Raw genomic sequence first — 55359 nt, forward strand, 5'->3', positions numbered from 1 at the left:
ACGGGCGGTAGCGCGCCCTGCTGGGGGTCCGGGGGTCGGCCCCCGGGTCAGCATGGTCAGCCGGGCCAGCAGGGCTTGTTCTCGCGGCTGAAGGACGCGTTCGACGGGCGGTAGCCCCGCCCGGCTCTTCCCACGGCCCCGCCGTCCGGTCCGCCCGGGCGGCGGGTTCGTCGTACCGGGCGCGGCACCTCGCCCCCGCCCCCCGGCGCCGTACGCAAGGCCGCACCGGGTGCCGGGGCTGTCGGCCCGGCGTGACACCATGCCTGCATGTCCTCCGCACTGAGCGATCTCTGTCGTCATCCGATCGTGCAGGCCCCCATGGCGGGTGGCGCTTCCGGTCCGCAGCTCGCGGCCGCCGTCTCCGAGGCCGGCGGGCTCGGCTTTCTCGCCGCCGGGTACAAGACCGCCGACGGCATGTACCAGGAGATCAAGCAGGTCCGTGGGCTGACCGGCCGGCCGTTCGGAGTCAACCTCTTCATGCCGCAGGCCGGGCAGGCCGACGCCTCGGCCGTCGACGTCTACCGGCATCAGCTCGCGGGCGAGGCCTCCTGGTACAAGACGCCGCTCGGCGACCCGGACTCCGGCCGTGACGACGGGTACGACGCCAAGCTGGCCATCCTCGTCGAGGACCCCGTCCCCGTCGTCTCGTTCACCTTCGGCTGCCCGACCCGGGAGACCCTCGACGCCCTCGCGCGCGTGGGCACGTACACCGTCGTCACCGTCACCAGCCCCGAGGAGGCCCAGGCGGCCCGCTGGGCCGGAGCGGACGCCGTCTGCGTCCAGGGCGTGGAGGCCGGCGGGCACCAGGGCACCCACCGCGACGACCCCGCCGGCGACCGCGCGGGCGTCGGCCTGCTCTCGCTGGTCACGCAGGTCCGCGAGGCCGTCCCGATGCCGGTCGTCGCGGCCGGCGGGCTCATGCGTGGCGGGCAGATCGCCGGGGTGCTCGCCGCCGGCGCGGACGCCGCCCAGCTCGGTACCGCGTTCCTGGTGTGCCCCGAGTCCGGCGCGCACGCCCTGCACAAGCAGGCCATGACCAATCCGCTGTTCACCCGCACGGAGCTGACCCGCGCGTTCTCCGGGCGCCCGGCGCGCGGCCTGGTCAACCGCTTCATGCGAGAGCACGGCCCGTACGCCCCCGCCGCCTACCCCGAGGTGCACCACCTCACCTCCCCCCTGCGCAAGGCCGCCGCGACCGCGGGCGATCCCCAGGGCATGGCCCTGTGGGCCGGCCAGGGCCACCGGATGGCCCGCGAACTGCCCGCCGCCCAGCTCGTCGACGTCCTGGTGGCCGAACTCGACGCCGCCCGCGCCGCGCTGACCCGGAGGAACGCGTCATGACCGCCCCCGTTTTCGTCGTCGACACCGTCCCCGCGCCGGGGGGCACGTTCCTCCTGGACGGCCCCGAGGGCCGGCACGCCGTCTCCGTGAAGCGCCTGCGCGCGGGCGAGGAGCTCGTCCTGACCGACGGGCGGGGACACTGGGCGCCGTGCGCGGTCCTCTCCGCGGAGGGGAAGGACCGGCTGACCGTGGAGGTCACGGCGGCGTACGAGGACCCGGCGCCCACGCCCCGTATCACCGTCGTCCAGGCCCTGCCCAAGGGCGACCGTGGCGAACTGGCCGTCGAGATCATGACGGAGACCGGCGTCGACGCGATCGTGCCGTGGGCCGCCTCCCGCTGCGTCACGCAGTGGAAGGGCGACCGGGGCGCCAAGTCACTCGCGAAATGGCGGGCCACCGCGCGCGAGGCGGGCAAGCAGTCGCGCCGGACCCGCTTCCCCGAGGTCGCGGACGCGATGACGACCAAGCAGGTCGCCGCGTTCCTCGCCACGGCGGACTTCGCGGCGGTGCTGCACGAGGACCGCAACCACAAGAGCGACGCGCTGGCCACCGCCGAAGTCCCCACCGAGGGCGACATCGTGCTCGTCGTCGGCCCGGAGGGCGGCGTGTCCCCGGAGGAGCTGGCCGCGTTCGCGGAGGCCGGCGCCCAGCCGTACCGCCTGGGCCCCAGCGTCCTGCGCACCTCCACGGCCGGCACGGCGGCGACGGCGCTCCTCCTCGGCCGTACGGGCCGCTGGAGCTGACGACCAACAGGAACGCGGGCCTACGCCCCGAGGAGCGCCCAGCCGTCCGTCTCGGCCACTCCATGGGCCGCGGGCAGCACACCACGGTCCGTCGCCGCGTCCACGAGGCGGCGGACCACGCCCGGTTCGTGCAGGTTCAGCACCTCGCCGGTGGCGTCCCGGATCACGCCACTCGGGCCGGTGCCGTCGGGTACGAGCCGGCCGGCACCGCCCCGGAACACGATCCGCAGCTGGGCGTGGCGCGCGTCCGCCCGGCGCACGGTCAGTACTTCGCGGCAGTCGGGGTAGCGGGGACGCCCCGGTGCGTCGGGGACCGTGTGCATATGGCCGACCGACCACAGCCAGACCGTCTCGCCCACGACCAGCCTGCGCGGTACGCGTTCACGTCTCATCGGCCTCACCCTAGGCGCCTCTTCGCGACCCGGTGACATGATTTCCGGGCGCCATCCATAGGGTGTCCGCATGTCCGACGAGTCCCCCCTGATCCGGAGTCTGCGCGCGGCGGTGGCCGCCGCGCCCGACGACGTACCCCTGCGGCTGCACTTCGCCGAACTCCTGCTCGCCGAGGGCCGGAACGACGAGGCCGTGACCGAGGCGGCCGTCGCGCTCCAGCACGCGCCGGGCGACGAGGCGGCGCGGGCGCTGATGGTACGGGCGATGGGCCTGCCGCAGCCCCCGGCTGCCCCTTCGGCCCCCTCGGCCCCCTCGGCTCCCACGCCCGAGACCCCGGCCCCCACACCCCAGCCCCCCTCCGACGCCCCCGCCACCACGCCCGCCTTCGACTGGGACGCCGCCGAGCATGAGGTCGGTGACGTCGTGGGACCCCGGTTCGTCGAACAGCCGCTGGCCGCCGACGGAAGCGGCGACCCGGGCGACGCGAGCGCCTGGGACGTCGACGCCCCCGGGGCTGTACGCCTCGCCGACGTCGGCGGCATGTACGAGGTCAAGGAGCGCCTGGAGGCGGCCTTCCTCGCGCCCATGCGCAACCCCGAACTGCGCAAGCTGTACGGCAAGTCGCTGCGCGGCGGTCTCCTCCTCTACGGTCCGCCCGGCTGCGGCAAGACCTTCATCGCGCGTGCCGTCGCCGGTGAACTCGGCGCGAACTTCATGTCGATCTCGCTCTCCGACATCCTCGACATGTGGATCGGCAACTCCGAGAGGAACGTCCACGACATCTTCGAGACCGCCCGCCGCCAGGCCCCCTGCGTCGTCTTCCTCGACGAGCTCGACGCCCTCGGCGCCAAGCGCAGCCGCACCCACCACGGCGGTCTGCGCAATGTCGTCAACCAGCTCCTCACCGAGCTCGACGGCATCAACAGCTCCGACAATGAAGGCTTGTTCGTCCTCGCCGCGACCAACGTCCCCTGGGACGTGGACATCGCGCTGCGCCGCCCCGGCCGGCTCGACCGCACCCTGCTCGTGCTGCCCCCGGACGCCGCCGCCCGCGAGGCGATCCTCCGCTACCACCTGCGCGAACGCCCCATCGAAGCCGTCGATCTGGGCAAACTCGTCAAGGCCACCGAGGACTTCTCCGGCGCCGACCTCGCCCACCTCTGCGACAGCGCCGCCGAGTCCGCGCTCCTCGACTCCGCCCGCACCGGCACCGTACGGATGATCGGCATGAAGGACCTGCTCGGCGCGGCCAAGCAGATCCGGCCCTCCACCGAGCCGTGGTTCGCCTCCGCCCGCAACGTCGCCATGTTCGCCAACGAAGGCGGCATGTACGACGACCTCCTCGCCTACCTGAAGAAGAAGCGCAAACTGTGAGCAGCACCGCATCGCCGCTGACCGAACAGGCCCGCCTGCTCTACCACGCGAACCGCTACGAGCAGGCGATGGAACTGCTCGCCCGGCAGGTCGCGAGCGCCCCCGACGACGCCGAGGCCCTGCTGCTGCTCGCCCGCTGCCAGCAGTTCAGCAAGCGGCACCAGGAGGCCCTGCGCACTGCCGAGGCGGTCATCAGCCTGACCCCCGAACGGTCCGACGCGCACTACGTACGGGCCTGCGCGCTGCGCAGCTCCGGGGACCTGGCCGCCGCGGAGGCGGGGATGCGCGACGCCCTGCGGGTCAACCCCGACCACTGGCCGGCCCACGCCGACCGCGGCGAGATGCTCATCAATCTCGGTCGGGTGGAAGAAGCCCTCCAGGAAGGCCTGGAGGCCGTACGGATCGCGCCCGACGAGACCAAGGCCTGGCACGCGCTGTGGAAGACCGCCGCCTTCAACAGGCGCCAGGACCTGTGCGACGAGGCGCGCCGCCAGATGCTCCGCATCGACCCGGCGGACGGGTTCGGCGTCCTCCTCACCGCGGAGAAGACGGCCGCCGCGCCCGGCACCAGCGCCGCGCAGGCCGCCACGACCTACGCCGACGCGCTGTCCGTCGTGCCCGACCAGCCCGGCCTGCGCTCGCACCTCGACGGGGCCGTCTACCGGATGCTGCGCGGCACGCGCTGGCTGGCCCTGCTCTGCCTCCTCATGGCCGCCGTCACCGCCGACGTCTTCCCGACCGGCGGCGAGGCGAAGGAGCTCCCCGTGCCATGGGGGACCCGGCTGTGGGCGCTGTGCCTGATGGCCGCCGTCTGGGGCTTCGGGGCCTGGCGCCGCTACCGGAAGATGCGTACCGGCGCCCGGCTGACCGTACGCTCCCTGGTGCGGCGGGAGTTCTGGGCGCGGGTCGTCCTCGGCCAGGCGGCCTGGGCCACCCTCTGCGCGCTGCTGATCGTCGTCGTGCCGTGGACCGAACGCGGCGTGCCCCAGTGGCTCTTCTGGCTGGGACTCGTACCAAACCTGCTCAGCATCACCCACGACCGGAACAAGGTGCTGTGAGCGCGGCCCTGGAACGGGCCGACGTGCTCTACGACGTCGGCCGCCACGACCAGGCCGCCGCGCTGCTCGCCGACCATCTGGCCACCGAACCCGACGACGCGGCCGCGCTGGTCCTCCTCGCCCGCTGCCGCCTCCGGCTGAAGGACGCGCCCGGCGCGCTGACCACCGTCGACCAGGCCCTGCACGCCGACCCCGAGCGGGTCTCGGCCTGGCTGGTCCGTACGGACGTCCTGCTCGCCCTGCGCGCTTACGGGCAGGCCGAGCAGGCCGCGTACCGCGCCGTCCAGCTCGCCCCGCACCACTGGGGCGGCCACCTCGCGCTCGGCACCGCCATCGACCGCGGCGGGGTACGGGCGCGGCGCCCGCAGGCGTACGAGGCGGCCCGGACGGCGGTCACCCTGGCGCCGGAGGAGGACGCGGCGCACTTCCTCGTCGGGATCACCGCCCAGCGGATGGGCGACCTCAAGACCGCGCAGCGGGCCTACGAGACCGCGCTGCGGCTCAACCCGGACAGCAGCGAGGCCCACAACAACCTCTCCCTGATCCACATGCGGCGCCGCTGGCGGCCCGGGTCGTGGACCCGGGCCGCCGAGGGGTTCGTCGAGTCCGCGGCGCTCGACCTGGAGGACCGGGAGGCCCGCTACAACCTGGAGACCATGGCCTGGGGGACGGCGGCGGGCGCCCGCTGGGTGGCCCTGGCCGGCGTCGTCGCGGCCACGGCGGGCTCGGCCCAGCTGCGGAGGGGCGCCGACGGATCGTCGGTGCTGATGGCCGAGGCGGTGGGCGCGCTGGTGCTGGCCGGCCTGTGGGCGGCGTGGGCGCTGTGGATGCTGCGCCGGGTGCCGCCCAGGCTGCGCCGCCCGATGCTGCTGGTGGCGCGCCGTTGCCGCCCGGCCATCGCCATGGCCGTGGCGGTCGCCCTGCTGGGCCTGCACTCGCTCCTGGTCGTCGCGCTGCCGACGCTGAGCGCGAGCGTTGTCGGCCCCGTGGGCGCGCTGCTGTTCTGGACGGTCGTGATCACGTACTGGGCCAGCCGCGCGGCCCTGAACCGCCGGGCCCCCAAGGGCTGAGGCCCCCGCGCCTCTCGGTGACGTCCGGGCCCGCCCATGGGGCCTGCCGCGGCCGCGCCTCCCGGGGAGTCCGGCCTCGCCTGTCCGCCCGTGCCCGCGGTGAGTCCCGCCCGTGCCCGCGGTGACGTCCGCGGGCGCCGGTACGCCCCTGCCGCCCCGCGCCCCGCGGTGAGTCCGACCCCGCCCGTCCGCCCCGCGCCCCGTCGCCACCCCGTCCCGCGCCGCGACCTCCGCGCCCGCCGCCACCCCGGCCCACACCCGTCGCCACCGCCCCGGGCGGCTAGCATGCACCCCGTAACTGACTGATCGTCGACAGACGAGGAGAGCCAGGCCATGGCCGGAGAGCCGCAGGCTGACTGCCTGTTCTGCAAGATCGTGGCGGGGGACGTGCCCGCGACCGTCGTCCGGGAGACGCCGACCACCGTCGCCTTCCGCGACATCAACCCGCAGGCGCCCAGCCACGTCCTCGTCATCCCCCGGGTCCACTACCCCGACGCGACCTCGCTCGCCACCGCCGAGCCGCAGATCGCCGCGGACATACTGCGGGAGGCCGGGGAGGTCGCCGCGCAGGAGAAGACCGAGGGCACCGGCTACCGCGTGGTCTTCAACACCGGCACCGGCGCCGGGCAGACCGTCTTCCACGCGCACGCCCACGTCCTCGGCGGCCGTGGCCTCAACTGGCCGCCCGGATAATGTCCGTACGCGAACTCGTCGTCCTCGGCACCGCAAGCCAGGTCCCCACCCGCCACCGCAACCACAACGGCTATCTGCTGCGCTGGGACGGCCAGGGCATCCTCTTCGACCCCGGCGAGGGCACGCAGCGGCAGATGCTGCGTGCCGGGGTCGCCGCCCACGACATCGACCGGATCTGCGTCACGCACTTCCACGGCGACCACTCCCTCGGCCTCGCCGGGGTCGTCCAGCGCATCAACCTCGACCAGGTCCCGCACCCCGTCACCGCCCACTACCCGGCCAGCGGGCAGCGGTTCTTCGAGCGGCTGCGGTACGCCACCGCCTACCGCGAGACCGTCGACCTGATCCAGGCCCCGGTCGCCGCCGACGGCCCCCTCGCGGTCACCGAGGCGTACACCCTCGACGCCCACAAGCTGTCGCACCCCGTCGAGTCGTACGGCTACCGGCTCACCGAGCCCGACCGGCTCCGGATGCTGCCCGAGAAGCTCGCCGAACACGGCATCACCGGCCCGGACGTCGGCCGGATCCAGCGCGAGGGCGCGCTCGACGGCGTCGGCCTCGACCAGGTCAGCGAGGTCCGCCGCGGACAGCGCTTCGCGTTCGTCATGGACACCCGGCTCTGCGACGGCGTGCACACCCTCGCCGACGGCGCCGACATGCTGGTCATCGAGTCGACCTTCCTCGACGAGGACGTCCGGCTCGCCACCGACCACGGCCATCTGACCGCCGGCCAGGCCGCGGCCGTCGCCAGGGACGCGGGGGTACGCCACCTCGTGCTGACCCACTTCTCGCAGCGCTACAGCGACCCCGACCTGTTCGAGCGGCAGGCCCGCGACGCCGGGTTCGACGGCGAACTCACCATCGCCCAGGACCTGATCAGAGTCCCTCTCCCCAAGCGGTAGACCCCCGAGCGCGAGAAAGTCACCATGCCCCTGCCCAAGGCCGAACTGCACGTCCACATCGAAGGCACCCTCGAACCGGAGCTCGCCTTCGCTCTCGCCTCCCGCAACGGCGTCCGCCTGCCGTACGCCGGCACCGAGGAGCTGCGCCGGGCGTACGACTTCAGCGATCTGCAGTCCTTCCTGGACCTGTACTACGGGCTGACGAACGCCCTGCACACGGTCGACGACTTCGCCGAGCTCGCCGAGGCCTATCTGGCCCGCGCCGCCGAACAGGGCGTGCGCCACGCCGAGATCTTCTTCGACCCGCAGGCGCACACCGCCCGCGGTGTCTCCCTCGGCACGGTCGTCGAGGGCCTGGCCCGCGCGCTGGACCACAGCGAGGAGCGGCACGGCATCTCGACCCGCCTCATCATGTGCTTCCTGCGCGATCTGCCCGCCGCCTCCGCGCTCGCCACCCTGGAGGACGCGAAGCCGTACCTGCACCGGATCTCCGCCGTCGGCCTCGACTCGGCCGAGGCCGGGCACCCGCCGTCGGACTTCCGTGAGGTGTACGCGGCGGCCGAGGCGCTCGGGCTGCGCAAGGTCGCCCACGCGGGGGAGGAGGGCCCGCCGGCCTACATCCGCGAGGCCCTCGACGTCCTCGGGGTCGAGCGGATCGACCACGGCCTGCGGGCGATGGAGGACCCGGAGCTGGTGGCGCGGCTGGTACGGGACCGGGTGCCGCTGACGGTGTGCCCGCTGTCGAACGTACGGCTGCGGGCCGTGGACACCCTGGCGGACCACCCCCTGCCGGCGATGATGGAGGCCGGCCTGCTGGTCACCGTCAACTCCGACGACCCTGCCTACTTCGGCGGCTACGTCGGGGACACCTTCGACGCCGTACGGGACACGCTGGGCCTCGGCCCGGAGCGGCTGCGGGAGCTCGCCCGCAACTCCTTCGAGGCGTCCTTCCTCGACGACGACGAGGAGCGCAGGGCGCGCTACCTCGCCGAGGTGGAGGCGTACGCCTTCGACTGACGGGCGCCCGTACGGCGCGCCCCCGACGACAGACGGAAGGCGCGCCGGGCCGGGACCGGTACGTCGATCTCGGCGACCTCCTGCTCGGGGGCGCCCATCTGCGGCAGCAGTCCGCCCGCCGCGGCCGCCGTGCCGGCCGTCCCGGCCAGCACCGCCGCCGGGGCGCCGCCGCGGCGGCGGACCGAGCCGGGCACCAGCGGGCGGCCCGAGGTGTGCAGGGCGACCGCCGTCATCGGGACCGCGACGAGCAGCAGAGCCGCGGCCAGGACCGTACCCATGCCGGGGTAGCCGGCCGCCTCCGACAGGACACTGCCGGTGACCGGCCCGCAGGCCACCCCCAGCGAGGACGCCGAGCCCACCCAGACCGCCCAGCGGCCGCGCGGGTCCAGGGAGGCCGCGAGGCCGATCAGGTACGACAGGACCACCGGGTAGAAGGTGTTCCAGAGGATCTCGCCGGTGGCGAAGGCGGCCAGGTTCCCGGCCCGGGAACTCAACGCCACACAGGCGGCGATGAGGACCGTGCCCGCGCCGATCGGCACCGCCCGGCCGAGGCGGGCGCCCAGCGCCCCGGCCGCCGTCACCCCGGCAAGACCGGCGCCCAGCGCCACCGCGAAGACCGCGCCGACCGTGACCTCCGACAGACCGGCCTGGGTCAGCCCGATCCGGCCGCTGACGCCCCACAGGGCGTTCTGCGCCAGGGCCCACAGCAGGATCGCGGCGGCGAGGACGGTGCCGGACCGCAGATGCGGCACGCGGCCCGTGGGGGCCGTCGCGGCCACGGCCCGGGACGGGCCGGGCAGCCGGCCGGTCACCGTCCACACCGCCGCCGCGACCAGTGCGATCGAGGCGAACGGCAGCGCGTGGCCGCCGCCGAGGCGCGGGATGGTCAGGTAGAGCGCGCCGGCCGTCGCCGACACCGACAGCAGCCCGAGCGCCGAGGCCCGGTGCGGATCGCGCTGGGCGGCGATCCCGGCCGCGGCGACCGCCGTCGCCGTACCGGAGCCGAAGCCGCCCACGGTCGCGCCCGCGACGACGAGGGGTACGTACGAGACCAGCGCGGCGCAGCCGTAGCCGGCGACGGCCAGGCCGAGACCGATCCGGGCCAGCCGGCGCGGCCCGTACCGCTCCACGCGCGCGGCGAGCGTGAAACCGGCGGCGGCCGAGGCGAGCAGCAGGGTCGAGCCCACCAGACCGGCCTGCGCGGGCGCGAGACCGAGCCCGGCGGAGAGCCGGCCGACGACGGTCGGCAGGAGATACGCGGCGAGATAGCCGGCGGTGAAAAGGGCGACGAGGGGCCACGGGGCGCGACGGCGCGACGGCATGGGCGTTCCAGTGCGGAAGAAGCTGAAATGGGGAGTGCCGTCACGCCCTTGGGGCGGAACGGAAAGGGAGAAGCGCCCGGTGTCGCACGGGATCGCGGCCAATTTGTATCAAGTGTCCGAGGCGCCGGAGAAGGCAGTTCAATGTGATCTGGGTCACAATCGGTTTTGTCGCCTGTGCTGCCGGGTAGGCGCTGCAATTTGTCGCGTGGCGATACCCCGTTGACCCCGGCTCCCATCGGGCACACTGGCAAGATCCGACCCACGACCGGGGAGCCTGCCGTGACCACAGTCAGAGGAGAGAAACCACAACGCACCACCGGAGTCGACCCGTTGCGCGCGTTGCGCGCCCCGGCCGACCCCGCCTGCGACGTCTTCCTCACCGGCACGGTCTTCCTCGACATCATCTTCACCGGCCTCGACAGCGCGCCCGTACGCGGCACCGAGTCCTGGGCCCGCGGCATGGGATCCAGCCCCGGCGGTGTCGCCAACATGGCCACCGCGCTCGCCCGCATGGGGCTGCGCACCTCCCTCGCCGCCGCCTTCGGCGACGACCACTACGGCGAGTACTGCTGGGACGCCCTGGAACAGGGCGAGGGCATCGACCTGTCCCTGTCGCGCACCGTGCCCGGCTGGCACTCCCCGGTCACCGTCTCCATGGCGTACGAGGGCGAACGCACGATGGTCTCCCACGGCCACGACGCCCCACCGCTGGACGCCCCGCCCCTGGACGGCGCCCTGCCCGAATACCCGCCACGCGCGCGTGCCGCCGTCGCCTCGCTCGTGCCCGGCCGCAGCGAGGAGTGGGTCGCCGAGGCCGCCGGCGGCGGGGCCCGCATCTTCGCGGACGTCGGCTGGGACGAGAGCGGCCGCTGGGACCTGAGGGGCCTGGCCGACCTGGAGCACTGCGAGGCGTTCCTGCCCAACGCCCAGGAGGCGATGCGCTACACCCGCACCGACTGCCCCAGGGCCGCCGCCCGGGCCCTGGCCGACAAGGTGCGCTACGCCGTCGTCACCCTCGGCGCCGAAGGCGCCTACGCCGTCGACGGCGCCACCGGCGAGACCGCCGAGGTCCCCGCCATCGAGGTGGCCGCGCTCGACCCGACCGGCGCGGGCGACGTCTTCGTCGCCGGATTCGTCACCGGCACCCTCGCCCAGTGGCCGCTCGCCGACCGGCTCGCCTTCGGCGGGCTGATCGCGGCCCTGTCCGTCCAGGAGTTCGGCGGGTCACTCTCCGCGCCCGGCTGGAACGAGGTCGCCGCCTGGTGGCAGCAGGTCCGCAACCATCCCCGCCAGGACGCCGCCGCCTTGAGCCGCTACGCCTTCCTGGAGGGCCTGGTGCCGCCCCTGGCCGGGCCCGTACCGCTGCGCAGGGCCGTACCGACCATCGGCTTCCGCCGCTCGGCCTGACTGGGCCCCCCGCCTCGGCCCGGCCCGGGGCCGCGTATCCCGTCCCGGAAAAGCCCTCGGCCTTGTCAGTGGCACGTCGTACGCTGGTACTCCAGAGGTTGTCGAGCGGCGAGAACCCTGCAACAGGAGGTATGCGCAGGCCACAGTGCCGGCCCATGACTCAGACACCCACAGCCCAGACCCCGGCGCCGGGAGAGGCGCGAGCCCACTTCACCGTCCCCGCCAAGCACCCCATGGTGACGGTCCTCGGCTCCGGCGACGCCCTGTTGCGCGTGATCGAGAAGGCGTTCCCGGGCGCCGACATCCACGTCCGCGGCAATCAGGTCAGCGCGGTCGGCGACCCGGGTGAAGTCGCGCTCATCCAACGCCTGTTCGACGAGATGATGCTGGTGCTCCGCACCGGACAGCCGATGACGGAGGACGCAGTGGAACGCTCGATCGCCATGCTCAGGGCGAGCGAGACCGGAATCGGGGACGGCCCGGAGACCCCGGCCGAGGTGCTCACGCAGAACATCCTCTCCAGCCGTGGCCGCACGATCCGCCCCAAGACCCTCAACCAGAAGCGGTACGTCGACGCGATCGACAAGCACACGATCGTCTTCGGCATCGGCCCCGCCGGCACGGGCAAGACCTACCTCGCCATGGCCAAGGCGGTCCAGGCCCTGCAGTCCAAGCAGGTCACCCGGATCATCCTGACCCGGCCCGCCGTCGAGGCGGGCGAGCGGCTCGGCTTCCTGCCCGGCACGCTCTACGAGAAGATCGACCCCTACCTGCGGCCGCTGTACGACGCGCTGCACGACATGCTCGACCCCGACTCCATCCCCAAGCTGATGGCGAGCGGGACGATCGAGGTCGCGCCCCTGGCGTACATGAGGGGCCGCAGTCAGCCAGTCTTTACGAACGTTTTGACGCCGGACGGCTGGCGCCCCATCGGCGACCTCCAGGTCGGTGACCTGGTCATCGGTTCCAACGGAGAGCCCACACCGGTCCTCGGTGTCTATCCGCAGGGCGAGAGGGACATCTACCGGGTCTCCGCCCAGGACGGCTCCTGGACCCTGTGCTGCGGCGAGCACCTGTGGACGGTCAGGACGCGTGATGACGCGCGTCGTAACAAGCCGTGGCGGGTCCTGGAGACGCAGGAGATGATCGGCAACCTCCGCGCGGCCCACGCCCGCCGGTACGAGCTGCCGCTGCTCACCGCGCCGGTCAGCCTCCCGGAGCGGGAGGTCCCCATGGACCCCTACGCGCTCGGACTGCTGCTGGGAGACGGTTGCCTGACAGGCTCCACCACCCCGGCGTTCTCGACCGAGGATCCCGAGCTGGCGGAGGCGCTGGAGGCGGCTCTGCCCGGAGTCGTCGCGCGAGCCAAGGGCGGACCCGACTACGTCCTGAACCGCATCACGGAGGCGGGCGACGTGATCACGCTGGCGAATCCCGTCACTGCGATGCTGCGGCAGCTTGACCTGGTCGGCACCCGGTCGCACTCCAAGTTCGTCCCGGACGACTACCTGAACAACTCCGCCGACGTCCGTCTCGCGGTGCTCCAGGGCCTGCTGGACTCCGACGGCGGCCCGGTCACGCAGACCGACCGCACCTGCCGGATCCAGTACACGACCACTTCCATCGTCCTTCGCGACGACGTGATCGCCCTCGTCCGGTCCCTGGGCGGTGTCGCGTACACCCGTCGCAGGACGGCGGAGGGGCGGACGCCCGGGCGGGCGGGTGGGCGCCCGGTCAATCACCGCTACGACGCCCACACGGTCGACATCCGCCTTCCGGAAGGTGTCGAGCCCTTCCGTCTCGCCCGCAAACGCGACGTGTACAGAGCGTCGGGGGGCGGCGGGCGTCCGATGCGGTTCATCGACTCCATCGAACCCGCGGGCCGGGAGGAAACCGTCTGTATCCAGGTCGCGGCCGAGGACTCGCTGTACGTCACGCAGGACTACCTGCTGACGCACAACACGCTCAACGACGCGTTCATCATCCTCGACGAGGCGCAGAACACGAACCCCGAGCAGATGAAGATGTTCCTCACCCGCCTCGGCTTCGACTCGAAGATCGTCATCACCGGTGACGTCACCCAGGTCGACCTCCCCGGCGGCACGAAGAGCGGTCTGCGCCAGGTCCGGGACATCCTCGACGGGGTACCCGACGTCCACTTCTCGCTGCTCACATCGCAGGATGTCGTCCGGCACAAGCTCGTCGGCCGTATCGTCGACGCGTACGAGCAGTACGACAGCCGCAACGGCTCCAACGGGAAGTAGTCCAAGAGCACCATGTCGATCGACGTCAACAACGAGTCCGGAACCGAGGTCGACGAGCAGGCGATCCTCGACATCGCCCGCTACGCGCTCACCCGGATGCGCATCCACCCGCTCTCCGAGCTCTCGGTGATCGTCGTGGACGCCGGCGCCATGGAGCAGCTGCACATCCAGTGGATGGACCTGCCGGGCCCCACCGACGTCATGTCCTTCCCCATGGATGAGCTGCGCCCGCCGTCCAAGGACGACGAGGAGCCCCCGCAGGGCCTCCTCGGCGACATCGTGCTCTGCCCCGAGGTCGCCAAGAAGCAGGGCGAGGACGCAGCCACGCAGCACTCCATGGACGAGGAGCTCCAGCTCCTCACCGTCCATGGAGTGCTGCACCTGCTCGGCTACGACCACGAGGAGCCCGACGAGAAGGTCGAGATGTTCGGCCTCCAGGCGGCCATCGTGGACGGCTGGCGTGCGGAGAAGGGCCTCACCGGCCCCTCCCCGGCGCCGACCGTCTCCTGAGCCCGGCATGAGCGTCCAGCTGATCGCCGGAGCCGTCGCCCTCGTCGTCGTGGCCTGGCTTGCCGCCTGCGCCGAGGCGGGCGTCGCCCGTATCTCCAGCTTCCGCGCCGCCGAGGCCGTACGGTCCGGGCGGCGCGGCGCCGACAAGCTCGCCCAGATCGCCGCCGACCCCACCCGCTACCTCAACGTCGCCCTGCTCGTGCGGGTCGCCTGCGAGATGGCCGCCGGGGTCCTCGTCACCTACGCCTGCCTCCAGGAGTTCTCCCGCACCTGGCAGGCGCTGACCGTCGCCATCGCCGTGATGGTCCTCGTCAGCTATGTCGCCGTCGGCGTCTCACCGCGCACCATCGGCCGCCAGCACCCGCTGAACACCGCCACCGCCGCCGCGTACGTCCTGCTGCCGCTCGACCGCGTCATGGGCCCCGTCCCGCAGCTGCTGATCCTCATCGGCAACGCCCTCACCCCCGGCAAGGGCTTCCGCAAGGGCCCCTTCGCCTCCGAGGCCGAGCTGCGCGCCATGGTCGACCTGGCCGAGCAGGAATCGCTGATCGAGGACGACGAGCGGCGCATGGTCCACTCCGTCTTCGAGCTCGGCGACACCCTCGTCCGCGAGGTGATGGTCCCGCGCACGGACCTCGTCTGCATCGAGCGGTACAAGACCATCCGCCAGGCCCTCACCCTCGCCCTGCGCTCCGGCTTCTCCCGGATCCCCGTGACCGGCGAGAACGAGGACGACATCGTCGGCGTCGTCTACCTCAAGGACCTGGCCCGCAGGACCCACATCAACCGCGAGGCCGAGTCCGACCTGGTCTCCACGGCGATGCGCCCGGCCGCGTTCGTCCCCGACACCAAGAACGCCGGTGACCTGCTGCGAGAGATGCAGCAGCAGCGCAATCACGTGGCCGTGGTCATCGACGAATACGGCGGCACCGCCGGCATCGTCACCATCGAGGACATCCTGGAGGAGATCGTCGGCGAGATCACCGACGAGTACGACCGGGAGATCCCGCCGGTCCAGGAGCTCGGCGACGACCGCTTCCGGGTCACCGCCCGCCTCGACATCGGCGACCTCGGCGAGCTCTTCGGCTTCGACGAGTACGACGACGAGGACGTGGAGACGGTCGGCGGCCTCCTCGCCAAGGCGCTGGGCCGCGTCCCCATCGCGGGCGCCACCGCCCGCGTCGAACTGCCCGACGGGCGCCGGCTGCGGCTGACCGCCGAGTCCCCCGCCGGCCGCCGCAACAAGATCGTCACCGTGCTCGTGGAACCGGAGATCGTCGAACCGGAGGGTGAACCGTCATGAAGGCGCAGCAGCTGCGGGCGTTCTGCCTGGACTTCAACGGCGCGACCGAGGAGTTTCCGTTCGGCCCCGAGACCTCCGTCTTCAAGGTCGCCGGAAAGATGTTCGCCCTCGCCGCCCTGGACGCCCGCCCGCTGACCGCCAACCTGAAGTGCGAGCCGGAGAACGCCGTACGGCTGCGCGAGGAGTACCCCGCGATCACCCCCGGCTACCACATGAACAAGCGCCACTGGAACACCGTGGTCGTGGGGGAGCTCCCGGACCGGATGGTCCGGGAGCTCGTCGAGGACTCGTACGACCTGGTCGTCGCGGGCCTCCCCAAGGCGGAGCGGCTCCGCCTCGACCGGCCCTGACGGCATCATCCCCGCGCCCGCCGCAGCCCCACCGCGACCAGCAGCGCCGCACCCAGCACGATCGCCGTGTCCAGGACCAACACCGTCCGCACGCCGGTGAACAGATCGCCCTGGGTCGTGGCGAGGACACCCAGCAGGGGAATGCCGACCGTGAGGCCGACCTGCTGGGTCGTGGTCACCAGACCCGTCGCGAGTCCCTGCTCCTCGTCCGGGACGCCCGAGGTCACCGTCAGGCCGTAGCTGATGATCGCGCCCAGGTGGCACATGCTCGCCAGGGAGACGGCCACGGTCGCCAGCACCACGTCGGCCCCGCTGCCGAGACCCAGCAGCGCACCCGTGAGCACGCCCTGCCCCAGCAGCGATCCGACCAGCGTCTTCCGCGCGCCGAACCGGCCGATCACCCTCGGCGCGAACATGCCCGCCACCACTGACATCACGCCCTGGATCCCGAAGATCAGGCCCGTGCCGAAGGGGGAAAGACCCAGCGTCTCCTGGAGGTGGAGCGTCAGCACGAAGACGACCGTGGACATCATCGAGAAGGTGACGAGGCCGCCCAGGTTGCCGAAGGCCACCGTGCCCCGCCGCAGCATCGGCAGCTTGACCAGCGGCGCCGCGTGCCGGGACTCGACGACCACGAACCCGACCAGCAGCACAAGCCCCACGGCCAGCGTCACCAGCACGTCCGTACGGCCGAAGCCGCGCTCGGCCGCCGTGGACAGGGCGTAGATCACCGCGAGCAGACCACCGGTGACGGTCACCGCCCCGGGTACGTCCAGGCGCGGCCGCTCCGGCGTACGGGACTCGGGCAGCAGCCCCGGCGCCAGCGGCAGCACGACCAGCGTGAACAGCGCGAGCAGCCCCATCGTGGAGCGCCAGCCGAGGGTGTCGGTCATGACCCCGCCCAGCAGCATGCCGACGGTGAAACCGAGCGAGAGCAGCGTGCCGGAGATACCGAGCGCCCGGTCCCGCAGCGGCCCCTCGGGGAACGTGGTGGTCAGCAGGGACATCCCGGTCGGCACGATCGCCGCCGCGCCGACGCCCTGCAGCGCCCGCCCGGTCAGGAACGACGCCGGATCCCAGGCGAACGTGGCCAGCAGCGACGCCGCCCCGAAGACCGCGAGCCCGCCGAGGAACAGCTTCTTACGCCCGAACAGGTCGCCGATCCGGCCGAACAGCAGCAGGAAACCGCCGGACGGCAGCGCGAACGCGGTCACCGCCCACTGCAACGCGGAGTGGCTGAGCCCCAGGTCGGCGCCGAGGACAGGCAGCGCCACGTTCAGTACGGAGAAGTCCAGCGAGACCATGAACTGCGCCGCGCACAGCACGAAGAGGATGAGCCGGGCGCGGCCGGTGATCTTGTCCGGCTCGGGCAGGCCCGTGCCGGAGACCGCGGCGGCCGTACCCGCGGGCGTGGGGGTGGTGGAGGTGTCAAGTGCCATGCCCTCACCCTCCGGTGGCGGGAACAACCGTGGGGAGCGGGAACTTATCCTGTTGGTCGCACCACCAGGCAGCCGACAGGGGGAGGAACACGTGGTCGCAGTCGTGGAGAGCGCATCCGCGAAGGCCCACCGACTGGCCGAGCTCCGCGAGTTCCTGATGAGCCGTCGGGCCAGGGTCACCCCGGCCGAGGCCGGACTCCCGGACGGCGGCGCCCGGCGCCGTACGCCCGGACTGCGCCGCGAGGAGGTCGCCGTGCTGGCCGGCGTCGGCGTCTCCTGGTACCAGTGGCTGGAGCAGGGCCGCGACATCACCGTCTCCCCGCAGGTCCTCGACGCGGTGGCACGGGTGCTGCGGCTGAGCGCCGTCGAGCGCCGCCACCTCTACGTCCTGGCCGGGCTCAACCCGCCCGCGCCGGAGGTCGATCCGGCCGCCCAGGACATGTGCCAGGGGCTGCGCCGGCTGATCGACACCTGGATGCCGTTCCCGGCGCACATCCTGGACGCCTACTGGAACACGGTCATGTACAACGACTCCGCGTCGATCGTGCTCGGCATGCGGCCGGAGATCTCCCAGAACTGCCTGATCGCCTTCTTCACCGACCCCCTCTACCGCGCCCGGACCAGGAGCTGGGAACGGCTCGCGCCGCACGTCGTCGCGCAGTTCCGGGCCGCCTGCTCGGAGTGCCCGGACGACGAGGGGTTCCGCGCGGTGGTCGAGGAGGCCAAGGAGGCCAGCGAGGAGTTCGCCGCCCTGTGGGAGCGCCGGGACATCGCGCCCGGCGGCCAGCTCCGCAAGGAGATGGAACACCCGCTGGTCGGCACGCTGGTGGTGGAGGCGACCCAGCTGCGGGTCCCGGCCCGGCCCGATCTGACCATCGTGATGCACACCCCGCTGCCGGAGGCCGACACGGCGGCGAAGCTGGAGTGGCTGGTCTCCCCGCAGGGGCGGCGCGGGGCGATGTATCCCGTCGCCGGCTGACCGTCGCCGGCCGACCATCCCCTCGGCCGTGCGGCCCCGGGCACCGTCCTATGCTCGGTCCATGACACAGAGCAGCGACCTCGGTGCCGAGGACCTCAAGATCATCACCCTGGCGCGCAGCGCCCGCGCCCGTAACGGCGTGCCCGAGGGCGCGGCGGTCCGTGACGAGACCGGCCGTACGTACGTGGCGGGCACCGTGGCCCTGGAGTCGCTGAAGCTGAGCGCGCTCCAGACCGCCGTCGCCATGGCCGTGGCCAGCGGCGCCCAGTCGCTGGAGGCCGCGGCCGTCGTCTCCGACGCCGAGAGCGCCTCCGACGCCGACCGCGCGGCCGTACGGGACCTGGGCGGCCCGCAGACCCCGGTCCTCCTCGCGGGCCCCGACGGCACCCTGCGCGCCGCGGTGACCGCAGGCTGACTTCCGCAGGCCCGGCCGGGCTTCCGCCGGAGAATCAACCGGCCGCGCCCGGAGAATCAGCCGGACTTTCTCTTGCGACCTCTGGCTCTTTGCGCGTCAATGCGGTGAACGCACCCTTCACGCAGCCCCCGCACCCCTTGTAGCGCCGTGTGTACGAGTGCGCTTTTCCACCCGACACGGGAGAAGGGGAAACACCACATGAGAGCCAGCAGGAACAGCAGCTTAGGTATCGGCGCGGTGCTCGCGGGGGCGCTCGCCGCCGCCGGTCTGGTCTTCGCGCCGAGCGCCGCCGCCGTCACTCCGGGCACGGCCACCGCGTCGTACGACTGCGGTACGTGGGGCGGCGGCGGGGCCACGCTCACCGCCACCCAGAGCGGCACGGCCGCCACGATCACCCTGACCTCGGCGGTGAAGACACCGGTCGCCGTGGGCAAGGACCAGATCAGTGCCAAGCTCACGCTCGCCAAGGCGGGCGGCGGCACCCGGGTCTTCAGCGGCAAGAAGAACCCGGCGCTGGCGGCCAACACGGCGGTGACCATGGGCCCGCTCAGCGGGACCGTCGCCGCCGGGGACAGTCTCAACTCGTACTTCGCCGGCACCGCGCTGACCATGACGATCTTCGGTGTGACGGTGAACTGCGACGCCGTGACGTCACAGTCGCCCGGCCCGTTCGTCTTCAGCTGACCGCGTTCCAGGGGCCGGTGCCGCTCGCGGGCGGCACCGGCCGTCGGCGCGCCGTCTGACCTGCGCAAACGCGGATCTTGACAGTATCTGATGGGTCATCAGTCGGTGGATTTCGATTCCATTGACTTCTCTTCCCCCGCGGCCGTCAATGGCGCCCTCTCATCTCTCAGGAGGGGCACTCATGGCATCCCCGCTCACCCCCACATCCGCGCGGAGCCGCGGCCGAAGACGCCGGTGGACCGCCGTCCTCGGCGCGACCGTTCTCGTCGCCGGTGCGGCCGGCGCACTCGCCGCCCCCGCCGGGGCACTGACCGCCGCGTCCACACCGGTCGACTTCCTCACCCGCTGCGTACCACCACCCATCGCCGGCATCCCGCCGATCGAGGGCACCACCACCGCCGAGATCACCGTCGACAAAGCGACACCGAAGGTCGGCGACACGGTCACCGTCACCTACACGGTCACCAAACCCGCCGCCAGCAACCCCGTCGACATCTCCCTGCCGGCCGACATCATGACCCCCACCGGAAAGGTCGCCCTCGGCGGCGCCCAGTCCGGCGAGATCACCGTCACCGGCCCCAAGAAGAACCCGCCCGTCCCCGGCAAGGGCGCCTTCCCGCCGTTCTCCATGACCGGTACGTTCACGGTCACCGCACCCGGCTCGATCACCCTCTCCCCGGGCGACTACAACATCCACACCAGCTACATCATGGAGCTGGACACCCCCTGCACGGTCAAGAACCCGCCCGCCCCCGTCTCCGAGACGGTCGTCGCCGCCGACCAGCCGGGAGCCAACGAGAGGGCCCTCCAGCTCGCCACCGCATCCGGCGCACCCGGCGCCCGGGTCACCGTCACGGGCAGCAAGTTCACCCCGCTCGCCGAGGTGACCGTCGCCGGCCGCGCCGGGGCCGCCCAGACCGCCGACACCATGACCGTCACCACCGACGACACCGGCGGCTTCACCGCCCGCCTCAAGGTCAGTGACAAGGCGACCACCGGCGTCGTGGCCTACGAAGGCGCCTCCTGGAACCCCGACAAGGGCGCCGGACCGGCCGCGTACACCGTCGTCGACGACACTCCGCAGCCGCCGGACAGCCAGAAACTCACCGCCTCCGTCACCGCCGGCGAACTCTCCATGTCCCAGGCCGGCGACACCGTCCAGATGACGGCCGTCGACTTCGGCCAGGGCGGCGCCTCCACCGGCGACCTGCGGACCGTCACCGTCAAGGACTTCCGCGGCGGCCCCGCCGGCTGGTCCCTCACCGGAAAGGTCACCGACTTCACCGGCACCGCCGGCTCCCTCGGCGCCGACAAGCTCAGCTGGACACCCGCCTGCACCACCAAGCAGGGCAGCCCCAGCGTCTGCGCCCCCGGCTCCGCCGGGACCGTCGGCAGCGGCGGAGCGACCCTCGCCTCCACCCCCAACGCCACCCTCACCGGCGGCGAGTTCACCATCGACGCCAAGGTCTCCCTGGACGTCCCGGCGTTCACCGCGCCCGGTACGTACGCCGGAGTCCTGACCCTCACCCTCACCTGACCCACGGCACACCCCAGCACGGCGGGCCGGGCGCGCACCCGGTCGGCCCGCCCCGACCCCCGGGGGTCCCGCATGGTGCGCAAGCTGTCCGTACTCCTCACCGGGCTTCTTCTGCTGCTGTCCGGCGTCCCCGCCACCGCCGCCGAGAACGGCGAATGGGCCGTCTACCCCGCCGCCTCCCAGCTCGGCTCGCGCCCGTACTTCTACCTCGCCGCCGACCCCGGCGACACCCTCACCGACACCGTCACCCTCAGCAACAAGACCGCCGCCCCGCTCACCTTCCGGCTGTACGGCGCCGACGCCTACAACACCGCACGCGACGGCGGCTTCGCCGTCCGCACCGAGAAGGAACCCCAGCGCTCCATCGGCGCCTGGCTGAGACCGGACCGCCCCCGGATCACCGTCCCCGCCAGGGGCAAGGCCAGCGTCCTGATCACCCTCACCGTCCCGCCCGGCGCCGAACCCGGCGACCACGTCGGCGCCGTCGTCGCCCTCGACGAGCGGATCGACCGCGCACGCGGCGGCCCCGTCACCGTCGGCGTCCAGCGCGCCGTCGGCGCCCGCGTCTACCTCCGCGTCGGCGGCCCCACCGTCCCCGCCCTCGCCGTCGAGGACGTCACCCTCGACCAGGACCGCCCGCTGGTCCCCGGCACCCGCGAGAGCAGCGCCCTCGTCTCGTACACGCTGCACAACCGGGGCAACGTCACCCTGAACCCCCGGGTCGCCCTGCGGGCCGAAGGGCTCTTCGGCCGTACGCTCCTCGACCGCGACCTGGCCGGCGTGCCCTCCGAGCTGCTGCCCCGGCAGCGGATCCGGCTCACCGCGCGATGGACGGGATCACCGCAGCTCGACCGGGGCGAGGTGACCCTCATGGCCACCGCGAAGGACGTCCGCGAGTCCGGCACCGTCTCCTTCCTCGCGCTGCCCTGGCTCGCCGGCGGCATCCTGATCGCCGGGGTCGCGGCCGCCTCGATGGCGCTGTGGGCGCGGCGGCGCGGGGCACCGAGTACGTGAGGGGGTCCCGCATCGGGGACAATGGCCCCCATGAGCGCTCGTACTGATGACAACAACGCCCCGCACCGGGCCGGCTTCGCCTGCTTCGTCGGCCGCCCCAACGCGGGCAAGTCGACCCTGACGAACGCTCTGGTCGGCCAGAAGGTGGCCATCACCTCCAACCGCCCCCAGACCACCCGGCACACCGTCCGCGGCATCGTGCACCGCCCCGACGCCCAGCTGATCCTGGTGGACACCCCCGGCCTCCACAAGCCGCGCACCCTCCTCGGCGAGCGCCTCAACGACGTCGTCCGCACCACCTGGGCCGAGGTCGACGTCATCGGCTTCTGCCTGCCCGCCGACCAGAAGCTCGGCCCCGGCGACCGCTACATCGCCAAGGAGCTCGCCGGGATCAAGAAGACGCCCAAGGTCGCCATCGTCACCAAGACCGACCTGGTCGACTCCAAGACCCTCGCCGAGCAGCTCGTCGCCATCGACCAGCTCGGCAAGGAGCTCGGCATCGAGTGGGCGCAGATCGTGCCCGTCTCCGCCGTCGGCAACAAGCAGGTCCAGCTCGTCGCCGACCTGCTGATCCCGATGCTCCCCGAGTCCCCGCCGCTCTACCCCGAGGGCGACCTCACCGACGAGCCCGAGCAGGTCATGGTCGCCGAGCTGATCCGCGAGGCGGCGCTGGAGGGCGTACGGGACGAGCTGCCGCACTCCATCGCGGTCGTCGTCGAGGAGATGCTGCCCCGCGAGGACCGCCCCGCGGACAAGCCGCTCCTGGACATCCACGCCAACGTCTACATCGAGCGCCCCAGCCAGAAGGGCATCATCATCGGCCCCAAGGGCAAGCGCCTGAAGGAGGTCGGCACCAAGTCCCGCAAGCACATCGAGGCACTGCTCGGGACCCCGGTCTTCCTCGACCTCCACGTCAAGGTCGCCAAGGACTGGCAGCGGGACCCCAAGCAGCTGCGCCGCCTCGGCTTCTAGCCGCTGATCGGCCTCCAGGCCCCCGGCGGCCCCCGGCCTCACGCGCCCTCCTTCAGCACCCAGGACACCAGCTCACGCTGCTCCTCGGTCAGCCGCGGATCGACGCAGAACACCGTCCGCCCGTCGACCGTGATCTCATAGCAGAAGCCGTCCGGCACCCCGGCCGGCGGCGCGCCGTGGCCCGCCGCCAGGGCCGCCGCGGCCAGCGCATGCCACCGCGCGGCATCGAGCCGCCCGGTGGTGTCCACCACGGCCGACCGCTCGATGCCCGCGAAACCGCCCGTGCGCCGGACCTGGATACGCATCGGCTACTTCGTCCCCACTCCCACCTGCGACCATGCCTTCACCACGGCCTCCAGTTCATCACCCGCACCGAAGAGCGCCTGCGCCTGCGCCAGCGTCACCTTGGCGAAGTCGGTGAACTGCGCGTCCGGGGCGAGCTCACCACTGGTCAGCGTGGCGTACCAGATCTTGCCCGCCCGCTCCCAGGCGTGGCCGCCCAGCGCCGTCGCCAGCAGGTAGAAGGCGTGGTTGGGGATGCCGGAGTTGATGTGCACCCCGCCGTTGTCCCGGCCGGTGCGGACGTAGTCCTCCATCTTCGCCGGCTGCGGGTCCTTGCCGAGGACGTCGTCGTCGTACGCCGTGCCCGGCGCCTTCATCGAGCGCAGCGCGACGCCCTGCACGTTCGGGTGCAGCAGGCCCTCGCCGATGAGCCAGTCCGCCTGGTCGGCGGTGTGCCCCAGCACGTACTGCTTGATCAGCGAGCCGAAGACGTCCGACACGGACTCGTTGAGCGCCCCGGACTGGCCGAAGTACTCCAGGTTCGCCGTGTACTGCGTGACACCGTGCGTCAGCTCGTGACCGATCACATCCACCGGCAGCGTGAAGTCGAGGAAGATGTCGTTGTCACCGTCCCCGAACACCATCTGACGGCCGTCCCAGAAGGCGTTGCCGTAGTTCTCGCCGTAGTGGACGGTCGCGTCCAGCGCCAGGCCCGCGTCGTCGATGGAGTGGCGGCCGAACTCCTTCAGGAACAGGTCGAACGTCGCGCCGAGACCCGCGTGAGCGCGGTTGACGGTCGCGTCCTGGGACGGCTCGTCCCCCTCCGCGTGGACCTTCTTTCCCGGCAGGACCTCCTTGCGCTCGGCGTCGTAGATGGTCCGGTTCGGCTTCTCCGACGGCTCCCCGGCAGGGGCGGCCAGCGCCCGCACGGTCGTGATCCGGCGCCGGGTGCGCTGCAGGGCGTCGTGCTCGAGGGTGCGGGCCGCCGCCTCGGCGCGGGCGGGGTCCTCGCCCCGGGCGATCCGGTCGAGGACATGCGGAGGGACGATCGTGCAGAAGACCGGGGCGACCCGGCGGGCGTAGGCATCCATGACCGGACTGTGGCACCGGGTCACAGCGATGTCACTAGGTGCGACCATGATTGCCGAAATGGAGTGATAGGTCACTCTTTCTTCTTGACGTCACAGCCGTCCCGCATACTGATACGGGCACGGCGCTCTCCGCGCGGCTCGGCTAGGCTGCGGCACATCATGCGTTTCGGGCTGCTTCTCCTTAGCTGCCGCGGCGAGGGCCTGTAGTCGTAGGCCGACCCCCTCCCCGCGGGATCTTGGCGTTGCGTTCGACAGTCGGCCGTCCCACCGCAGGACCCCGAGGAGCCCTACGCCATGACTCAGTCGCAGTGGATCGGACGTCCCACCCCGATCACCAACGCCACGCACACCCAGCAGCCCTCCGGCATGCCGATCCACAAGTACGGCGTGTACGAGCAGGTGGACATCCCGGACCGCACCTGGCCCGACCGCCGGATCACCAAGGCCCCCCGCTGGCTCTCCACCGACCTGCGTGACGGCAACCAGGCCCTGATCGACCCGATGAGCCCCGCCCGCAAGCGCGAGATGTTCGACCTGCTGGTACGCATGGGCTACAAGGAGATCGAGGTCGGCTTCCCGTCCTCCGGCGACACCGACTTCAACTTCGTCCGCTCCATCATCGAAGAGGGCGCGATCCCGGACGACGTCACCATCTCCGTCCTGACCCAGGCCCGCGAAGACCTGATCGAGCGGACCGTGGAGTCCCTGCGCGGCGCCAAGCGCGCCACCGTCCACCTGTACAACGCCACCGCGCCGACCTTCCGCCGGGTCGTCTTCCGCGGCTCCAAGGACGACATCAAGCAGATCGCCGTCGACGGCACCCGCCTGGTCATGGAGTACGCCGAGAAGATCCTGGGCGACGAGACCGTCTTCGGCTACCAGTACAGCCCCGAGATCTTCACCGACACCGAGCTGGACTTCGCCCTGGAGGTCTGCGAGGCCGTCTGCGACGTCTGGCAGCCCGAGGCCGGCCGCGAGATCATCCTCAACCTGCCCGCCACCGTGGAGCGTTCCACGCCCTCCACCCACGCGGACCGCTTCGAGTGGATGTCCCGCAACCTGACCCGCCGCGAGCACATCTGCCTGTCCGTGCACCCGCACAACGACCGCGGCACCGCCGTCGCCGCCGCCGAACTGGCCATCATGGCCGGTGCCGACCGGATCGAGGGCTGCCTGTTCGGCCAGGGCGAGCGCACCGGCAACGTCGACCTGGTCACCCTGGGCATGAACCTCTTCTCCCAGGGCGTCGACCCGCAGATCGACTTCTCCCAGATCGACGAGATCCGCCGCACCTCCGAGTACTGCAACCAGATGGAGGTCCACCCCCGCCACCCCTACGCGGGCGACCTCGTCTACACCGCCTTCTCCGGCTCCCACCAGGACGCCATCAAGAAGGGCTTCGACGCCATGGAGGCGTCCGCCAAGGAGCAGGGCAAGACCGTCGACGAGATCGAGTGGGCCGTGCCGTACCTGCCCATCGACCCCAAGGACGTCGGCCGGTCCTACGAGGCGGTCATCCGCGTCAACTCCCAGTCCGGCAAGGGCGGTATCGCCTACGTCCTGAAGAACGACCACAAGCTGGACCTGCCGCGCCGGATGCAGATCGAGTTCTCCCGGCTCATCCAGGCCAAGACCGACGCCGAGGGCGGCGAGGTCACCCCGGCCCAGATCTGGTCCGTCTTCCAGGACGAGTACCTGCCCAACCCGGCCAACCCGTGGGGCCGCATCCAGCTGCGTTCCGGCCAGACCACCACCGACAAGGACGGCACCGACACGCTGACCGTCGAAGCCGTCGTCGACGGCGCCGACACCGTCCTGACCGGCTCCGGCAACGGACCCATCTCCGCCTTCTTCGCCGCGCTGGGCGCCATCGGCGTCGACGCCCGACTGCTGGACTACCAGGAGCACACGATGAGCGAGGGCGCATCCGCGCAGGCAGCCTCGTACATCGAATGCGCCATCGACGGAAAGGTCCTGTGGGGCATCGGCATCGACGCCAACACGACCCGCGCGTCCCTGAAGGCGGTCATCTCCGCGGTCAACCGCTCCGCCCGCTAGTCAGCCGTACGGGTCCACGGCCCCGCCGCGCCCGAATAGACCGATTCCCCGGAGCCCGCCCGCCCTCGACGGCAGGCGGGCTTCGGCCATGTGTCGGCGATCTGGCGACGAGGTGCTGACGCGGCATCATCGATGTGGCTAACATCACGCCAACGCGGCGAAGTGGCCGCGGGGGACCTCCCGTGCCGAAAGGCAACGGGGGTGGTGACGGAGGTGCGTCGTGCGGTCAGCCCGGGGATCCAACGGTCGGAAAATGGGTGTCTGCTCCATTCGAACCTCCTGGAACACCATCGGAGACGGCGAGTTCTTCTGCCCCGGCTGCGGAGGCGACCGCAACTACCGCCGCCGCACCGGCCGCCGCCGTTTCGCCGTCCTCGGCGTGCCCGTCCTGCCCCGGGGCTTCGCCGGACCCGTCGTCGAATGCGCCGCCTGCCACACCCACTACGGCACCGACGTCCTCGACCACCCCACCACCAGCCGCTTCTCCGCGATGCTCCGCGACGGCGTGCACACCGTCGCCCTCGCCGTCCTCGCCGCCGGCGGCACCGCCTCCACGACCGCCGTACGGACCGCGGTCGCCGGCGTCCGCGCCGCCGGATTCGAGGAATGCACGGGCGAACAGCTCGTCTCCCTCGTCGAGGCCCTCGCCGCCGACACCGGCCGCTTCATCCCCGACGCCGGCCCGTGCGGCGCCGCCCTCGCCATCGAACTCCACGAAGCCCTCGAACCCCTCGCCCCCCACCTCGCCGCGTCCGGCCGCGAATCGATCCTCGTCCAGGGCGCCCGGATCGCCCTCGCCGACGGCGCGTACACCCCCGCCGAACGCGACGTCCTCACCACGGTCGGCAACGCCCTCCAACTCGGCGCCGACGACACCGCCCGTCTGCTGGCCGCCGCCCGGGCGCCCCTCTTTTAGAGGTCAAGGGGCGATGTTGTGGTTGAGGCGGAAGAGGTTGTCGGGGTCGTAGCGGCGCTTGACCGCGCGCAGGCGGTCGTAGTTCCGGCCGTAGTTCGCCCGGACCCGCTCCTGGTCGTCGCTGTCCATGAAGTTCACGTACCCCGCCTCCTGGGTGTGCGGACGTAGCGCCGCGTCGTACTCCCGAGTCCAGGCCACGTTCCGCTCCGTGTCGGCCGGGTCGGCGTACGTCGCCCCGAGCGCGTGCGAGAACGACGCGTCCCGGTAGGCGAACGCCGTCTCCTCGGGCCCCACCTCGTGGACCGCCCCGTCGATCGGGAAGATCGCCGTGTCGGTCTCCATCGACGGAATCGTCGCCCCGAACGCCATGTGCGCCTCGATCGCGCCGTCGGACAGCCCGCGGCTGAAGTGCCCCTTCCAGTAGTGGTACAGCCCCGCCGGAAGGTCCTCGTCGAACAGGGTGTTGATCACCGGATACGGGATGCGGTCCACGGCCTGACCGATGACCGGCCCCAGACCGCCGAGCCGCGCCCGGACCTTCTCGTCCTCCTCGGGCCGGCCGCTGAAGCAGACCAGGACCGCGCAGACCGGTCGGCCGTGCCAGCGCTCCGGCAGGAACGGCAGCGGCGGTCCCAGCACCAGCAGGAAGATCGCGTTCAGTTCGACCGGCGCGTCGGCGATCATGTCCCGCCAGCGCCGGGCGACCTCCCCGTCCAGCGGGTAGAACACCGGCCCGCCGAGGATGTCGTCGATCGGATGCAGCCGGTACGTGAAGGCCGTCACCACCCCGAAGTTCCCGCCGCCGCCGCGCAGCGCCCAGAACAGGTCCGGATGCCGCTGCGCGTCACAGATAAGCCGGTCCCCGTCGGCGGTCACCACCTCGGCGGCGATCAGGTTGTCGCAGCTCAGGCCGCAGCGGCGGGCCAGATGCCCCATGCCGCCGCCGAGCGTGAGCCCGGCGATCCCGGTCGAGGAGACCGCCCCGCCGGTGCTCGCCAGACCGTGTTCATGGGTCGCCCGGTCGAAGTCGGCCCAGGTGCAGCCGCCCTCGGCCCGGGCCGTCCGGGTCTTGGGGTCCACGTGGACCTTCCGCATCCGGGACAGGTCGACGACGAGCCCGTCGTCGACCGTGCCGTATCCGGCGACGGCATGGGAGCCGCCGCGCACGGCCAGGGGGAGCGCGTGGTCCCGCGCGAAACGTACGGCGGTGCTCACGTCACCGGCGTCCACGGGCCGCACGACGACGGCCGGACGCCGGTCGTGCATCGCGTTGTAGACCCGCCGGGCCTCCTCGTAGGCAGGGTGCCCGGGCTCGATGACGTCACCGCGGATGAGTGTGCTGAGCGTCGTGTTCATGCCTCCGGTCTACGCGCGGCCCGCACCGGCCGGCATCGCCCGAATCACCCAAGTCCCGGCTCGACGGGGCATGGGCGAAACAGCCCATGCCCCGGGGGGCGGGTTTCAGGACGCCAGGCCGTGCGAGTACGCGAACGCCGTCGCCGCCGCCCGCGACGTCACCTCCAGCTTGGCGAAGATGTTGTTCAGATGCCGGGCCACGGTGTGCTCGCTGATCACCAACTGCTGGGCGATCTCCCGGTTCGTACCGCCCGCCGCGACCAGCCGCAGCACCTCCACCTCGCGCTCCGTCAGCCCGCCCGGCACGGCCTTGCGGCCCTCGCCCAGCAGCGCCGCCGCCCGCCGCGCGTCCGGCACCGCCCCCAGCTCCGTGAAGGCCGCCCGGGCCGCCCGCAGCTCCAGCAGCGCCGCCTCGTCGTCCCCGACGGCCCGGTACGCGGCCGCCAACAGCATCCGTACCTGCGCCGCCTCGTACGGGATGCGCAGCTCCAGCCAGGCCGCGAGCGCCCGCCGCAGTGGCACCAGCGCCTCCTCGTGCCGGGCCAGCGCCAGCGCGCCGCGCGCCGTGTCGGCCAGCGCCCCGAGGAGCGGGCCGCCCGGCGCCAGCGCCTCCAGCTCCGCCACCGCCTGAGCCGCTCCGGCCTGGTCCCCGACGGCGAGGTCCACCTCCACCTGCGCCGCCAACAGCCGGGCCCGGCCCAGCCGGTCGTGGTCCGGCTCGCTCTGACAGGCCAGCGCCAGCCGCAGCCCCGCCACTGCCGCGTCCGTTTTCCCCTGTGCCAGCCGCAGCAGCGCGAGACCCGGCTGCGGGATCCGCCCCAGTTCGTGGGCGTGCGCGTAACTGACGGCCGCCGCCTCCAGATGACCGCGCCGCCGCCGGATCTCCCCGGCCACGTAGTGGGCGCCCGCCGCGGTCTCCAGGCAGTCCGGCATCACTTCTTGGCACACCCGCTCCGCCTCCTGGGCGGCGACCGGCCACGCGCCGAGCAGATCGAGCACCTCGACATGGTGGATCCGGCACAGCCCACGGAAGGGGTTGTCCGTCACCACTCCCGGCGGCAGCGACCCGTCCCCGCCGCCCGCACCTCGCGCATGCCACGACCACGGCACCGAACACCACGCCATCGCCGCGTTCGTCCACTCCACCGCCCGCCCGAAGTCCGCCGCGTCCATACACTCCGTCAAGGCCAGGCAGAACAGCATCCCCGTGAACATGCCGCTCAGTTCGCCCGCCGTCACCGCGCACATCGCGTCGTCGAGCAGCGCGAGCCCCTCGGCCGTACGCCCCTCGGCCAGCAGTACGGACGCGTGCGCCGACCGGCTCAGCGCGACGAGGTCCGCGCTGTCGCAGTGCCGGGCGATCAGCTCCATCCGGCGGGCCGCCGCCAGCGCCGCCTCAGGATCGTGGCCGGCCTGCGCCTCCTCCAGGTCCGACCAGGCCAGGAAGCACTGCTCGGGACACTCCGGCACCTGCTCCAGATGGTGCCGGGCCCGGTGCAGCCAGCCCGCCGCGGCCGCCGGCCGGCCAAGGGCGCGGTACTCGAAGGCCAGCCACCACGCCGCGCCGCCGGCCCGCTGGTGGTCGCCCACGGCCGAGAACCCCGCATGGGCGCGCAGCCGCGCCGCCACCGACTCGTCCACATGACCGGACCACCACGCCGCGTCCGCCAGCAGATCGAGATCCTCCGGCTCCAACGGCCGCGGCGCACCCCCGTCCAGGGCGCGCAGCGCCACGTACGCCTCGACCCAGGAATCCCGGGCCACCGCATCACGCGCCCGCTCCACCGAGGGGGCCTCCTGGACGGCCATGGCCGCTCCTTTCCCTCCCCTCAGAATAGGCGCCCCTTGCGTACTCCTATCGAATTTCGATAGATTCCCATCGTGAATCGATGTAATCGAGGGGATCAGGGGAAGGGGACGCGATGGGACAGCTGACCACGGGCGCCCTGCGCGCCGTACTCGTCGTACTGCTCGCCGGCACGGTGTTCGTCCAGGCGGTCATGGTGCCGCTGCTCGCCACCGACCTGAACGGGCTCGACCCGGACGTCGCCCACCTGCGGACCCCGGTCCTCACGATCGTGGTCCTGGGCACCCTGACCTTCCAGACCGTCCTGGTCTGCGTCTGGCGGCTGGTGACGATGGTCCGGCGCGGCACCGTCTTCTCCCACGCCGCCTTCCGGCACGTCCACATCGTCATCGGCGCGATCGTCGCCGCCGCCCTCCTGGTCTTCGCCCTCGGCGTCGTCCTGGCCCCCGGCGAAGCCGTGGCCCCGGGCATCGTCCTCCTGGTGGGCGGCGCCGGCCTGGCCGTCCTCGCGGTCGCACTCATCGTCCTCGTCATGCGGATGCTGCTCGCCCAGGCCGTCGCCCGCGACGTCGAGGCGACCCGGATGCAGGCCGAACTGGACGAGGTCATCTGATGCCGATCGTCGTCGACATCGACGTGATGCTCGCCAAACGCAAGATGTCCGTCGGCGAACTCGCCGACCGCGTCGGCATCACCCCCGCCAACCTTGCCGTCCTCAAGAACGGCCGCGCCAAGGCGGTGCGCTTCACGACCCTCGCCGCGCTCTGCCTCGTACTGGACTGCCAGCCCGGAGACCTCCTCCGCTGGGAGCCCGGCGACGCGGAACCGCTCGACGAAGGACCCTGATCCATGCGGCGTCCACCCTCCGCTCATCTTCTCCTGCGGAGGAGAGCGCGCCGCCGCCAGGGAGTTGCGGCGGTCGCGGCGATTCCCATGGCCAGTGCGACTGTGGCTACAATCCAACTCGCGGGATCGCCAGCTGGGTTGGCCGTCCAGTCCCACCAGTGGAGGGGGTACCACACCAGAAGGAACGCCGACGCCATGGGGATGACCCAGCCGAGTTGCTGACCGAGCAGCCTGATGGACAGCAAGGCGAGGCCGAGCCAGATCAGCACGGAGCGGACGAAGACGAGACCATGCTCCGGTCCGACGGCGAGGGCCTCGGCGCCGAAGGAGAGAGCGCAGGTCATCAGCGTCAGTGTGACGCAGTATGCGCTGTGGAGGCGGTGCATGGTACGTGCGCCGGTCTCCTCATGTGCCGACATCGCTCCGCCGAAGGCAGCAGTGAGGAAGACAGCCGACAGGAGCGGAAGCTCTTGCCGGTAGGGGACACCTGTGGAGAGACTCGCGCTACCGATGGACGGGAGCGCGATGCGGGTGCCACCGAAGAACGCTGACACGAGGGCAACGACCGTGACTCCGGCGAGGATGGCCCCGGCACGATGGACTCTCCCGTACCGGAGCAGGTCACTGCCGTTCATCAGGCTTGCACCAGGTGCTCTCTCGAAGATGGCTGCGCTCCTGGGCGATCCACTTCTTCTGCTCGGCCGGCGTCATTCGCGCCGCCGCGCTTGCCTCGCGCTGGGCAGTCGTTACGCCGGTGAGGTGGAGCCCACTGTCGGCAGCGGCCGGGTCCTGGCCCATGGCCTGGTATTCCAGCCACAGGTGGATGTTGTCGATGGCCTGCCATGCCCGGCGCTCCTTGGGAGGCGGCAGGCATCGGCCGACCGACGTGGTGAACACTTGGTCGGCCATGGCGATCGCGGCGGTGCGTGCATGCCCTTCCGCGATGTCGAATCCCCGGTCTCCCAGGGGGGTTCGCCGTAGTCCGAATTCGTAGAACTCGTTCGGTGCCTTGATCCAGGGCTGAGTAGGTCGGCCGAGGCGCTGGGCCATCCGTGTCAGCTCAGGCAAGTACTTCCGGTGCTCGGGCCATACGCACACCCGTGGGGCATTCTCGTCGGCCCGGTCGCACAGCGGAGCAGTCGCCGAGGCTGGGCGTTCCACGCGCAGTTCGCCGGCGGCCGGGGCAGCGGCCAGCGCGACGAGGGCGCAGACGGCCGAGCCGCTGACCATGCTGCGGGTGTGTCGGGGAAGGTTCCAACGCGGCATTTGGCGCTCGGACTTGCTCGTGAGCGGTGGCGCTGTGACCGCTAGTACGGCGAGAGCCAGGGCCAGCGACAGACGGACGGTGAGCGGTAGCGGACTCAGGTGTGTGTCGGGCGGCCCGGCGAGGACATTGAACTTGAACGGCAGGGCCAGCATGCTGATGAAGCATCCCAGCGCGCAGACCACGGGCGTGAAGCCAGGCGAGGGCCACCAGCGGCCGGCCAGGTGCCCGACCGACGCGAAGATGATGAGGGTCGCGGCGCCCAGCAGCAGGTAGGACGGCCACAGGAAGCCTGGTCCCGCGTCGCTCAGCGAGACGGCCGCCGCAGTGAGGCAGCCGATTCCGTACGCGAGGAATCCGAGCGTGAGGGTGGCGGCCAGCCGCGCGGTCTCGATTCGCCAGCCAGGCTGGGCGGCCGCGAGGAGGAATTCGGGCATCCTCGCACGGGAGCAGCGGCCGGCCTGCCAGGCGGAGACGCCGGCGAGTATCGGCCCCAGGAAGAGCGTGACGATCTGTGCCGCCACGCTCGCCTCGGGCCAGACGCCGATCCAGTACTGAGAGCGTCCGAAGAGCACCGTCAGGTCCACGGCGATCATCACGGGGAAGGCGGTGAGCAGGGGGGAACGTCGCAGCTCGATGCGGTAGGTGGTCAGCATGCCGCTTCCTCGGCCGGCCGGTGGTTGCCCAGCACAGTCATGTAGCCGCGCTCCAGCGGACTGTCTCCCGGGGCCGTCGGCGTGGCCTGCTCTGCCAGCTGTTGTGGCGTACCGCTGTGGACCACCCGGCCCTGGCGCAGCACGAGGACGCTGTCACAGGCAGCGCCCACGTCCTCAACAAGGTGCGTGCTGAGCACGATGGCCGTTCCCGCGCGGGCGAGGGAGCGGATGAGGTCGCGGAAGTCGAGGCGCTGTGCCGGGTCAAGGCCGACGGTGGGCTCGTCAAGCAGAAGCAGGGAGGGGGAGCCGACGATGGCCGCGGCGATCCCGGCGCGACGCAGCATGCCCCCGGAAAGTGACTTCATGCGGTCGCGAGCACGGTCGGTCAGCCCGACCGCGGCCAGCGCCTTCTCGGTGGCCGACCCGGCCTCCTTGGAGGGAACCTCCCGCAGCCAGGCGCAGTAGCGGACGAAGTCGGTGATGGAGAACGCCGGATAGTAGCCGAAGTCCTGGGGCAGGTAGCCGATCCTGCGACGGACCTGCCGGGCGTCCCGTTCGCCGGCGACGGGCTTGCCGAACAGCTCCAGCGTCCCACTCTGCGGCGGAGTGATCGTGGCGAGGGTACGGAACAGCGTGGTCTTGCCCGCGCCGTTGGGGCCCAGCAGACCTGTGACACCGGGCTGGATGGACAGGTCGAGATCCTCGATGATCCGTCGACTGCCGTATCCCTGCGTGAGGGCCGTCAATCGGGCGACAGGAACAGACGCCATAGAAAGTTCTCTCCGAGATGTACTGTGGGCCCGCTTGTGCAGCGGACCCACCGTAGCGGCAGTCAGCTAAGAGCGGACGGTTGTCCTGTTGATCTTGAAGGTGCACTCATAGGAATCGAACTTCCCCATGAACCCGTCCTTCACCGTCTTGAACCGCTGCTCGTCCACCTCGTAATTGCAGTCGTAGGTGATCATGAACAGCCCGGGGGACGCGCTCGGGCTCTTCGCGTTGTAGCAGTAGCCATGACCGGCCGTCGTGTACCAATAGCCCCGGCAACCGCCGTACCACGAGTCCTCGTTGGCGGCGCTCGACGTCGGGGCGGCAAGGCCGATCGCTGCGGCCGATGAAGCCGCAACAACAGCACCCTTTGCGGTCTTGGTGCCCATTATTCGTGTGACTAGAGAATCCATTTCCCCTGGGGTGTAGAGGTGTTGCCCTCTTCCGGGGTGGGGACGCTAGCACGCCTCCTCCTCTTCAAAACATGGGCTCACCTGCGACGTTGCTGGTTTGAGGCCACGAGGAAGCATGCGCAACGCCCGATACTGTGCGATCTGCGATCTTCTGTGTGGCTACTTCTGGTCAAGCTTGGTCACTGGCAGGGTCGGGTATGTTCGGAGCAGTCTGTCAAGTTGCTGATGCGACGGTGACGGTGCAGCGTAAGGTGACGTATTGCAGGCCTGGACTTCTCTCACGAGCCGGCGCCATGTGTTGTTGCGCAGAGAACCATTCCGATGCTTGCGGTCGGCGAGGGCCGTTTCCCGGGATGAGGCTTTACCGCTCAGGTCTTTGCGGTAGTGCTGGTAATTGACGAGTCTCTCGGTCGCCTTTCGCCCCAGCCGACTCGCATCGGCAGTGACACGGCGCCGACCGGCCGATCGCATAACCGGTCACGTCGGCGTCGCGGCCCGCACCCCGTCAGAAGCGTCCACCCGAGGACAGACAGGCGCCAACGACCGGCATACCGCGGTCGGATGGACGAAAGCTCACCCCACGGGCGCCGAGGAAAGGGTGAGCCCGGTCAGGACGGTCCCGTCCTGGCCGGGCTCAAGCCGTCGGGTCAACCTAGGCGGGCGTCACGCCGCTCGCGCGCAGCATCTCGTCGCGCTCGACGATCTTCACGCGCGCGCGGCCCTCGGCCTCGCCGAGCTTCTTCTCCGCCGCGTCCAGGGCGTACCAGCCCTCCCACGTCGTGTACGCGACACCCTTGTCCTCCAGGAAGGCCACGACGGCCTCCTCGGCGGGCGTCTCCGGCGTCTGCAGACGCCCCGCCGCATGGTCCTGGAGGAGATTCGCCACCGTCTCGTTGGCGTCACCCTTGGTGTGCCCGATCAGACCGACCGGCCCACGCCGGATCCACCCGGTCACGTACGTCGACGTCAGGTGCTCGCCGTTCTCCATGACCCGGCCGCCCTCGTCCGGCACCGTGCCCGACGTGACGTCGAACGGAAGCTTCGGCAGCTCGTCGGAGAGGTACCCGACCGCGCGGTACACCGCCTGCACGTCCCAGTCCGTCGTCGTGCCCGTGCCCTTGACGTTGCCCGTGCCGTCGAGCTCGGTGCGCTCGGTCCGCAGACCGACCACCTTGCCGTCCTCGCCGAGGATCTCGGTCGGCGACTCGAAGAAGTGCAGGAACAGCTTGTGCGGCCGCTCGCCGACGTCCCGGATCGCCCAGTTCTCCAGCGTCTTCGCCACCATGTCCACCTGCTTGTTGGCGCGGCGGTCGGCGATGGAGCCGTCGTCGTAGTCGATGTCCTCGGGGTTGACGATCACCTCGATGGTGGGGGAGTGGTCCAGCTCCCGCAGCTCCATCGGGCTGAACTTCGCCTGCGCCGGGCCACGGCGGCCGAAGACATGGATCTCCAGCGCCTTGTTGGCCTTCAGGCCGTCGTAGACGTTCGGCGGGATCTCCGTCGGCAGCAGCTCGTCGGCGGTCTTCGCCAGGATCCGCGCCACGTCGAGCGCCACGTTGCCGACACCGAGGACGGCGACCTTCTCCGCCTCCAGCGGCCACGTACGCGGCACGTCCGGGTGCCCGTCGTACCAGGACACGAAGTCCGCGGCGCCGTAGGAGCCGTCCAGGTCGACGCCGGGGATCCGCAGCTCGCGGTCGGCCATGGCGCCGGTCGAGAAGATCACGGCGTCGTAGAAGGCGCGCAGGTCGTCGAGGCTGAGGTCGGTGCCGTAGTCGACATTGCCGAAGAGACGTATCTGCGGCTTGTCCAGCACCTGGTGCAGGGCGGTGATGATGCCCTTGATCCGAGGGTGGTCGGGCGCCACGCCGTAACGGATGAGCCCGAAGGGAGCGGGCATCCGCTCGAAGAGGTCGATGGACACGCCCGGCTCGGTGGCGGCCTCGGACTTCAGCAGCGCGTCAGCGGCGTAGATCCCGGCAGGGCCGGCGCCGACGATCGCGACCCGGAGAGGGCGGGGCATGTCAGGGTTCCCTTCGCAAGCGACGTGGCGGCGGGAAGCCGCCGCAACTTAGGTCACCCTTTCAAACCCAGTTCAGAGCGCGGTACCCACCCCCCACCTATGACCTCATAAGGTGGACTTATGAGGTCTATAGGCGGGCCTTGGGGTTGCAGGAGCTCGCCCGCGCGCGAAAACAAGTGAGAAAAAGTCCGACGCGGATGTCGAGAACCCGTGACCGGCTCCGTCCCAGAGGTGAACGCGGCCCACAATGGGTCGCACCGCACCGAGGAGAAGCGATCATGGCCAAGTACCTGCTGCTCAAGCACTACCGCGGCGCCCCGACCCCGGTCAACGACGTCCCCATGGACCAGTGGACGCCGGAGGAGATCTCCGCCCACATCCAGTACATGAACGACTTCGCGGCCCGGCTGGAGAAGACCGGAGAGTACGTCGACGGCCAGGCGCTCGCCCCCGAAGGGGCCTGGGTCCGGTACGACGGCGAAGGCCGCCCGCCGGTCACCGACGGCCCCTTCGCCGAGACCAAGGACCTCATCGCCGGCTGGATGATCATCGACGTCGACAGCTACGACCGCGCCGTCGAACTCGCCGGAGAACTGTCCGCCGCCCCCGGCGCGGGCGGAAAGCCCATCCACGAATGGCTGGAGGTACGCCCGTTCCTCACGGCGCACCCCACCATCACCGAGTGACACCCGCCATGGACGAGGCCCTGCTCCGGAGCCTCACCCCCAGAGTCCTCGCCATCCTCGTCCGCCGCGGAGCCGACTTCGCGGCGGCCGAGGACGCCGTACAGGACGCCCTCATCGAGGCACTCCGCACCTGGCCCGCCGACCCGCCCCGCGACCCCAAGGGCTGGCTGGTCACCGTCGCCTGGCGCAAGTTCCTCGACGCCACCCGCGCGGACACCGCCCGCCGCCGGCGCGAGGACCTCGTCGACGAAGAGCCACCGCCCGGACCCGCCCCCGACGTCGACGACACGCTCCAGCTCTACTTCCTGTGCGCCCACCCCTCGCTCACACCCTCCTCCGCCGTCGCGCTCACCCTGCGCGCCGTCGGCGGACTCACCACCCGCCAGATCGCCCACGCCTACCTGGTCCCCGAGGCCACCATGGCCCAGCGCATCAGCCGGGCCAAGCGCACCGTCTCCGGCGTACGGTTCGACCACCCCGGCGACGTCGCCGTCGTCCTGCGCGTCCTCTACCTCGTCTTCAACGAGGGCTACTCCGGCGACATCGACCTCGCCGCCGAGGCCATCCGTCTCACCCGCCAGCTCGCCGCCGCGATCGACCACCCCGAGGTGTCCGGGCTGCTCGCCCTCATGCTGCTCCACCACGCCCGCCGCGCGGCCCGGACCGCCCCCGACGGCAGCCTGGTGCCGCTCGCCGAACAGGACCGCGGCCGGTGGGACACCGCATCGATCGCCGAAGGCGTCCAGATCCTTCAGACAGCCCTCGCCCGCGACCGGCTGGGCGAGTTCCAGGCCCAGGCCGCCATCGCGGCCCTCCACGCCGACGCGCCCACCGCCGAGGAGACCGACTGGGTCCAGATCGTCGAGTGGTACGACGAACTCGCCCGCCTGACCGACAGCCCGGTCGTCCGTCTCAACCGCGCGGTGGCGGTCGGCGAGGCCGACGGACCCCGCGCGGGCCTCGCGGCGCTCGCGGCACTGGACGAGTCCCTGCCGAGGTACGCCGCGGTGGCGGCGTACCTCCACGAGCGCGACGGCGACCTGACGACGGCGGCACGGCTGTACGCCGAGGCGGCCCAGAAGGCCCCCAACCTCGCCGAACGCGACCACCTGACCCGCCAGGCCGCCCGCCTCAACGCCCGCCGGCGCGGCTAGAGCCCCGCGACGAACGCGCGCCAGGCCGCGGCGCCGACGACGAGGGCGGGGCCGTCGGGGTTCTTGGAGTCCCGGACGGGGACGACACCGGGGACGTCGTCAAGGACTTCGACGCAGTCGCCGCCCTCGCCGTTGCTGTAGCTGCTCTTGCGCCAGGCGGCGCCCGTGAAGTCGTACGCCACTTCGACGCAGTCGCCGCCCTGCCCGTTGCTGTAGGAACTCTTGAACCAGCGGGCGTTCGTCAGGTCGTACTCGCGCATCGTCTGTAGTCCTCAGCCGCCGACTCGATCAGGGCCAGGGACGCCTCCGGCGACAGTGCGGCGACCCTGAGCAGATCGTAGGCGCGCTGCACCCGCTTCACCACCGCCGGATCGTCCAGCAAAGTCCCCGAAAACGCGGTCTCTATATAGGCGGTTGGCGGTTCCTCCGCGAACTCCATGAGCTTCAGCGTCCCCGTCATGTACGCATGCGCCCCCGCCGCGTACGGCAGCACCGTCACCAGCACCGCCCGCCGCCGCATCGCAGCGGCGATGTGCTCCAGCGCCTCCGCCATCACGGCCGGGCCGCCCACCGGGATCCGTAGCACGTTCTCGTGCAATGTCACCCAATACTCGGGTGGTGTAGTGCGGCTGAGGATCTCCGACCGCTCCAGTCGGCCGTCGACCGTCTCCTCCACGTACGCCTCCGTGGCGAACGGATTGGCCGCGATCGTGATCGCCCGGGCGTACGCGGCGGTCTGGAGCAGCCCCGGCACGACCGACGGCGCGAACTCGCAGATCTTCGTGGCCAGCCGTTCGAGCTCCGCGACCGGCGCGAAATACGAGGCATACGGCGCGTCCGCGATCAGCTTCCGCCACATCCGCTCGAAAATACCTCCGGTTTGTAGGACCTCGTCGATTCGGATCGCCAGATCCGCTGCGGCTTCCTAATCGCCTGTTCGAATTGGCCGATGTAGCCGCCCGAAACGAACACCCGCCGCCCCAGCTGGTCCTGCGTCATGGGCGCCGCCTCCCGTATCCGCTTCAGCTCCTCCCCGAAGAACTCCCAGGCAGACTGCTTCGACCTGTTGGCCATGGGTTAACTCCCCTGTGCTGCTCCGCAGTTGTAGCGCGTGTGCAACGGACGATTCTAAGCAGCCGGGGTCACAGTGGTGTGGGTAAGCGGGAAATTGATTTGGAAAGGGCCGTCATGGCGATGAAGAAACCATCGAAGGACGCTCCGGCCGGGAGCGTCGCGGACGCGCGAGAGGCGGTGGCGGAATTGCGCTCGGCCCTTCGGAAGGCCGGTGTCACGCTTCCCTCCCTGGGGCTCGATCCCGTCTCCTGTGCGTACGAAACACCCCGGCCGCTCGTCGAATTGGGCCGCTGCACGGTCGAGACCGCCCGCCGGCTGACCGCTGCACTACCGGGGGAGGAGTGACCGTGATGGCCGTACTGCCCGTCGGGTCGTACGTCGTCGAGATCCGCACCGGACGCGTGGGGCGTGTGATGGGACATGTGGGGCCGTACGTACAGCTGAGACCGTTCGGAGGCGGCCGGGAATGGGACTGCGATCCCGAGGGCGTACGGATGGCGACGGCGGCCGAGCGGCTGAGCGCGGCGACGGCGTATGCGAACGCACGGAGCCGGGGCGAGGTCCCTTGATCGAGAAGGGAGGTCGCTGGGGTGTAGAACGAGTAGTACGCTCGGCTTCATGGACACCAGCAGGGACGTACCGCTGCGGGAGCTCAACCAGCAGACCTCCCGCGTCATGGCCCGCGTCGAAGCCGGCGAAACGATCACGATCACCAAGGACGGAGTCCCCATAGGGGACATCGTGCCGAGGGGGGGAACGCTCGGGAGGCCCTCCTATCCGTTCAGGACAGACCCGATGGGAGACCTGGACATCCCGGATCTGGGAGGGCCCGCGCTGAGCGACGCGGACATCGACGACGTTCTGCGCGGGATGGGCGCGACCGATGTCTGACATCGCCGTGGCCATCGCCGACACCAACGCCCTCTACCGGCTCTTCACCCCCAAGGACCCAGCCCACCTCGCCCACCGGCAAGCGCTGGCTCGCGTCGGCCACCTGGTCGTCTCACCGATGGTCCTCACCGAACTCGACTACCTCCTCACCCAGAGGGTGGGAGCCGGGGCCTCCATGAACGCGCTCGACTTCATCGCCCGCCAGGCCGAAGCACGCCGCTTCGAGATCCCCGACACCCAGCCCCACCTCCGAAGCGCCATGGCCGTGATGCGTGGCTACGGGGACGCCGCCGGCGGACAGGGTGTCGGACTGGCGGACGCCATGAACGTGTCCCTCGCCGCCGCCTTCCACACCGCGGACATGTTCACCTCCGACACCCACTTCCGGATGATGAGGCCGCTCACCGCGCACACCGCGTTCCGGTTGCTGCCCGACGACCTCTGAACCCACGACCCCGTACCCCGCCCGGGGGACCGGCGCCCCCCGGCCGTACGGGACAATGGCCCCATGAGTCTGTTCCGCGACGACGGCATCGTGCTGCGCACCCAGAAGCTGGGCGAGGCGGACCGCATCATCACGCTCCTCACCCGCGGCCACGGCCGCGTACGGGCCGTGGCGCGCGGAGTCCGGCGCACGAAGTCCAAGTTCGGGGCGCGGCTCGAACCCTTCTCCCACGTCGACGTGCAGTTCTTCGCCCGCGGCAGCGACCTCGTCGGACGCGGCCTGCCCCTGTGCACCCAGAGCGAGACCATCGCCGCCTACGGCGGCGGAATCGTCACCGACTACGCCCGCTACACCGCCGGCACCGCCATGCTGGAGACCGCGGAACGCTTCACCGAGAACGAAGGCGAGCCCTCCGTCCAGCAGTACCTCCTGCTCGTCGGCGCCCTGCGCACCCTCGCCCGCGGCGAGCACGCCCCGCACCTCGTCCTCGACGCCTTCCTCCTGCGCTCCCTCGCCGTCAACGGCTACGCGCCCAGCTTCGAGGACTGCGCCCGCTGCGGCATCCACGGACCCAACCGGTTCTTCTCGGTCGGACAGGGCGGAGTCGTATGCGCCGACTGCCGCGTCCCCGGCAGCGTCGTACCCTCTGCGGAGGCCATCGGCCTGCTCAGCGCGCTGCTCACCGGCGACTGGGACACGGCGGACGCGTGCGAGCCACGTCACGTCAGGGAGGGCAGCGGACTGGTGTCCGCCTATCTGCACTGGCACCTGGAGCGCGGCCTGCGCTCGCTGCGGTACGTAGAGAAGAGCTAGGAGAGTGTGACCCCATGGCACGACGCGGAATCCTCGGGCGGTCCCGCCGTGAGTACAAGGCCCCCGAGCCGCACCCCTCCGGCGCGCTCGCCCCGAAGCTCCCGGGCGAGCTCGTGCCGAACCACGTGGCGATCGTCATGGACGGCAACGGCCGCTGGGCGAAGGACCGCGGCCTGCCGCGCACCGAGGGCCACAAGGTCGGCGCCGAGCGCGTGCTCGACGTCCTCCAGGGCGGGATCGAGATGGGCGTCGGGGCCATCTCCCTGTACGCCTTCTCCACCGAGAACTGGAAGCGCTCCCCGGACGAGGTGCGCTTCCTCATGAACTTCAACCGCGACTTCATCCGCAAGACCCGCGACCAGCTCGACGAGCTCGGTATCCGGGTGCGCTGGGTCGGCCGGATGCCCAAGCTGTGGAAGTCGGTGGCCAAGGAGCTCCAGATCGCCCAGGAGCAGACCAAGGACAACGACCGGCTCACCCTCTACTTCTGCATGAACTACGGCGGGCGCGCGGAGCTCGCGGACGCCATGCAGGCCATCGCCGAGGACGTGAAGGCGGGCAAGCTCGACCCGTCGAAGGTCGGCGAGAAGACGATCCAGAAGTACCTGTACTACCCGGACATGCCGGACGTCGACATGTTCCTGCGGCCCAGCGGCGAACAGCGCACCTCCAACTACCTGCTCTGGCAGAGCGCGTACGCCGAGATGGTCTTCCAGGACGTCCTGTGGCCCGACTTCGACCGCCGCGACCTGTGGCGCGCCTGCCTCGAATACGCCCAGCGCGACCGCCGCTTCGGCGGCGCGGTCCCCAACGAGGAACTCCTGAAGATGGAGAGCGGCCTCGCCAAGTAACACGCAGGGCGTGAACGAAGGGCCCGTACCGTTCGACCGGTACGGGCCCTTCGTCATGCCGTCACGGACGGATCACTTCGCCGCGCACTCCGCGCACGTGCCGAAGATCTCCACCGTGTGCGCCACATTCACGAAACCGTGCTGCGCCGCGATCGTCTCCGCCCACTGCTCCACCGCCGGGCCCTCGACCTCGACAGCCTTGCCGCACACACGGCACACCAGATGGTGGTGGTGGTCGTCCGTCGAGCAGCGGCGGTAGACCGCTTCGCCGTCGCTGGTGCGCAGCACATCGACCTCGCCCGCGTCCGCGAGCGACTGAAGCGTGCGGTAGACCGTGGTCAGACCGACCGAGTCACCGCGGTGCTTGAGCATGTCGTGCAGCTCCTGCGCGCTGCGGAACTCGTCCACCTCGTTCAGTGCCGCCGACACGGCGGCCCGCTGCCGGGTCGACCGGCCGCGCACGGGGGGTCCTGCCGTCGCCACAGGTGCCTCCTCACCAGATGGATGCCTATGGCCGCCATTGTGCCAGGCCGTCGCTCCGGCCAGGTCAGGCCGTCACGTCGTCGCCCGAACGGCGCGTGCTGGGAACCGCCACATCACAGCCGTCCCCGCCTTCCCCAGGCCCCCCGGAACCCGCGCCGGCCACCGCCGCCACCCGGGCGCGGCGCCTGGCCAGCGGCGCCGCCAGCGCCGTCAGCACCACGAACACCCCGATCGCGAGAAGCACGATCGTCGCGCCCGGCGGCACATCCTGGTAGTACGTGATGATCGTCCCGGACAGCGTCACACCCGTACCGATCACCACCGCCAGCACGAACGTCACCCGGAACGACCGCGTCAGCTGCTGCGCCGCCGCCACCGGCACCACCATCAGCGCACTCACCAGCAGCAGACCGACCACCCGCATCGCGACCGTCACCGTCACCGCCGCCGTCACCGCGATCAGCAGATTCAGCGCCCGCACCGGAAGCCCCGTGACCCGCGCGAACTCCTCGTCCTGGCTCACCGCGAACAGCTGACGCCGCAGCCCCACCGTCACGGCCACCACGAACGCCGCCAGCAGCACGATCGCCGTCACATCCTCCTCGGAGACCGTCGACAGCGACCCGAAGAGGTACGACAGAAGATTGGCGTTCGAGCCGCCCGCCATGTTCATCAGCAGCACACCGCCCGCCATGCCGCCGTAGAAGAGCAGCGCGAGCGCGATGTCGCCGCGCGTACGCCCGTACGCCCTGATCAGCTCCATGGCGACCGCGCCGACGACCGAGACGAGCGTCGCCATCCACACCGGGTTCGTCGACATCAGGAAGCCGAGCCCGACACCGGTCATCGCGACATGGCCGATGCCGTCGCCCATCAGCGCCTGCCGGCGCTGCACGAGATAGATGCCGACGGCGGGCGCCGTGATCCCGACGAGCACGGCCGCGATCAGCGCGCGCTGCATGAAGGCAGGTTCCAGGAAATCCATGTGTCAGGTCAGCAGTCCCGTGCGAAGCGGCTCACCGGCCGCGTGCGGATGTACGTGGTCGTGCCCGGGCAGGGCGTGCTGGCCGACGGCCTTCGGAGGCGGCCCGTCATGGACCACACAGCCGTCCCGCAGCACGACCGCCCGGTCGATCAGCGGCTCCAGCGGCCCCAGCTCATGCATCACCAGCAGCACCGTCGCCCCGCCCGCGACCTGCTCGCGCAGGGTCGAGGCGAGGATCTCCTGGCTGGCCAGGTCGATCCCGGCCATCGGCTCGTCCATGATCAGCAGCTCGGGGTCGGCGGCCAGCGCCCGCGCGATCAGCACCCGCTGATGCTGACCGCCGGACAGCGCGGCCACCGAGTCCCTGGCCCGGTCGGCCAGCCCGACCAGCTCGATCGACCGCTCGACGGCCGCCCGGTCCGCCCGCGACAGCCAGCCGAACCGCTTGCGCGACAGCCGGCCGGAGGTGACCACCTCACGCACGGTGGCCGGCACCCCGCTCGCGGCCGTCGTCCGCTGGGGCACGTACCCGACGCGTCCCCAGTCACGGAAGCGCCGCAACTCGGTGCCGAAGAGGGAGATGCCGCCGCCGGTGAGCGGGACCTGCCCGATCACCGACCGTACGGCGGTCGACTTGCCCGAGCCGTTGGCGCCGAGCAGCGCGACGACCTCACCGCGGTTCACGGTGAGGTCGATCCCGCGCAGGACGGGACGCGAGCCGAGCGCCGCGGTGCCACCGCGGACGGATATCACGGGCTCGGATGTCACGGGCTCGGACATGACGGGCTCGGATATGACGGGATCCATGGCCGGCGTCGCCTCCACTACGTTCCTGCCTGCGTGCGTCACTTCTGCGTCACTTCGCGCCGAGAGCCTTCTGCAGCGCGGTGAGGTTGGACCGCATCACCTCGATGTAGTCCTCGCCCTTGGACTTGTCCGTGATTCCCTCCAGCGGGTCCAGGACGTCCGTCTTCAGGCCGGTGTCCTTCGCGAGGGTCTTCGCGGTCTTGTCGCTGGCGAGCGTCTCGAAGAAGACGGTCGTGACCTTCTCCTCCTTCGCCACCTGCTGGAGCTCCTGGATCCGCTTCGGGCTCGGCTCGGCCTCCGGGTCCAGGCCGGAGATGCCCTCCTGGTCCAGGCCGTAGCGCTCGGCGAGGTAGCCGAAGGCGGCGTGAGTGGTGATGAAGGTCTTGGTGTCCGTCTTCTCCAGCCCCTTCTCGAAGGAGGCGTCGAGCGCGGTCAGCTTCTTCACCAGCGCGGAGGTGTTCTTCTGGTACGCGGCCGCGTTGTCCGGGTCCGCCTTCTCCAGCGCCGCTCCCACGCCCTTGGCGACCTCGGCGTACTTCACCGGGTTCAGCCACAGGTGCGGGTCGCCACCGGCCTCGTGCTCGTGCTCGTGCCCATGGCCGGCTTCTTCTTCCGTGTGGCCTTCTTCCGCGTGCGCCCCGTGGTCGTGGCCGTCCTCGGCGCCGTGGTTCTCCAGCTTGGTGAGGGTCGCCGCGTCCACGGTGTTCTTCACCCCGGCGTCCTTGATCGCGTCGTCGACGGCGGGCTGGACACCCTTGAGGTAGAGGATGAAGTCGGCCTCTTCGAGGCTGCCCCGCTCCTTGGGCTGCAGATCCAGGTCGTGCGGCTCGACGCCCGGCTCGGTGAGCGTACGGACGGAGACGTGCTCGCCACCGATCTGCTCGGCGAGGTACTGCATGGGATAGAACGACGCCACGACGTCCAGCTTGCCGTCGCTCTTCTTGTCGGCGGACTCCGCGGAACCGGAGCAGGCGGACAGGGAGAACAGGCCGAGCGCGACGGCTCCGGCGACGGCGGTGGTGGGTATCAGACGGCGTACGTTCATGACAGTCATTTTCAACAAATCTGGAAACGATTGTCAACAAAGCGCCTTAGTGCCCTCCGTCACCCATCGATTTGATCCGGGGGGTGCGGCCGCCGGTAATCTGAAGCATTCGCACTTCGTCGTCGTAATGAAGAGAGCACCGTGGCCGCCGACAAGATCGACACCATCGTCAGCCTGAGCAAGCGCCGTGGCTTCGTCTACCCGTGCAGCGAGATCTACGGTGGCCAGCGCGCCGCCTGGGACTACGGACCGCTGGGTGTCGAACTCAAGGAGAACATCAAGCGCCAGTGGTGGCGCGCGATGGTCACCTCGCGCGAGGACGTTGTCGGTATCGACTCCTCCGTCATCCTCGCCCCCGAGGTCTGGGTCGCCTCCGGCCACGTCGCCACCTTCTCCGACCCGCTGACCGAGTGCACCGCCTGCCACAAGCGCCACCGCGCCGACCACCTCGAAGAGGCGTACGAGGCCAAGCACAACCGCCTCCCGGCGAACGGCCTTGCGGACATCAACTGCCCCAACTGCGGTGTGAAGGGCCAGTTCACCGAGCCGAAGCAGTTCTCCGGCATGCTGGAGACCCACCTCGGCCCGACCCAGGACACCGGCTCCAAGGCCTACCTGCGCCCCGAGACCGCCCAGGGCATCTTCACCAACTACGCCCAGGTCCAGCAGACCGCCCGGAAGAAGCCGCCCTTCGGCATCGCGCAGATGGGCAAGTCCTTCCGTAACGAGATCACGCCCGGCAACTTCATCTTCCGCACCCGCGAGTTCGAGCAGATGGAGATGGAGTTCTTCGTCAAGCCCGGCGAGGACGAGCAGTGGCACGAGTACTGGATGGAGCAGCGCTGGAACTGGTACCGCGACCTCGGCATCCGCGAGGAGAACATCCGCTGGTACGAGCACCCGAAGGAGAAGCTGTCCCACTACTCGAAGCGCACCGCCGACATCGAGTACCGCTTCAACTTCGGCGGCAGTGAGTTCTCCGAGCTCGAAGGCGTGGCCAACCGCACCGACTTCGACCTCAAGGCCCACTCCGAGGCCTCCGGCCAGGACCTCGTCTACTTCGACCAGGAGTCGAAGGAGCGCTACACCCCGTACGTCATCGAGCCGGCGGCCGGCGTGAACCGCGCCATGCTCGCCTTCATGCTCGACGCCTACAACGAGGACGAGGCCCCGAACGCCAAGGGCGTCATGGAGAAGCGCACCGTGATGCGCCTCGACCCGCGCCTGGCCCCGATCAAGGTCGCCGTCCTGCCGCTGTCCCGCAACGCGCAGCTGTCGCCGAAGGCCAAGGGTCTCGCGGCCGACCTGCGCAAGTTCTGGAACATCGAGTTCGACGACGCGGGCGCCATCGGCCGCCGCTACCGCCGCCAGGACGAGATCGGCACCCCCTTCTGCGTCACCGTCGACTTCGACACCCTGGACGACAACGCGGTGACCGTGCGCGAGCGCGACACCATGAAGCAGGAGCGCGTCTCCCTGGACCAGATCCAGGCCTACCTCGGCAGCCGCCTGCTCGGCTGCTGACCGGGCGATAGGCACGACTGAGGCCCCTGGCCCCCGCGACAGCGGGGGCCAGGGGCCTCGGCCTTTTCGTCCTTACGCGCGGAGCCCACGCAGCAGCAGCTCACACACCGCCCGGAACTCGTCGTCGATCTCCGGCCGCTCCCACTGCGGCGCATACACCGGATCATGGAATCGGGCCGTCGCGTCGAACACCGCCCGCGCCGCCGCCAACGGATCCCGCGCCGCGAACTGCCCTGACCGCACGCCCTCCCCGATGATCGCGGCGAGCTGGCCGATCAGCACGAGCAGATGCTCGTCGACCACCCCGCTCGCCTCCTGGATCAGCACTCCGTACGTCGCGAACAGCTCCGGGTCGTCCCCCGCCTTGTGCCGCTTCGCCTCGAAGAGCACCGCCAGCCACTGCCGCAGCTTCTCCTCGGCGGTCTTCGCGGGCTCCTCGCTGAGCTCCCCGAGCAACTCCTCGGTCCTCCCCAGCCAACGGGCCGTGACCGCCTCGCGCAGCGCCGCCTTCGTACGGAAGTGCCGGTACACACTGCCATGGCTGACCCCCAGCGCCCGCGCCACATCGACGACGGTCGCCTTGGTCGGGCCATAGCGACGCAACACGTCCTCAGTGGCTTCGAGGATGCGCTCGGGGGTCAAGATCTCTGGCGACGGCGACATGCGATAGACCGTACCGGCTCACCGCTCACTGTCGAGGTGAGCCATCTGAGCCTGTGGATAACGCTCCCCGGCCGCCGCGCCCACCGGCACCGCCGCCTCGATCGCCAGCAGATCGGCGGCCTCCAGCGACACCTCCAGCGCACCGAGCGCCTCCGCCAGCCGGTCCCGCCGCCGCGCCCCCACCAGCGGCACCACGTCCTCACCCCGGGACAGCACCCAGGCGATCGCGATCTGCGCCACCGAGGCGCCCTTCCGCTCGGCGACCGTGCGCAGCTGCTCCACCAGATTCAGATTGTGGTGGAGGTTGTCGCCCTGGAAACGCGGGCTCATGCCCCGGAAGTCACCCGGTGCCAGCTCCCGGTCGTGGGTGAAGTGCCCGCTGATCAGGCCCCGGGACAGCACCCCGTACGCCGTGACGCCGATGCCCAGCTCACGAGCGGTCGGCAGGATCTCGTCCTCGATGCCGCGGGAGATCAGGGAGTACTCGATCTGGAGGTCGGCGATCGGCGCCACCGCGGCCGCCCGGCGCAGCGTCGCCGCGCCCACCTCCGACAGCCCGATGTGCCGGACGTGCCCGGCCTCCACCAGCTCGGCGATGGCCCCGACCGTCTCCTCGACCGGCACGTCCGGGTCGACGCGGGCGATCCGGTAGACGTCGATGTGGTCGGTCCCCAGGCGCTGGAGGGAGTACGCGGCGAAGTTCTTGACCGCGTCCGGCCGGCCGTCGTAGCCGGTGAACCCGCCCTCGACCGTGCGCAGCGCACCGAACTTCACGCTGGTCAGCGCCTGGGCGCGGAGCGCGGCGGGGGCGGTGCGCAGGGCGTCGTTGATCAGGAGCTCGTTGTGGCCCATGCCGTAGAAGTCGCCGGTGTCGAGGAGCGTGACGCCGGCGTCGAGGGCCGCGTGGATGGTGGCGATCGACTCGGTGCGGTCGCTCTCGCCGTAGAGGGCGGACATGCCCATGCAGCCGAGGCCCAGAGGGAAGACGGAGGGGCCGGTGGCGCCGAGGGGACGGGGGCGAAGGGTGGCGTTTGTGTTCATGTCTTCGAGAGTCGCATGACAGCTGACAGATTTCAATATCTGTCATTCGTCATGAGTCACGCCGCGTATGATCCACTCGGTCCGAAGGGGAGAACGCGGTGGCGAAGAGCAGCGGGAACAACAGGCACAAGAGCCGGCCGGACGGGCCGCCAGAGCAGAAGGAAGGTTTCTGCGAGAACGCCTGCGACCTCACGCTCCACCCGTGCTGCTGCGGCGGTGTATGGGCACAGTCAGCCCTGCTGCTTCCCCTGTTCCGCACCTCCGCCTCGCTCGTCAGGGGCGACGATCCCGCCGCGCCGCGCCCCTCCGGCCGGGTCGCCTCCGCGATGTACCGGTCCGTACGCCGCTACCGCGTCGCGATCAGCCCGACCCGCCCCGCGTGCTGCCCGTACACCCCGAGCTGCTCCACCTACGCGGTGAAGGCGCTCCACCGGCACGGCGCGCTCCGTGGCGGCGGCCTGATCCTGGCACGGCTGCTGCGCTGCCGCCCCGCCGCGGCCCGCCGCCGCGGCTTCCACGACCCGGTCCCGCCGCGCGCCTGAAAACCGGGTGCCTCAGGCTCCCGCGACCAGGTAGCGTCACGGGTATGTCTTCGTTCTTCCAGATCTACGAGTGAGAGTGCGGCGGGCCGAGCGTCCCGCCCTCCACCAGACGATTCCCGGATCACATCTCACCCCGAATGGGAGAACCCCATGGCCAAGAGCCGTAACAACCTGCTGGGCGTAGGCGGCCAGCGCCGCAAGCTGTCCCGCGCCGACCAGCAGGGCAACGGCCCGGCGCGCAACGCCGACCGCAAGGCGGCCGCCGACCAGAAGCAGGAACTCCTCCGCAAGATGCGCGAACGCGCCCAGTCCCAGCCGGAGCAGACGGAAGACGCCCAGGGCGCCGAGGAGTAGGAACGCGTAACGAGTAGTGGGCCCGGGGGTGCACCCCCGGGCCCACATCTGTCTCTCTGCTGCCTCAGTCGCCCTGGGCGGGGGCCGGCTCGAAGTCCGAGGTGTCGAGCTCGCAGTCGAACGGCGCCGGGATGTGCACCTTGCCGCCGAAGGGCTGCGTGAGGCGCGAGGCATACCCCTTCTCGTACGGTTCCCAGAACACGGTCGTGTCCTGCTCCTGCATGCCTCCCCGGTTCACGGGCCGGAAGGCAAAGCGTCATCACTTGCGTACGCGGCGTAGCGACCCCGACTGGCAACACCCCCGCTCGATAGTGCGCGGAACTAACGATCTCCGTTGTGGGCGACAATGAGTGGATGACCGCGTTCTCTCCTCTCGCCATCGGCCCGCACGTCGTACAGCCCCCGGTCGTGCTCGCCCCCATGGCCGGTATCACCAACGCACCCTTCCGCACCCTGTGCCGCGAGTTCAGCGGCGGCAAGGGGCTGTTCGTCAGCGAGATGATCACTACGCGGGCGTTGGTCGAGCGCAACGAGAAGACCATGCAGCTGATCCACTTCGACGAGACGGAGACGCCTCGGTCGATCCAGCTGTACGGCGTCGACCCGGTCACCGTCGGGAAGGCCGTTCGCATGATCGTCGAGGAGGACCTCGCCGATCACATCGATCTGAACTTCGGCTGCCCCGTGCCGAAGGTGACCCGCAAGGGCGGGGGGTCCGCGCTGCCGTACAAGCGGCATCTGCTGCGGGCGATCCTGCGGGAGGCGGTCACCGGGGCCGGGGATCTGCCGGTCACCATGAAGATGCGCAAGGGCATCGACGACGACCACATCACCTTCCTCGACGCCGGGCGGATCGCGGTCGAGGAGGGGGTCACCGCCATCGCCCTGCACGGCCGGACGGCGGCGCAGCACTACGGCGGTACGGCGGACTGGGACGCGATCGCGCGGCTCAAGGAGCATGTGCCCGAGATTCCCGTCCTCGGCAACGGCGACATCTGGTCCGCGGACGACGCGCTGCGGATGATGCGCGAGACCGGCTGTGACGGTGTGGTCGTGGGGCGCGGGTGCCTGGGGCGGCCGTGGCTGTTCGGGGACCTGGTGGCGGGCTTCGAGGGCACCGGGCAGTACGCGCAGCCGGGGCTGCGGGAGGTCGCGGACGTGATGGTGCGCCATGCCCAGCTGCTCGGTGAGTGGATCGGCGACGAGGCCCGGGGTGTCATCGACTTCCGTAAGCACGTGGCGTGGTACCTGAAGGGCTTCTCGGTCGGTTCGGAGATGCGCAAGCGGCTCGCGGTCACCTCCTCGCTGGGTGAGCTGCGCGCGCTGCTGGACGAGCTGGACCTGGACCAGCCGTGGCCGGTGGGCGCGGACGGTCCGCGGGGCCGTACGTCCGGAAACAACCGGGTCGTCCTGCCGGACGGCTGGCTGAAGGACCCGTACGACTGTGCGGCGGTGAGCGCGGACGCCGAGCTGGACACCTCCGGCGGCTGATCCCGGGCCGGTCACGGGCCGGTCAAGTCCGGTTCCAGGGGGCTCAGGACGGGGTCCGGATGCTGGATTTCCGGCTTCGGAAGAGCGTGATTCTCGCCACCCCTGATAGGGGTGGCGCTCAGATGAGCATTCGGGGAGCGGTTGCACTTCTCAAAGGGTGGCACGGAGTGCCACCCTTTCTGCGTTCAAGACTTGAACGCAAGTGCTCGATCAGCCGCTCATCTGAGCGTGCAGTCTCAGGTTTGAGTCAAGCGGACTTCGAGGGATGAAGGAGTTGACCACCCGTTCCCTACCCCCTAGTCACTTTCGATCTGGTGGCGGACGGGTGGTTAAGGCCGTATGACGGGTAGGCGTACATACCCAGGCGCCTTCGATCTGGGTATGTTCCTCGCCGTCAGGGCAGCCACCGAGTCCTCGAGGAGTCGAGACCCGTGTCGGAAAACAAAGATCAGAAGTTCGTGTACGACTTCACCGAGGGCAACAAGGACCTGAAGGACCTGCTCGGTGGCAAGGGCGCGAACCTCGCCGAGATGACCAACCTCGGTCTGCCGGTTCCCCCCGGCTTCACCATCACCACCGAGGCCTGCAAGGTCTACCTGGAGAGCGGCTCCGAGCCCGCCGCCCTGCGCGACGAGGTCAGCGCCCACCTGGACGCCCTCGAGCAGCAGATGGGCAAGAAGCTCGGCCAGGCCGACAATCCGCTCCTCGTCTCGGTCCGCTCCGGCGCCAAGTTCTCCATGCCGGGCATGATGGACACCGTCCTCAACATCGGCCTCTCCGACGAGTCCGTCACCGGACTCGCCACCCAGGCCGGCGACGAGCGTTTCGCGTGGGACTCGTACCGTCGCCTCATCCAGATGTTCGGCAAGACCGTCCTCGGTGTCGACGGCGAGCTCTTCGAGGACGCCCTCGAGGAGGCCAAGCAGGCCAAGGGCGTCACGGTCGACACCGACCTGGAGGCCGGCGACCTCAAGAAGATCGTCAAGCACTTCAAGAAGATCGTCTCCCGCGAGGCCGGCCGGGACTTCCCCCAGGACCCGCGCGAGCAGATGGACCTCGCCATCAAGGCCGTGTTCGACTCCTGGAACACCGACCGCGCCAAGCTGTACCGCCGCCAGGAGCGCATCCCCGGCGACCTCGGTACCGCGGTCAACGTCTGCTCCATGGTCTTCGGCAACCTTGGCCCCGACTCCGGTACCGGTGTCGCCTTCACCCGCGACCCCGCCTCCGGCCACCAGGGCGTCTACGGCGACTACCTGCAGAACGCGCAGGGCGAGGACGTCGTCGCCGGTATCCGCAACACCGTGCCGCTGGCCGACCTCGAGTCGATCGACAAGAAGTCGTACGACCAGCTCATGACGATCATGGAGACGCTGGAGACCCACTACAAGGATCTCTGCGACATCGAGTTCACCATCGAGCGCGGCCAGCTCTGGATGCTCCAGACCCGGGTCGGCAAGCGCACCGCCGGTGCCGCCTTCCGGATCGCCACCCAGCTCGTGGACCAGGGCCTGATCGACGAGCCCGAGGCCCTCCAGCGGGTCAACGGCGCCCAGCTCGCGCAGCTGATGTTCCCGCGCTTCGACGAGAGCGCGAAGACCGAGCTGCTCGGCCGTGGCATCGCCGCCTCGCCGGGTGCCGCGGTCGGCAAGGCCGTCTTCGACTCCTACACCGCCGTCAAGTGGTCGCGTTCGGGCGAGAAGGTCATCCTGATCCGCCGCGAGACCAACCCCGACGACCTCGACGGCATGATCGCCGCCGAGGGCATCCTGACCTCGCGCGGCGGCAAGACCTCGCACGCCGCCGTCGTCGCCCGCGGCATGGGCAAGACCTGTGTCTGCGGCGCCGAGGAGCTCGAGGTCGACACCAAGCGCCGCCGGATGACCGTCAACGGCACGGTCATCGAGGAGGGCGACGTCGTCTCCATCGACGGCTCCACCGGCAAGGTGTACCTCGGTGAGGTGCCCGTCGTGCCGTCGCCGGTCGTCGAGTACTTCGAGGGCCGTATGCACGCCGGCGCCGACGACGCCGACGAGCTGGTCCAGGCCGTCCACCGGATCATGGCGTACGCGGACCGGGTACGCCGGCTGCGCGTACGGGCCAACGCCGACAACGCCGAGGACGCGCTGCGCGCCCGCCGCTTCGGCGCCCAGGGCATCGGCCTGTGCCGCACCGAGCACATGTTCCTCGGTGAGCGCCGCGAGATGGTCGAGAGGCTGATCCTCGCCGACACCGACGAGGAGCGCTCGGCCGCCCTGGAGCAGCTGCTGCCGCTGCAGAAGAAGGACTTCGTCGAGCTGTTCGAGGCGATGGACGGGCTGCCCGTCACGGTCCGGCTGCTCGACCCGCCGTTGCACGAGTTCCTCCCCGACATCACCGAGCTGTCGGTGCGCGTCGCGCTCGCCGAGTCCCGCAAGGACCACAACGAAAACGACCTGCGGCTGCTCCAGGCCGTGCACCGGCTGCACGAGCAGAACCCGATGCTGGGTCTGCGCGGTGTGCGGCTCGGCCTGGTCATCCCCGGCCTGTTCACCATGCAGGTACGGGCGATCGCCGAGGCCGCCGCGGAGCGGAAGAACGCCAAGGGCGACCCGCGGCCCGAGATCATGATCCCGCTCGTGGGCACGGTCCAGGAGCTGGAGATCGTCCGCGAGGAGGCCGACGCGGTCATCGCCGAGGTCGAGGCCGCCACCGGTGTGGACCTCAAGCTGACCATCGGCACGATGATCGAGCTGCCGCGGGCCGCGCTCACGGCCGGTCAGATCGCCGAGGCCGCGCAGTTCTTCTCCTTCGGCACCAACGACCTCACCCAGACGGTGTGGGGCTTCTCCCGGGACGACGTGGAGGCCAGCTTCTTCACCGCGTACCTGGAGAAGGGCATCTTCGGTGTCTCGCCGTTCGAGACCATCGACAAGGACGGCGTCGGCTCGCTCGTCCGCAGCGCGGTGGAGGCCGGCCGGGCCACCCGGCCCGACCTGAAGCTGGGCGTCTGCGGTGAGCACGGCGGCGACCCGGAGTCGGTGCACTTCTTCCACGAGGTGGGGCTGGACTACGTCTCCTGCTCGCCGTTCCGGATCCCGGTGGCGCGTCTGGAGGCGGGCCGGGCGGCCGCCACGGCAACCGGTTCGGACAGCCGCTGATCCACAGGCCACAGGCCACCCGCGGCCGCCGTCGGTCATCGCGACCCTCACCGACGGGCGGTGGCCGGCTGGTGAGGAAAGAGACGGGGCGGGGCACCTTGTGCGGAGGTGTCCCGCCCCGTCGGCATTCGTCCCGGTAAGGAAATGTGAGTTCTTGTGCAGTCGTCCTGTGCGGCTTGTTCAATCCCGGCCGGTTGAATTCTGGCCTGTTGAACGCCGGACAATTTGACAGACTATTGACTCCGGCTTGACCGGCCGCCCGGCGGCGAATTTCCGCCATTCGGTTGGCAAACAATGGTGGGGGCGCGGCCGCCGGATCCCCACCCGGCAGCCGCGCCCATTACCGCTGTCGGGCAAGTGAGCCGCAACCTTCGCCGACCGCCGCCGGACGCGCAAAGCCCCCCACGGTCTTCACGACGTCACCTCGGTCCTGAAGGTTTCCTGCCCGACACGCACAGCTTTTCGGTTTGCCCCGGGTCTCCGCGATGCGTTTCAACTGTGGCTGAAACACCCTGGTAACGTCCTGTGATGCTGTGCATACTCTTCGACGGGGGTGATTGCGGGTGCAACAGTGGGGGTTTCATGCTGCGGATTCATTTCACCGGTGACGACCTTGCCGGGGTGCGGATGGCCGCCCGGCCGGATGTGTTGTGGGAAACGATTCTCAGCTTTCACCGATTGAGGGACCGGCGCGGTCCGATGGTCTTCGGGGAATGGCGCTCCGAAACACGTGCCAGGTTGAACGGTGAAACACGACTCCTCGGAGCGCTCGTGCCGAGCCGGGGCTATTTCCCGGACTTTCTGACCCCGCCGCAGGGCATCCTCGGGCTAGACGAGGGCCTGGAGGCGATCCGGGCGACACCGCCGGCCCGGCTCCACCACGAGCTGGCCCTGCTCGCCTGCGACCGCGCCGGCAGCCGGGTGCTGCCCGCCCCGCTCGCCGCCCTCGCCGAGGGCTGCCAGGAGCAGCTCAGCCGCCTCGTGGGCACTCTGCGCAGCTACCACCGGGCCGCCGTCGAACCGCAGTGGCCCTACATCCAGGCGCGGGTGGAGGCCGACCGGGCCGTGCGCGGCCGGGCGGTCCTCGACGGCGGCGCCGACGA

General features: G+C 70.7%; 57 protein-coding genes and 1 pseudogene (1 of these 58 only partly in view). 37 read left to right on the forward strand and 21 right to left on the reverse strand.

What is annotated here, in order from left to right:
- Window positions 1-267: 267 nt before the first annotated feature.
- The gene (locus tag IEZ01_RS23205) at window positions 268-1341 is read left to right on the forward strand and encodes a nitronate monooxygenase (RefSeq protein ID WP_028797510.1); all 1074 of its coding nucleotides are present in this window, start codon (window positions 268-270) and stop codon (window positions 1339-1341) included.
- Window positions 1338-2084, forward strand: coding sequence for a 16S rRNA (uracil(1498)-N(3))-methyltransferase (locus tag IEZ01_RS23210; protein ID WP_019886190.1), 747 nt, complete (start codon window positions 1338-1340; stop codon window positions 2082-2084). Before IEZ01_RS23205 ends, IEZ01_RS23210 begins: the two co-directional genes overlap by 4 nt.
- A gap of 20 nt (window positions 2085-2104) precedes the next feature.
- On the opposite strand, the gene IEZ01_RS23215 is transcribed toward IEZ01_RS23210, so the two are convergent.
- The gene (locus IEZ01_RS23215; RefSeq protein WP_028797509.1) at window positions 2105-2476 is read right to left on the reverse strand and encodes a hypothetical protein; all 372 of its coding nucleotides are present in this window, start codon (window positions 2474-2476) and stop codon (window positions 2105-2107) included.
- A 70-nt stretch (window positions 2477-2546) separates the two neighbouring features.
- Between IEZ01_RS23215 and IEZ01_RS23220 the strand changes: the two genes are divergently transcribed.
- From IEZ01_RS23220 to IEZ01_RS23245, 6 genes are all read left to right on the forward strand, one after another.
- Window positions 2547-3851 carry an ATP-binding protein gene (locus IEZ01_RS23220; RefSeq protein WP_189203557.1) on the forward strand — a complete coding sequence of 435 codons (1305 nt, stop codon included), beginning with the start codon at window positions 2547-2549 and terminating at the stop codon, window positions 3849-3851.
- Window positions 3848-4909 (forward strand): tetratricopeptide repeat protein, encoded by a 1062-nt coding sequence (locus tag IEZ01_RS23225; protein WP_019886186.1) that lies wholly within the window; start codon window positions 3848-3850, stop codon window positions 4907-4909. Before IEZ01_RS23220 ends, IEZ01_RS23225 begins: the two co-directional genes overlap by 4 nt.
- Window positions 4906-5979 carry a tetratricopeptide repeat protein gene (locus tag IEZ01_RS23230; RefSeq protein ID WP_189203560.1) on the forward strand — a complete coding sequence of 358 codons (1074 nt, stop codon included), beginning with the start codon at window positions 4906-4908 and terminating at the stop codon, window positions 5977-5979. Before IEZ01_RS23225 ends, IEZ01_RS23230 begins: the two co-directional genes overlap by 4 nt.
- 333 nt (window positions 5980-6312) lie before the next feature.
- Window positions 6313-6672, forward strand: a complete 360-nt coding sequence (locus IEZ01_RS23235) for a histidine triad nucleotide-binding protein (protein WP_019886183.1) — start codon at window positions 6313-6315, stop codon at window positions 6670-6672.
- On the forward strand, window positions 6672-7574 hold the full coding sequence (locus IEZ01_RS23240; RefSeq protein WP_019886182.1) for a ribonuclease Z: 903 nt from the start codon (window positions 6672-6674) through the stop codon (window positions 7572-7574). The genes IEZ01_RS23235 and IEZ01_RS23240 overlap by 1 nt, the downstream gene beginning before the upstream one ends.
- A gap of 24 nt (window positions 7575-7598) precedes the next feature.
- Window positions 7599-8591, forward strand: a complete 993-nt coding sequence (locus IEZ01_RS23245) for an adenosine deaminase (RefSeq protein ID WP_019886181.1) — start codon at window positions 7599-7601, stop codon at window positions 8589-8591.
- Here IEZ01_RS23245 and IEZ01_RS23250 read toward each other — a convergent pair.
- Complete coding sequence (locus tag IEZ01_RS23250) at window positions 8555-9913, reverse strand: MFS transporter (protein ID WP_189203562.1); 1359 nt, start codon at window positions 9911-9913, stop codon at window positions 8555-8557. The genes IEZ01_RS23245 and IEZ01_RS23250 overlap by 37 nt on opposite strands.
- Window positions 9914-10192: 279 nt before the next feature.
- Here IEZ01_RS23250 and IEZ01_RS23255 point away from each other — a divergent pair, with 279 nt between their 5' ends.
- From IEZ01_RS23255 to IEZ01_RS23275, 5 genes are all read left to right on the forward strand, one after another.
- Window positions 10193-11320, forward strand: a complete 1128-nt coding sequence (locus IEZ01_RS23255; RefSeq protein WP_052185634.1) for a carbohydrate kinase family protein — start codon at window positions 10193-10195, stop codon at window positions 11318-11320.
- A 155-nt stretch (window positions 11321-11475) separates the two neighbouring features.
- A complete protein-coding gene (locus tag IEZ01_RS23260) occupies window positions 11476-13584 on the forward strand; it encodes a PhoH family protein (RefSeq protein WP_189203564.1) in 2109 nt (702 codons plus the stop codon).
- 12 nt (window positions 13585-13596) lie between these two features.
- A complete protein-coding gene (gene ybeY / locus IEZ01_RS23265; RefSeq protein WP_189203566.1) occupies window positions 13597-14094 on the forward strand; it encodes an rRNA maturation RNase YbeY in 498 nt (165 codons plus the stop codon).
- Between the two features lie 7 nt (window positions 14095-14101).
- On the forward strand, window positions 14102-15397 hold the full coding sequence (locus tag IEZ01_RS23270) for a hemolysin family protein (protein WP_019886176.1): 1296 nt from the start codon (window positions 14102-14104) through the stop codon (window positions 15395-15397).
- A complete protein-coding gene (locus IEZ01_RS23275) occupies window positions 15394-15747 on the forward strand; it encodes an MmcQ/YjbR family DNA-binding protein (RefSeq protein ID WP_019886175.1) in 354 nt (117 codons plus the stop codon). The genes IEZ01_RS23270 and IEZ01_RS23275 overlap by 4 nt, the downstream gene beginning before the upstream one ends.
- 5 nt (window positions 15748-15752) lie before the next feature.
- On the opposite strand, the gene IEZ01_RS23280 is transcribed toward IEZ01_RS23275, so the two are convergent.
- A complete protein-coding gene (locus IEZ01_RS23280) occupies window positions 15753-17186 on the reverse strand; it encodes an MFS transporter (protein WP_189203568.1) in 1434 nt (477 codons plus the stop codon).
- A gap of 91 nt (window positions 17187-17277) precedes the next feature.
- Between IEZ01_RS23280 and IEZ01_RS23285 the strand changes: the two genes are divergently transcribed.
- The 6 genes from IEZ01_RS23285 to era all read left to right on the forward strand — a co-directional run bounded on the left by IEZ01_RS23285 (window position 17278) and on the right by era (window position 22787).
- Entirely contained in the window at window positions 17278-18165 is an 888-nt protein-coding gene (locus tag IEZ01_RS23285) for a helix-turn-helix transcriptional regulator (protein ID WP_019886172.1), read from the forward strand.
- Window positions 18166-18226: 61 nt separating this feature from the next.
- Entirely contained in the window at window positions 18227-18580 is a 354-nt protein-coding gene (locus tag IEZ01_RS23290; protein WP_019886171.1) for a cytidine deaminase-like protein, read from the forward strand.
- A gap of 198 nt (window positions 18581-18778) precedes the next feature.
- On the forward strand, window positions 18779-19264 hold the full coding sequence (locus IEZ01_RS23295; RefSeq protein WP_189203570.1) for a hypothetical protein: 486 nt from the start codon (window positions 18779-18781) through the stop codon (window positions 19262-19264).
- Between the two features lie 181 nt (window positions 19265-19445).
- On the forward strand, window positions 19446-20801 hold the full coding sequence (locus tag IEZ01_RS23300) for a WxL domain-containing protein (protein ID WP_189203572.1): 1356 nt from the start codon (window positions 19446-19448) through the stop codon (window positions 20799-20801).
- Window positions 20802-20873: 72 nt separating this feature from the next.
- Window positions 20874-21815, forward strand: coding sequence for a DUF916 domain-containing protein (locus IEZ01_RS23305; protein WP_189203573.1), 942 nt, complete (start codon window positions 20874-20876; stop codon window positions 21813-21815).
- A 21-nt stretch (window positions 21816-21836) separates the two neighbouring features.
- Complete coding sequence (gene era / locus IEZ01_RS23310) at window positions 21837-22787, forward strand: GTPase Era (RefSeq protein ID WP_373287661.1); 951 nt, start codon at window positions 21837-21839, stop codon at window positions 22785-22787.
- A 38-nt stretch (window positions 22788-22825) separates the two neighbouring features.
- Here era and IEZ01_RS23315 read toward each other — a convergent pair whose 3' ends face one another.
- On the reverse strand, window positions 22826-23092 hold the full coding sequence (locus IEZ01_RS23315; protein ID WP_019886163.1) for a protealysin inhibitor emfourin: 267 nt from the start codon (window positions 23090-23092) through the stop codon (window positions 22826-22828).
- A 3-nt stretch (window positions 23093-23095) separates the two neighbouring features.
- The gene (locus IEZ01_RS23320) at window positions 23096-24160 is read right to left on the reverse strand and encodes a M4 family metallopeptidase (RefSeq protein WP_019886162.1); all 1065 of its coding nucleotides are present in this window, start codon (window positions 24158-24160) and stop codon (window positions 23096-23098) included.
- 294 nt (window positions 24161-24454) lie between these two features.
- On the opposite strand from IEZ01_RS23320, the gene leuA reads away from it, so the two are divergent.
- Both leuA and IEZ01_RS23330 read left to right on the forward strand, forming a co-directional pair.
- Window positions 24455-26218, forward strand: coding sequence for a 2-isopropylmalate synthase (gene leuA / locus IEZ01_RS23325; protein ID WP_019886161.1), 1764 nt, complete (start codon window positions 24455-24457; stop codon window positions 26216-26218).
- A 253-nt stretch (window positions 26219-26471) separates the two neighbouring features.
- A complete protein-coding gene (locus IEZ01_RS23330; protein WP_019886160.1) occupies window positions 26472-27134 on the forward strand; it encodes a TerB family tellurite resistance protein in 663 nt (220 codons plus the stop codon).
- Window positions 27135-27137: 3 nt separating this feature from the next.
- On the opposite strand, the gene IEZ01_RS23335 is transcribed toward IEZ01_RS23330, so the two are convergent.
- Window positions 27138-28490 carry an FAD-binding oxidoreductase gene (locus IEZ01_RS23335; protein ID WP_189203578.1) on the reverse strand — a complete coding sequence of 451 codons (1353 nt, stop codon included), beginning with the start codon at window positions 28488-28490 and terminating at the stop codon, window positions 27138-27140.
- Between the two features lie 105 nt (window positions 28491-28595).
- Window positions 28596-30299, reverse strand: coding sequence for a LuxR family transcriptional regulator (locus IEZ01_RS23340; RefSeq protein ID WP_189203580.1), 1704 nt, complete (start codon window positions 30297-30299; stop codon window positions 28596-28598).
- A 113-nt stretch (window positions 30300-30412) separates the two neighbouring features.
- On the opposite strand from IEZ01_RS23340, the gene IEZ01_RS23345 reads away from it, so the two are divergent.
- Window positions 30413-30910, forward strand: coding sequence for a DUF2975 domain-containing protein (locus tag IEZ01_RS23345; protein ID WP_019886157.1), 498 nt, complete (start codon window positions 30413-30415; stop codon window positions 30908-30910).
- Window positions 30910-31143: a helix-turn-helix domain-containing protein gene (locus IEZ01_RS23350; RefSeq protein ID WP_019886155.1), complete on the forward strand. Its 234-nt coding sequence runs from the start codon at window positions 30910-30912 to the stop codon at window positions 31141-31143. Before IEZ01_RS23345 ends, IEZ01_RS23350 begins: the two co-directional genes overlap by 1 nt.
- A 23-nt stretch (window positions 31144-31166) precedes the next feature.
- On the opposite strand, the gene IEZ01_RS35145 is transcribed toward IEZ01_RS23350, so the two are convergent.
- The 5 genes from IEZ01_RS35145 to IEZ01_RS23375 form a co-directional block, all read right to left on the reverse strand.
- Window positions 31167-31487: a hypothetical protein gene (locus IEZ01_RS35145; protein WP_229833177.1), complete on the reverse strand. Its 321-nt coding sequence runs from the start codon at window positions 31485-31487 to the stop codon at window positions 31167-31169.
- Between the two features lie 277 nt (window positions 31488-31764).
- Window positions 31765-33063 (reverse strand): DUF7224 domain-containing protein, encoded by a 1299-nt coding sequence (locus IEZ01_RS23360; RefSeq protein WP_189203582.1) that lies wholly within the window; start codon window positions 33061-33063, stop codon window positions 31765-31767.
- Window positions 33057-33833 carry an ABC transporter ATP-binding protein gene (locus tag IEZ01_RS23365; protein WP_189203593.1) on the reverse strand — a complete coding sequence of 259 codons (777 nt, stop codon included), beginning with the start codon at window positions 33831-33833 and terminating at the stop codon, window positions 33057-33059. Before IEZ01_RS23365 ends, IEZ01_RS23360 begins: the two co-directional genes overlap by 7 nt.
- Window positions 33834-33899: 66 nt before the next feature.
- Window positions 33900-34220, reverse strand: a complete 321-nt coding sequence (locus IEZ01_RS23370) for a hypothetical protein (RefSeq protein ID WP_189203595.1) — start codon at window positions 34218-34220, stop codon at window positions 33900-33902.
- Between the two features lie 676 nt (window positions 34221-34896).
- The gene (locus IEZ01_RS23375; protein ID WP_189203597.1) at window positions 34897-36267 is read right to left on the reverse strand and encodes an FAD-dependent oxidoreductase; all 1371 of its coding nucleotides are present in this window, start codon (window positions 36265-36267) and stop codon (window positions 34897-34899) included.
- Window positions 36268-36545: 278 nt separating this feature from the next.
- On the opposite strand from IEZ01_RS23375, the gene IEZ01_RS23380 reads away from it, so the two are divergent.
- Together IEZ01_RS23380 and IEZ01_RS23385 are read left to right on the forward strand one after the other, a co-directional pair.
- The gene (locus IEZ01_RS23380; RefSeq protein WP_019886148.1) at window positions 36546-36953 is read left to right on the forward strand and encodes a YciI family protein; all 408 of its coding nucleotides are present in this window, start codon (window positions 36546-36548) and stop codon (window positions 36951-36953) included.
- Window positions 36954-36961: 8 nt separating this feature from the next.
- On the forward strand, window positions 36962-38107 hold the full coding sequence (locus IEZ01_RS23385) for an RNA polymerase sigma factor (protein ID WP_189203689.1): 1146 nt from the start codon (window positions 36962-36964) through the stop codon (window positions 38105-38107).
- Here the strand turns inward: IEZ01_RS23385 and IEZ01_RS23390 are convergent.
- Together IEZ01_RS23390 and IEZ01_RS23395 are read right to left on the reverse strand one after the other, a co-directional pair.
- The gene (locus IEZ01_RS23390) at window positions 38104-38367 is read right to left on the reverse strand and encodes a DUF397 domain-containing protein (protein ID WP_189203599.1); all 264 of its coding nucleotides are present in this window, start codon (window positions 38365-38367) and stop codon (window positions 38104-38106) included. The two genes, IEZ01_RS23385 and IEZ01_RS23390, sit on opposite strands and share 4 nt — an antisense overlap.
- Window positions 38349-39181, reverse strand: a pseudogene (locus IEZ01_RS23395) (helix-turn-helix domain-containing protein). Before IEZ01_RS23395 ends, IEZ01_RS23390 begins: the two are co-directional and overlap by 19 nt.
- A gap of 114 nt (window positions 39182-39295) precedes the next feature.
- Between IEZ01_RS23395 and IEZ01_RS23400 the strand changes: the two are divergent.
- The 6 genes from IEZ01_RS23400 (at window position 39296) to IEZ01_RS23425 (ending at window position 42181) form a co-directional block, all read left to right on the forward strand.
- A complete protein-coding gene (locus tag IEZ01_RS23400; protein ID WP_028797505.1) occupies window positions 39296-39526 on the forward strand; it encodes a hypothetical protein in 231 nt (76 codons plus the stop codon).
- Between the two features lie 5 nt (window positions 39527-39531).
- Window positions 39532-39750 carry a hypothetical protein gene (locus IEZ01_RS23405; RefSeq protein WP_019886144.1) on the forward strand — a complete coding sequence of 73 codons (219 nt, stop codon included), beginning with the start codon at window positions 39532-39534 and terminating at the stop codon, window positions 39748-39750.
- Between the two features lie 49 nt (window positions 39751-39799).
- Complete coding sequence (locus IEZ01_RS23410; RefSeq protein WP_019886143.1) at window positions 39800-40072, forward strand: type II toxin-antitoxin system Phd/YefM family antitoxin; 273 nt, start codon at window positions 39800-39802, stop codon at window positions 40070-40072.
- A complete protein-coding gene (locus IEZ01_RS23415) occupies window positions 40065-40517 on the forward strand; it encodes a PIN domain-containing protein (RefSeq protein WP_019886142.1) in 453 nt (150 codons plus the stop codon). The genes IEZ01_RS23410 and IEZ01_RS23415 overlap by 8 nt, the downstream gene beginning before the upstream one ends.
- A gap of 63 nt (window positions 40518-40580) precedes the next feature.
- Window positions 40581-41330, forward strand: a complete 750-nt coding sequence (gene recO / locus IEZ01_RS23420; protein WP_019886140.1) for a DNA repair protein RecO — start codon at window positions 40581-40583, stop codon at window positions 41328-41330.
- A 14-nt stretch (window positions 41331-41344) separates the two neighbouring features.
- On the forward strand, window positions 41345-42181 hold the full coding sequence (locus IEZ01_RS23425; RefSeq protein WP_019886139.1) for an isoprenyl transferase: 837 nt from the start codon (window positions 41345-41347) through the stop codon (window positions 42179-42181).
- A gap of 72 nt (window positions 42182-42253) precedes the next feature.
- Here the strand turns inward: IEZ01_RS23425 and IEZ01_RS23430 are convergent, their stop codons facing one another.
- The 4 genes from IEZ01_RS23430 to IEZ01_RS23445 all read right to left on the reverse strand — a co-directional run bounded on the left by IEZ01_RS23430 (window position 42254) and on the right by IEZ01_RS23445 (window position 45501).
- Window positions 42254-42664, reverse strand: a complete 411-nt coding sequence (locus IEZ01_RS23430) for a Fur family transcriptional regulator (RefSeq protein ID WP_019886137.1) — start codon at window positions 42662-42664, stop codon at window positions 42254-42256.
- A 64-nt stretch (window positions 42665-42728) separates the two neighbouring features.
- Window positions 42729-43649 (reverse strand): metal ABC transporter permease, encoded by a 921-nt coding sequence (locus IEZ01_RS23435; protein ID WP_189203601.1) that lies wholly within the window; start codon window positions 43647-43649, stop codon window positions 42729-42731.
- A gap of 3 nt (window positions 43650-43652) precedes the next feature.
- Entirely contained in the window at window positions 43653-44429 is a 777-nt protein-coding gene (locus tag IEZ01_RS23440; RefSeq protein ID WP_189203603.1) for a metal ABC transporter ATP-binding protein, read from the reverse strand.
- 76 nt (window positions 44430-44505) lie between these two features.
- A complete protein-coding gene (locus tag IEZ01_RS23445) occupies window positions 44506-45501 on the reverse strand; it encodes a metal ABC transporter substrate-binding protein (protein WP_019886132.1) in 996 nt (331 codons plus the stop codon).
- Window positions 45502-45642: 141 nt separating this feature from the next.
- Here IEZ01_RS23445 and IEZ01_RS23450 point away from each other — a divergent pair, with 141 nt between their 5' ends.
- Window positions 45643-47025, forward strand: coding sequence for a glycine--tRNA ligase (locus IEZ01_RS23450; RefSeq protein WP_019886125.1), 1383 nt, complete (start codon window positions 45643-45645; stop codon window positions 47023-47025).
- 72 nt (window positions 47026-47097) lie between these two features.
- Here IEZ01_RS23450 and IEZ01_RS23455 read toward each other — a convergent pair whose 3' ends face one another.
- Complete coding sequence (locus tag IEZ01_RS23455; RefSeq protein ID WP_019886124.1) at window positions 47098-47688, reverse strand: TetR/AcrR family transcriptional regulator; 591 nt, start codon at window positions 47686-47688, stop codon at window positions 47098-47100.
- An 18-nt stretch (window positions 47689-47706) separates the two neighbouring features.
- Entirely contained in the window at window positions 47707-48729 is a 1023-nt protein-coding gene (locus IEZ01_RS23460) for an aldo/keto reductase (protein WP_189203605.1), read from the reverse strand.
- 98 nt (window positions 48730-48827) lie between these two features.
- Between IEZ01_RS23460 and yidD the strand changes: the two genes are divergently transcribed.
- On the forward strand, window positions 48828-49271 hold the full coding sequence (yidD, locus tag IEZ01_RS35150) for a membrane protein insertion efficiency factor YidD (RefSeq protein WP_229833179.1): 444 nt from the start codon (window positions 48828-48830) through the stop codon (window positions 49269-49271).
- A gap of 150 nt (window positions 49272-49421) precedes the next feature.
- Window positions 49422-49625, forward strand: a complete 204-nt coding sequence (locus IEZ01_RS23470; protein WP_019886121.1) for a DUF6243 family protein — start codon at window positions 49422-49424, stop codon at window positions 49623-49625.
- Between the two features lie 64 nt (window positions 49626-49689).
- Here IEZ01_RS23470 and IEZ01_RS23475 read toward each other — a convergent pair whose 3' ends face one another.
- Entirely contained in the window at window positions 49690-49848 is a 159-nt protein-coding gene (locus tag IEZ01_RS23475) for a hypothetical protein (RefSeq protein ID WP_189203607.1), read from the reverse strand.
- A 131-nt stretch (window positions 49849-49979) separates the two neighbouring features.
- On the opposite strand from IEZ01_RS23475, the gene dusB reads away from it, so the two are divergent.
- The 3 genes from dusB to IEZ01_RS23490 form a co-directional block, all read left to right on the forward strand.
- Window positions 49980-51116 carry a tRNA dihydrouridine synthase DusB gene (dusB, locus tag IEZ01_RS23480; protein WP_019886118.1) on the forward strand — a complete coding sequence of 379 codons (1137 nt, stop codon included), beginning with the start codon at window positions 49980-49982 and terminating at the stop codon, window positions 51114-51116.
- A gap of 431 nt (window positions 51117-51547) precedes the next feature.
- On the forward strand, window positions 51548-54256 hold the full coding sequence (ppdK, locus tag IEZ01_RS23485) for a pyruvate, phosphate dikinase (protein WP_019886117.1): 2709 nt from the start codon (window positions 51548-51550) through the stop codon (window positions 54254-54256).
- Window positions 54257-54838: 582 nt separating this feature from the next.
- Window positions 54839-55359: the 5' portion of an ArsR/SmtB family transcription factor gene (locus IEZ01_RS23490; RefSeq protein WP_189203609.1), read on the forward strand. The gene runs 496 nt beyond the window's last position; the window shows 521 of its 1017 coding nt (coding positions 1-521); it begins with the start codon at window positions 54839-54841; its stop codon lies beyond the right edge, outside the window.

The sequence above is a fragment of the Streptomyces purpureus genome, from assembly GCF_014648195.1.
GTDB lineage: Bacteria > Actinomycetota > Actinomycetes > Streptomycetales > Streptomycetaceae > Streptomyces > Streptomyces purpureus.

Coding starts and splice junctions, on each gene's coding strand:
- IEZ01_RS23205 (WP_028797510.1), top strand. CDS start 268: ATGTCCTCCGCACTGAGCGATCTCTGTCGTCATCCGATCGTGCAGGCC.
- IEZ01_RS23210 (WP_019886190.1), top strand. CDS start 1,338: ATGACCGCCCCCGTTTTCGTCGTCGACACCGTCCCCGCGCCGGGGGGC.
- IEZ01_RS23215 (WP_028797509.1), bottom strand. CDS start 2,476: ATGAGACGTGAACGCGTACCGCGCAGGCTGGTCGTGGGCGAGACGGTC.
- IEZ01_RS23220 (WP_189203557.1), top strand. CDS start 2,547: ATGTCCGACGAGTCCCCCCTGATCCGGAGTCTGCGCGCGGCGGTGGCC.
- IEZ01_RS23235 (WP_019886183.1), top strand. CDS start 6,313: ATGGCCGGAGAGCCGCAGGCTGACTGCCTGTTCTGCAAGATCGTGGCG.
- IEZ01_RS23240 (WP_019886182.1), top strand. CDS start 6,672: ATGTCCGTACGCGAACTCGTCGTCCTCGGCACCGCAAGCCAGGTCCCC.
- IEZ01_RS23245 (WP_019886181.1), top strand. CDS start 7,599: ATGCCCCTGCCCAAGGCCGAACTGCACGTCCACATCGAAGGCACCCTC.
- IEZ01_RS23250 (WP_189203562.1), bottom strand. CDS start 9,913: ATGCCGTCGCGCCGTCGCGCCCCGTGGCCCCTCGTCGCCCTTTTCACC.
- IEZ01_RS23260 (WP_189203564.1), top strand. CDS start 11,476: ATGACTCAGACACCCACAGCCCAGACCCCGGCGCCGGGAGAGGCGCGA.
- ybeY (WP_189203566.1), top strand. CDS start 13,597: ATGTCGATCGACGTCAACAACGAGTCCGGAACCGAGGTCGACGAGCAG.
- IEZ01_RS23270 (WP_019886176.1), top strand. CDS start 14,102: ATGAGCGTCCAGCTGATCGCCGGAGCCGTCGCCCTCGTCGTCGTGGCC.
- IEZ01_RS23275 (WP_019886175.1), top strand. CDS start 15,394: ATGAAGGCGCAGCAGCTGCGGGCGTTCTGCCTGGACTTCAACGGCGCG.
- IEZ01_RS23280 (WP_189203568.1), bottom strand. CDS start 17,186: ATGGCACTTGACACCTCCACCACCCCCACGCCCGCGGGTACGGCCGCC.
- IEZ01_RS23290 (WP_019886171.1), top strand. CDS start 18,227: ATGACACAGAGCAGCGACCTCGGTGCCGAGGACCTCAAGATCATCACC.
- IEZ01_RS23295 (WP_189203570.1), top strand. CDS start 18,779: ATGAGAGCCAGCAGGAACAGCAGCTTAGGTATCGGCGCGGTGCTCGCG.
- IEZ01_RS23300 (WP_189203572.1), top strand. CDS start 19,446: ATGGCATCCCCGCTCACCCCCACATCCGCGCGGAGCCGCGGCCGAAGA.
- IEZ01_RS23305 (WP_189203573.1), top strand. CDS start 20,874: ATGGTGCGCAAGCTGTCCGTACTCCTCACCGGGCTTCTTCTGCTGCTG.
- era (WP_373287661.1), top strand. CDS start 21,837: ATGGCCCCCATGAGCGCTCGTACTGATGACAACAACGCCCCGCACCGG.
- IEZ01_RS23315 (WP_019886163.1), bottom strand. CDS start 23,092: ATGCGTATCCAGGTCCGGCGCACGGGCGGTTTCGCGGGCATCGAGCGG.
- IEZ01_RS23320 (WP_019886162.1), bottom strand. CDS start 24,160: ATGGATGCCTACGCCCGCCGGGTCGCCCCGGTCTTCTGCACGATCGTC.
- leuA (WP_019886161.1), top strand. CDS start 24,455: ATGACTCAGTCGCAGTGGATCGGACGTCCCACCCCGATCACCAACGCC.
- IEZ01_RS23330 (WP_019886160.1), top strand. CDS start 26,472: ATGGGTGTCTGCTCCATTCGAACCTCCTGGAACACCATCGGAGACGGC.
- IEZ01_RS23335 (WP_189203578.1), bottom strand. CDS start 28,490: ATGAACACGACGCTCAGCACACTCATCCGCGGTGACGTCATCGAGCCC.
- IEZ01_RS23340 (WP_189203580.1), bottom strand. CDS start 30,299: ATGGCCGTCCAGGAGGCCCCCTCGGTGGAGCGGGCGCGTGATGCGGTG.
- IEZ01_RS23345 (WP_019886157.1), top strand. CDS start 30,413: ATGGGACAGCTGACCACGGGCGCCCTGCGCGCCGTACTCGTCGTACTG.
- IEZ01_RS23350 (WP_019886155.1), top strand. CDS start 30,910: ATGCCGATCGTCGTCGACATCGACGTGATGCTCGCCAAACGCAAGATG.
- IEZ01_RS35145 (WP_229833177.1), bottom strand. CDS start 31,487: ATGACCTGCGCTCTCTCCTTCGGCGCCGAGGCCCTCGCCGTCGGACCG.
- IEZ01_RS23360 (WP_189203582.1), bottom strand. CDS start 33,063: ATGCTGACCACCTACCGCATCGAGCTGCGACGTTCCCCCCTGCTCACC.
- IEZ01_RS23365 (WP_189203593.1), bottom strand. CDS start 33,833: ATGGCGTCTGTTCCTGTCGCCCGATTGACGGCCCTCACGCAGGGATAC.
- IEZ01_RS23370 (WP_189203595.1), bottom strand. CDS start 34,220: ATGGGCACCAAGACCGCAAAGGGTGCTGTTGTTGCGGCTTCATCGGCC.
- IEZ01_RS23375 (WP_189203597.1), bottom strand. CDS start 36,267: ATGCCCCGCCCTCTCCGGGTCGCGATCGTCGGCGCCGGCCCTGCCGGG.
- IEZ01_RS23380 (WP_019886148.1), top strand. CDS start 36,546: ATGGCCAAGTACCTGCTGCTCAAGCACTACCGCGGCGCCCCGACCCCG.
- IEZ01_RS23385 (WP_189203689.1), top strand. CDS start 36,962: ATGGACGAGGCCCTGCTCCGGAGCCTCACCCCCAGAGTCCTCGCCATC.
- IEZ01_RS23390 (WP_189203599.1), bottom strand. CDS start 38,367: ATGCGCGAGTACGACCTGACGAACGCCCGCTGGTTCAAGAGTTCCTAC.
- IEZ01_RS23400 (WP_028797505.1), top strand. CDS start 39,296: ATGGCGATGAAGAAACCATCGAAGGACGCTCCGGCCGGGAGCGTCGCG.
- IEZ01_RS23405 (WP_019886144.1), top strand. CDS start 39,532: ATGGCCGTACTGCCCGTCGGGTCGTACGTCGTCGAGATCCGCACCGGA.
- IEZ01_RS23410 (WP_019886143.1), top strand. CDS start 39,800: ATGGACACCAGCAGGGACGTACCGCTGCGGGAGCTCAACCAGCAGACC.
- IEZ01_RS23415 (WP_019886142.1), top strand. CDS start 40,065: ATGTCTGACATCGCCGTGGCCATCGCCGACACCAACGCCCTCTACCGG.
- recO (WP_019886140.1), top strand. CDS start 40,581: ATGAGTCTGTTCCGCGACGACGGCATCGTGCTGCGCACCCAGAAGCTG.
- IEZ01_RS23425 (WP_019886139.1), top strand. CDS start 41,345: ATGGCACGACGCGGAATCCTCGGGCGGTCCCGCCGTGAGTACAAGGCC.
- IEZ01_RS23435 (WP_189203601.1), bottom strand. CDS start 43,649: ATGGATTTCCTGGAACCTGCCTTCATGCAGCGCGCGCTGATCGCGGCC.
- IEZ01_RS23440 (WP_189203603.1), bottom strand. CDS start 44,429: ATGTCCGAGCCCGTGACATCCGAGCCCGTGATATCCGTCCGCGGTGGC.
- IEZ01_RS23445 (WP_019886132.1), bottom strand. CDS start 45,501: ATGAACGTACGCCGTCTGATACCCACCACCGCCGTCGCCGGAGCCGTC.
- IEZ01_RS23455 (WP_019886124.1), bottom strand. CDS start 47,688: ATGTCGCCGTCGCCAGAGATCTTGACCCCCGAGCGCATCCTCGAAGCC.
- IEZ01_RS23460 (WP_189203605.1), bottom strand. CDS start 48,729: ATGAACACAAACGCCACCCTTCGCCCCCGTCCCCTCGGCGCCACCGGC.
- IEZ01_RS23470 (WP_019886121.1), top strand. CDS start 49,422: ATGGCCAAGAGCCGTAACAACCTGCTGGGCGTAGGCGGCCAGCGCCGC.
- IEZ01_RS23475 (WP_189203607.1), bottom strand. CDS start 49,848: ATGCAGGAGCAGGACACGACCGTGTTCTGGGAACCGTACGAGAAGGGG.
- dusB (WP_019886118.1), top strand. CDS start 49,980: ATGACCGCGTTCTCTCCTCTCGCCATCGGCCCGCACGTCGTACAGCCC.